At 67.9% G+C, this 56,098-nt stretch carries 53 protein-coding genes, 1 tRNA gene, 2 pseudogenes and 1 riboswitch (1 of these 57 cut by a window edge); of the genes and pseudogenes, 30 read left to right on the top strand and 26 right to left on the bottom strand.

Annotated elements, in window-relative coordinates:
• Positions 1-368, top strand: the end of a protein-coding gene (locus ACO2Q2_RS13920) for a LysR family transcriptional regulator (protein WP_423256391.1). It extends 565 nt beyond the left edge of the window; only the last 368 of its 933 coding nucleotides appear in the window; its start codon lies beyond the left edge, outside the window; the stop codon is at positions 366-368.
• A 106-nt stretch (positions 369-474) separates the two neighbouring features.
• Here ACO2Q2_RS13920 and ACO2Q2_RS13915 read toward each other — a convergent pair whose 3' ends face one another.
• The 8 genes from ACO2Q2_RS13915 to prmB form a co-directional block, all read right to left on the bottom strand.
• Entirely contained in the window at positions 475-1,104 is a 630-nt protein-coding gene (locus tag ACO2Q2_RS13915; protein ID WP_423256390.1) for a phosphoribosylanthranilate isomerase, read from the bottom strand.
• A complete protein-coding gene (gene truA, locus ACO2Q2_RS13910; RefSeq protein ID WP_423256389.1) occupies positions 1,101-1,868 on the bottom strand; it encodes a tRNA pseudouridine(38-40) synthase TruA in 768 nt (255 codons plus the stop codon). Before truA ends, ACO2Q2_RS13915 begins: the two co-directional genes overlap by 4 nt.
• 106 nt (positions 1,869-1,974) lie before the next feature.
• Positions 1,975-4,239 carry a FimV/HubP family polar landmark protein gene (locus ACO2Q2_RS13905; RefSeq protein ID WP_423256388.1) on the bottom strand — a complete coding sequence of 755 codons (2,265 nt, stop codon included), beginning with the start codon at positions 4,237-4,239 and terminating at the stop codon, positions 1,975-1,977.
• Positions 4,240-4,401: 162 nt separating this feature from the next.
• Positions 4,402-4,734 carry a hypothetical protein gene (locus tag ACO2Q2_RS13900; RefSeq protein ID WP_423256387.1) on the bottom strand — a complete coding sequence of 111 codons (333 nt, stop codon included), beginning with the start codon at positions 4,732-4,734 and terminating at the stop codon, positions 4,402-4,404.
• A 10-nt stretch (positions 4,735-4,744) separates the two neighbouring features.
• Positions 4,745-5,773 carry an aspartate-semialdehyde dehydrogenase gene (locus ACO2Q2_RS13895; RefSeq protein WP_423256386.1) on the bottom strand — a complete coding sequence of 343 codons (1,029 nt, stop codon included), beginning with the start codon at positions 5,771-5,773 and terminating at the stop codon, positions 4,745-4,747.
• Between the two features lie 122 nt (positions 5,774-5,895).
• Positions 5,896-6,915 (bottom strand): 2-hydroxyacid dehydrogenase, encoded by a 1,020-nt coding sequence (locus ACO2Q2_RS13890; RefSeq protein ID WP_423256384.1) that lies wholly within the window; start codon positions 6,913-6,915, stop codon positions 5,896-5,898.
• Positions 6,916-6,956: 41 nt separating this feature from the next.
• A complete protein-coding gene (aroC, locus tag ACO2Q2_RS13885) occupies positions 6,957-8,045 on the bottom strand; it encodes a chorismate synthase (protein ID WP_423256382.1) in 1,089 nt (362 codons plus the stop codon).
• 102 nt (positions 8,046-8,147) lie between these two features.
• Positions 8,148-9,068, bottom strand: a complete 921-nt coding sequence (gene prmB, locus ACO2Q2_RS13880) for a 50S ribosomal protein L3 N(5)-glutamine methyltransferase (protein ID WP_423256380.1) — start codon at positions 9,066-9,068, stop codon at positions 8,148-8,150.
• Between the two features lie 202 nt (positions 9,069-9,270).
• On the opposite strand from prmB, the gene asd reads away from it, so the two are divergent.
• Entirely contained in the window at positions 9,271-10,107 is an 837-nt protein-coding gene (asd, locus tag ACO2Q2_RS13875; RefSeq protein WP_423256378.1) for an archaetidylserine decarboxylase, read from the top strand.
• 138 nt (positions 10,108-10,245) lie between these two features.
• Positions 10,246-10,683, top strand: coding sequence for a hypothetical protein (locus tag ACO2Q2_RS13870; protein ID WP_423256376.1), 438 nt, complete (start codon positions 10,246-10,248; stop codon positions 10,681-10,683).
• Between the two features lie 19 nt (positions 10,684-10,702).
• Here the strand turns inward: ACO2Q2_RS13870 and ACO2Q2_RS13865 are convergent, their stop codons facing one another.
• Positions 10,703-12,169 (bottom strand): transglycosylase SLT domain-containing protein, encoded by a 1,467-nt coding sequence (locus tag ACO2Q2_RS13865; RefSeq protein WP_423256375.1) that lies wholly within the window; start codon positions 12,167-12,169, stop codon positions 10,703-10,705.
• Between the two features lie 111 nt (positions 12,170-12,280).
• Here ACO2Q2_RS13865 and ACO2Q2_RS13860 point away from each other — a divergent pair, with 111 nt between their 5' ends.
• From ACO2Q2_RS13860 to greB, 3 genes are read left to right on the top strand one after another with little or no spacing between them, the layout of a single operon-like run.
• A complete protein-coding gene (locus ACO2Q2_RS13860; protein WP_423256374.1) occupies positions 12,281-12,460 on the top strand; it encodes a hypothetical protein in 180 nt (59 codons plus the stop codon).
• Positions 12,457-13,722 (top strand): hypothetical protein, encoded by a 1,266-nt coding sequence (locus ACO2Q2_RS13855; protein WP_423256373.1) that lies wholly within the window; start codon positions 12,457-12,459, stop codon positions 13,720-13,722. The genes ACO2Q2_RS13860 and ACO2Q2_RS13855 overlap by 4 nt, the downstream gene beginning before the upstream one ends.
• The gene (gene greB, locus ACO2Q2_RS13850) at positions 13,719-14,222 is read left to right on the top strand and encodes a transcription elongation factor GreB (RefSeq protein WP_423256372.1); all 504 of its coding nucleotides are present in this window, start codon (positions 13,719-13,721) and stop codon (positions 14,220-14,222) included. The genes ACO2Q2_RS13855 and greB overlap by 4 nt, the downstream gene beginning before the upstream one ends.
• Before the next feature lie 13 nt (positions 14,223-14,235).
• Here the strand turns inward: greB and ACO2Q2_RS13845 are convergent.
• Together ACO2Q2_RS13845 and rimO are read right to left on the bottom strand one after the other, a co-directional pair.
• Positions 14,236-14,334, bottom strand: a pseudogene (locus ACO2Q2_RS13845) (DUF3025 domain-containing protein); the annotation flags it as partial.
• A gap of 52 nt (positions 14,335-14,386) precedes the next feature.
• Entirely contained in the window at positions 14,387-15,745 is a 1,359-nt protein-coding gene (rimO, locus tag ACO2Q2_RS13840; protein ID WP_423256371.1) for a 30S ribosomal protein S12 methylthiotransferase RimO, read from the bottom strand.
• A 191-nt stretch (positions 15,746-15,936) separates the two neighbouring features.
• On the opposite strand from rimO, the gene ACO2Q2_RS13835 reads away from it, so the two are divergent.
• From ACO2Q2_RS13835 to pcp, 9 genes are read left to right on the top strand one after another with little or no spacing between them, the layout of a single operon-like run.
• Positions 15,937-16,593, top strand: coding sequence for a dienelactone hydrolase family protein (locus tag ACO2Q2_RS13835; protein ID WP_423256370.1), 657 nt, complete (start codon positions 15,937-15,939; stop codon positions 16,591-16,593).
• 11 nt (positions 16,594-16,604) lie between these two features.
• On the top strand, positions 16,605-17,279 hold the full coding sequence (locus tag ACO2Q2_RS13830) for a dienelactone hydrolase family protein (protein WP_423256369.1): 675 nt from the start codon (positions 16,605-16,607) through the stop codon (positions 17,277-17,279).
• Positions 17,276-17,698 (top strand): HIT domain-containing protein, encoded by a 423-nt coding sequence (locus ACO2Q2_RS13825; RefSeq protein ID WP_423256368.1) that lies wholly within the window; start codon positions 17,276-17,278, stop codon positions 17,696-17,698. The genes ACO2Q2_RS13830 and ACO2Q2_RS13825 overlap by 4 nt, the downstream gene beginning before the upstream one ends.
• Positions 17,699-17,704: 6 nt before the next feature.
• Positions 17,705-18,409, top strand: a complete 705-nt coding sequence (pxpB, locus tag ACO2Q2_RS13820) for a 5-oxoprolinase subunit PxpB (protein WP_423256367.1) — start codon at positions 17,705-17,707, stop codon at positions 18,407-18,409.
• Entirely contained in the window at positions 18,406-19,380 is a 975-nt protein-coding gene (locus ACO2Q2_RS13815; protein WP_423256366.1) for a biotin-dependent carboxyltransferase family protein, read from the top strand. The genes pxpB and ACO2Q2_RS13815 overlap by 4 nt, the downstream gene beginning before the upstream one ends.
• Before the next feature lies 1 nt (position 19,381).
• On the top strand, positions 19,382-20,146 hold the full coding sequence (locus ACO2Q2_RS13810) for a LamB/YcsF family protein (protein WP_423256365.1): 765 nt from the start codon (positions 19,382-19,384) through the stop codon (positions 20,144-20,146).
• Positions 20,147-20,168: 22 nt separating this feature from the next.
• Positions 20,169-20,855, top strand: a complete 687-nt coding sequence (locus ACO2Q2_RS13805; RefSeq protein ID WP_423256364.1) for a DUF969 domain-containing protein — start codon at positions 20,169-20,171, stop codon at positions 20,853-20,855.
• A 3-nt stretch (positions 20,856-20,858) separates the two neighbouring features.
• Positions 20,859-21,827 carry a 5-oxoproline transporter, DUF979 family subunit gene (locus ACO2Q2_RS13800; protein ID WP_423256363.1) on the top strand — a complete coding sequence of 323 codons (969 nt, stop codon included), beginning with the start codon at positions 20,859-20,861 and terminating at the stop codon, positions 21,825-21,827.
• A gap of 19 nt (positions 21,828-21,846) precedes the next feature.
• On the top strand, positions 21,847-22,503 hold the full coding sequence (gene pcp / locus ACO2Q2_RS13795; protein WP_423256362.1) for a pyroglutamyl-peptidase I: 657 nt from the start codon (positions 21,847-21,849) through the stop codon (positions 22,501-22,503).
• A 44-nt stretch (positions 22,504-22,547) separates the two neighbouring features.
• Here pcp and ACO2Q2_RS13790 read toward each other — a convergent pair whose 3' ends face one another.
• From ACO2Q2_RS13790 to apbC, 3 genes are all read right to left on the bottom strand, one after another.
• A complete protein-coding gene (locus ACO2Q2_RS13790) occupies positions 22,548-23,048 on the bottom strand; it encodes a hypothetical protein (RefSeq protein ID WP_423256361.1) in 501 nt (166 codons plus the stop codon).
• Positions 23,049-23,130: 82 nt separating this feature from the next.
• A complete protein-coding gene (gene dcd, locus ACO2Q2_RS13785; protein WP_423256360.1) occupies positions 23,131-23,697 on the bottom strand; it encodes a dCTP deaminase in 567 nt (188 codons plus the stop codon).
• A gap of 142 nt (positions 23,698-23,839) precedes the next feature.
• Positions 23,840-24,934, bottom strand: coding sequence for an iron-sulfur cluster carrier protein ApbC (gene apbC, locus ACO2Q2_RS13780; RefSeq protein WP_423256359.1), 1,095 nt, complete (start codon positions 24,932-24,934; stop codon positions 23,840-23,842).
• A gap of 170 nt (positions 24,935-25,104) precedes the next feature.
• Between apbC and ACO2Q2_RS13775 the strand changes: the two genes are divergently transcribed.
• Complete coding sequence (locus ACO2Q2_RS13775; RefSeq protein ID WP_423256358.1) at positions 25,105-25,551, top strand: DUF2147 domain-containing protein; 447 nt, start codon at positions 25,105-25,107, stop codon at positions 25,549-25,551.
• Between the two features lie 134 nt (positions 25,552-25,685).
• Complete coding sequence (gene metG, locus ACO2Q2_RS13770) at positions 25,686-27,797, top strand: methionine--tRNA ligase (RefSeq protein WP_423256357.1); 2,112 nt, start codon at positions 25,686-25,688, stop codon at positions 27,795-27,797.
• Between the two features lie 103 nt (positions 27,798-27,900).
• On the opposite strand, the gene ACO2Q2_RS13765 is transcribed toward metG, so the two are convergent.
• On the bottom strand, positions 27,901-28,143 hold the full coding sequence (locus ACO2Q2_RS13765; RefSeq protein WP_423256356.1) for a hypothetical protein: 243 nt from the start codon (positions 28,141-28,143) through the stop codon (positions 27,901-27,903).
• A gap of 66 nt (positions 28,144-28,209) precedes the next feature.
• On the opposite strand from ACO2Q2_RS13765, the gene ACO2Q2_RS13760 reads away from it, so the two are divergent.
• A complete protein-coding gene (locus ACO2Q2_RS13760) occupies positions 28,210-28,833 on the top strand; it encodes an RnfABCDGE type electron transport complex subunit B (RefSeq protein WP_423256355.1) in 624 nt (207 codons plus the stop codon).
• Complete coding sequence (gene nth, locus ACO2Q2_RS13755) at positions 28,830-29,465, top strand: endonuclease III (RefSeq protein WP_423256354.1); 636 nt, start codon at positions 28,830-28,832, stop codon at positions 29,463-29,465. Before ACO2Q2_RS13760 ends, nth begins: the two co-directional genes overlap by 4 nt.
• Before the next feature lie 365 nt (positions 29,466-29,830).
• On the opposite strand, the gene ACO2Q2_RS13750 is transcribed toward nth, so the two are convergent.
• A complete protein-coding gene (locus tag ACO2Q2_RS13750; protein ID WP_423256353.1) occupies positions 29,831-31,093 on the bottom strand; it encodes a porin in 1,263 nt (420 codons plus the stop codon).
• A 199-nt stretch (positions 31,094-31,292) separates the two neighbouring features.
• On the opposite strand from ACO2Q2_RS13750, the gene rnt reads away from it, so the two are divergent.
• From rnt to phoU, 6 genes are all read left to right on the top strand, one after another.
• Positions 31,293-31,952, top strand: coding sequence for a ribonuclease T (rnt, locus tag ACO2Q2_RS13745; RefSeq protein WP_423256352.1), 660 nt, complete (start codon positions 31,293-31,295; stop codon positions 31,950-31,952).
• A gap of 85 nt (positions 31,953-32,037) precedes the next feature.
• Positions 32,038-33,108 carry a phosphate ABC transporter substrate-binding protein PstS gene (pstS, locus tag ACO2Q2_RS13740; RefSeq protein ID WP_423256351.1) on the top strand — a complete coding sequence of 357 codons (1,071 nt, stop codon included), beginning with the start codon at positions 32,038-32,040 and terminating at the stop codon, positions 33,106-33,108.
• Between the two features lie 149 nt (positions 33,109-33,257).
• Positions 33,258-34,277 (top strand): phosphate ABC transporter permease subunit PstC, encoded by a 1,020-nt coding sequence (pstC, locus tag ACO2Q2_RS13735; RefSeq protein ID WP_423256350.1) that lies wholly within the window; start codon positions 33,258-33,260, stop codon positions 34,275-34,277.
• Positions 34,277-35,143, top strand: a complete 867-nt coding sequence (pstA, locus tag ACO2Q2_RS13730) for a phosphate ABC transporter permease PstA (RefSeq protein ID WP_423256349.1) — start codon at positions 34,277-34,279, stop codon at positions 35,141-35,143. Before pstC ends, pstA begins: the two co-directional genes overlap by 1 nt.
• Positions 35,136-35,948 carry a phosphate ABC transporter ATP-binding protein PstB gene (pstB, locus tag ACO2Q2_RS13725; protein ID WP_423256348.1) on the top strand — a complete coding sequence of 271 codons (813 nt, stop codon included), beginning with the start codon at positions 35,136-35,138 and terminating at the stop codon, positions 35,946-35,948. The genes pstA and pstB overlap by 8 nt, the downstream gene beginning before the upstream one ends.
• 157 nt (positions 35,949-36,105) lie before the next feature.
• Entirely contained in the window at positions 36,106-36,822 is a 717-nt protein-coding gene (phoU, locus tag ACO2Q2_RS13720; protein ID WP_423256347.1) for a phosphate signaling complex protein PhoU, read from the top strand.
• A 96-nt stretch (positions 36,823-36,918) separates the two neighbouring features.
• Here the strand turns inward: phoU and rlmB are convergent, their stop codons facing one another.
• Together rlmB and rnr are read right to left on the bottom strand one after the other, a co-directional pair.
• Entirely contained in the window at positions 36,919-37,665 is a 747-nt protein-coding gene (gene rlmB, locus ACO2Q2_RS13715) for a 23S rRNA (guanosine(2251)-2'-O)-methyltransferase RlmB (RefSeq protein WP_423256346.1), read from the bottom strand.
• Positions 37,662-40,379, bottom strand: a complete 2,718-nt coding sequence (gene rnr / locus ACO2Q2_RS13710) for a ribonuclease R (protein WP_423256345.1) — start codon at positions 40,377-40,379, stop codon at positions 37,662-37,664. Before rnr ends, rlmB begins: the two co-directional genes overlap by 4 nt.
• Before the next feature lie 135 nt (positions 40,380-40,514).
• Between rnr and ACO2Q2_RS13705 the strand changes: the two genes are divergently transcribed.
• Positions 40,515-40,599: transfer RNA gene (locus tag ACO2Q2_RS13705), tRNA-Leu, on the top strand.
• 78 nt (positions 40,600-40,677) lie between these two features.
• Here ACO2Q2_RS13705 and ACO2Q2_RS13700 read toward each other — a convergent pair.
• A complete protein-coding gene (locus ACO2Q2_RS13700; protein WP_423256344.1) occupies positions 40,678-40,878 on the bottom strand; it encodes a hypothetical protein in 201 nt (66 codons plus the stop codon).
• A gap of 188 nt (positions 40,879-41,066) precedes the next feature.
• A riboswitch (glycine riboswitch) is annotated at positions 41,067-41,173 on the top strand.
• A gap of 40 nt (positions 41,174-41,213) precedes the next feature.
• Between ACO2Q2_RS13700 and gcvP the strand changes: the two genes are divergently transcribed.
• From gcvP to ACO2Q2_RS13685, 3 genes are all read left to right on the top strand, one after another.
• Positions 41,214-44,105, top strand: a complete 2,892-nt coding sequence (gcvP, locus tag ACO2Q2_RS13695) for an aminomethyl-transferring glycine dehydrogenase (RefSeq protein WP_423256343.1) — start codon at positions 41,214-41,216, stop codon at positions 44,103-44,105.
• Positions 44,106-44,362: 257 nt separating this feature from the next.
• Entirely contained in the window at positions 44,363-44,584 is a 222-nt protein-coding gene (locus tag ACO2Q2_RS13690; RefSeq protein WP_404634392.1) for an AbrB/MazE/SpoVT family DNA-binding domain-containing protein, read from the top strand.
• A 15-nt stretch (positions 44,585-44,599) separates the two neighbouring features.
• Positions 44,600-45,031, top strand: coding sequence for a type II toxin-antitoxin system death-on-curing family toxin (locus tag ACO2Q2_RS13685; protein WP_423256342.1), 432 nt, complete (start codon positions 44,600-44,602; stop codon positions 45,029-45,031).
• A gap of 425 nt (positions 45,032-45,456) precedes the next feature.
• On the opposite strand, the gene ACO2Q2_RS13680 is transcribed toward ACO2Q2_RS13685, so the two are convergent.
• Positions 45,457-48,105: a M1 family metallopeptidase gene (locus ACO2Q2_RS13680; RefSeq protein WP_423256341.1), complete on the bottom strand. Its 2,649-nt coding sequence runs from the start codon at positions 48,103-48,105 to the stop codon at positions 45,457-45,459.
• A gap of 211 nt (positions 48,106-48,316) precedes the next feature.
• Here ACO2Q2_RS13680 and ACO2Q2_RS13675 point away from each other — a divergent pair, with 211 nt between their 5' ends.
• Positions 48,317-48,574 (top strand): hypothetical protein, encoded by a 258-nt coding sequence (locus tag ACO2Q2_RS13675; protein WP_423256340.1) that lies wholly within the window; start codon positions 48,317-48,319, stop codon positions 48,572-48,574.
• 74 nt (positions 48,575-48,648) lie between these two features.
• Here the strand turns inward: ACO2Q2_RS13675 and ACO2Q2_RS13670 are convergent, their stop codons facing one another.
• The 6 genes and pseudogenes from ACO2Q2_RS13670 to ACO2Q2_RS13645 form a co-directional block, all read right to left on the bottom strand.
• On the bottom strand, positions 48,649-49,365 hold the full coding sequence (locus tag ACO2Q2_RS13670; RefSeq protein ID WP_423256339.1) for a M48 family metallopeptidase: 717 nt from the start codon (positions 49,363-49,365) through the stop codon (positions 48,649-48,651).
• Positions 49,365-52,517 (bottom strand): type I restriction endonuclease subunit R, encoded by a 3,153-nt coding sequence (locus tag ACO2Q2_RS13665; RefSeq protein ID WP_423256338.1) that lies wholly within the window; start codon positions 52,515-52,517, stop codon positions 49,365-49,367. Before ACO2Q2_RS13665 ends, ACO2Q2_RS13670 begins: the two co-directional genes overlap by 1 nt.
• 21 nt (positions 52,518-52,538) lie before the next feature.
• The gene (locus ACO2Q2_RS13660) at positions 52,539-53,705 is read right to left on the bottom strand and encodes a Fic family protein (protein WP_423256337.1); all 1,167 of its coding nucleotides are present in this window, start codon (positions 53,703-53,705) and stop codon (positions 52,539-52,541) included.
• Positions 53,706-53,896: 191 nt separating this feature from the next.
• Positions 53,897-54,781: an endonuclease NucS domain-containing protein gene (locus ACO2Q2_RS13655; RefSeq protein WP_423256336.1), complete on the bottom strand. Its 885-nt coding sequence runs from the start codon at positions 54,779-54,781 to the stop codon at positions 53,897-53,899.
• A 39-nt stretch (positions 54,782-54,820) separates the two neighbouring features.
• Entirely contained in the window at positions 54,821-55,537 is a 717-nt protein-coding gene (locus ACO2Q2_RS13650; protein WP_423256403.1) for a restriction endonuclease subunit S, read from the bottom strand.
• A gap of 12 nt (positions 55,538-55,549) precedes the next feature.
• Positions 55,550-55,933 (bottom strand): annotated as a pseudogene (locus ACO2Q2_RS13645) (restriction endonuclease subunit S); the annotation flags it as partial.
• Between the last annotated feature and the right edge of the window lie 165 nt (positions 55,934-56,098).

The raw sequence follows: 56,098 nt of genomic DNA, 5'->3' as shown, positions 1-56,098 counted from the left end.
TCGACGAGCCGGTGCTGCACACCGCCTCGCGCCCGCAGGCCTGGCGCGACTGGTCCGCAGCGGCCGGACTGCCGGCACCGCCGCACACCCCGGGCCAGGGCTTCGCCCATCTGTACTATCTGCTGGAAGCGGCGCTGGCCGGTCTCGGCGTGGCCATCGCCCCCGCGCCGCTGGTCGCCGACGACCTGGCCAGCGGGCGGTTGCTGGCACCGTGGGGTTTCCGCCAGACCTCGGCCAGTTGGGTGCTGGCCACACCCGCGCGCGGTCCCGATCCGCGGGCGCCATCGCTGGCCCGGTGGCTGGAGCGCGCGCTCGCCGGCGAGGAGGCGGCTCGTGCGCCAGCCGGCGCAAGCCTTCGGTCACGCTGACCCGGTAGTGGTCGTAGTTGAAGTCGCTCAGATCGGCGTTGTAGCCGACACAGCCATCCTCTTCCGGCGTCATTACCAGCGCGCCGAGTGCTGCATCACAGGGAAATCAGGCGGCATCCGCCGCACGCACCGCGGCGATGAAGGCCGCCATGCGGTCGGCGTCCTTGATGCCCGGCGCGGATTCGATGCCGCTGGCCACGTCCACCGCCCACGGCCGCGCCACGCGCATCGCTTCGCCCACGTTGTCGGCGTGCAGGCCGCCGGCGAGCAGCAGCGGCTGCGCCAGCTCGGCCGGCATCAGCGACCAGTCGAAGGTCTTGCCGCCGCCACCGGGCTCGCCCAGGCCGTGACCGTCCAGCAGCAGGCCGGTGGCGTGTGGATATTCGCGCAGGTGCGGCAGTGCCGCGGCGCCTTCGCCCATCGCGACGGCTTTCAGAAACGGACGGCCAAACTGCGCGCACCACGCGTCGCTCTCGGCGCCGTGGAACTGCAGCAGATCCGGCTGCACCTGCTCGATCACCGCGCGCACCGTGTCGGCGCTGTCGTCCATCAGCAGCGCCACGGTGGTGACGAACGGCGGCATCGCCGCCACGATCGCGCGCGCCTGCGCCAGGTCGACGCGGCGCTTGCTGCGCGCGCTGATCACCACGCCGATCGCGTCGGCGCCGAGCTCGGCGGCCAGCCGCGCGTCTTCGACGCGGGTCATGCCGCAGCACTTGATGCGGGTGCGGTTCACTGGCTGACCTCCGGTGGCAGACCCCAATGCGCCTCGTAGCGCGGGCCGATGAAGGTGAGCCCGGACGACGGCGCGGTCGGACCGGCCACCTCGCGGTTGCGCCCGGCCACCAGCTCGCACATCCACTCCACCGGTTGCTCGCCGCGGCCGATCGGCAGCAGCGAACCGACGATGTTGCGCACCATGTGGTGCAGGAAGGCGTTCGCCTCGATCTCCACGATCACCTGCTCGTCCTCGCGGCGCACTGACACGGCCAGCACCTCGCGCCGCGCGTGGGCGGCCTGGCAGGCGATCGCGCGGAACGCAGTGAAATCGTGCTCGCCGAGCAGCGCCTGCGCCGCGGCGTGCATGCGCGCGGCATCCAGCGGATGGCGCTCCCAGGTGACGTAGCGCGCGTCGAGCGCGGCGCGCACCGGGCGATTGAGGATGCGGTAGCAGTAGCGGCGGCTGCGTGCCGAGAAGCGCGCATGGAAGTCGTCCGCCACCGGCAGTGCCCACAGCACCGCGACCGATGCGGGCAGGTTCGAGCAGGCGCCCAGCACCCAGCCGCGCGGCGTGCGCTGCACCTCGGTATCGAAATGCACTACCTGGCAGCGACCGTGCACGCCGGCGTCGGTGCGGCCGGCGCAGGTGACGTCGATCGGCTCGGCGGCCACGAAGGAGAGCGCTTTTTCCAGCGTACCCTGCACGCTGTCGCGGTGGCTCAGGCGCTGCCAGCCGGAGAAGTCGGTGCCGTCGTACTCGATGCCCAGGGCAATGCGCATGAAGGGATTGAGGTGCGTTCAGGACGGCGGCAGAGCATAGCAGCCGGCACAAAAAACCCGGGCCGGCGCAGGGCCGGCCCGGGTTCGGATCACCCGCGCGGATCGATCAGACGATGCCGTCGAGCAGGCGACGCGCGGTGTCACGCTGCGGCTGACTGCCTTCGGCCAGCACCTCCTCCAGCATCGCACGGGCGCCGTCGGCATCGCCCATGTCCAGGTAGGCGCGGGCCAGGTCGAGCTTGGTGTCGATCGGATCGTCGCTGAACTCGGTCGGCTCGTAATCCACGCCGCCGGCATCGGGCGCCCAGCTCGGGATGTCGGTGGTCGCATCGGCGGTCGGTGCGGGCTCGGCCGGATCATGCCCGGCCGTCGCGTCGTGCTCGAACGCATGCTCCGGCTCGTCGCGCAGCTGTGCCTCCGCCTCGGCCTTGCGGGCGGCTTCCTGGCGCGGGGTCAGGTTGAAGTCGAAGTGGTATTCGCTGATCTTGGCGGGACCGGCCGGCATCGGCGGCGGCACCGCGACCGTGGCATCGGCATCGTAGTCGTCGGGATCGAGGCCGCCCAGCGGGGCGCGCTCGGCCTCGGGCACCGAGGTATCGACGCCGGCGAACAGCGGATGGCCGGGCACCAGATCCTCGCCCATGGCCGCCACGTCCTGCCATTCCGACTGCTGGGGATCGGCGATGTGGGCGTACATCGCCTCCGCGGCCGCCTCGAAGCGCTCCACGTCACGGCGGTGGTAATACAGGCTGACCAGTTCCAGATGCAGGTTGATGTCGTCCGGGTGCTCGGCGAGCTGATCGAGCAACTCGTCCTGATCCGGATCGGCATCATCCGCGCCCAGCGCCGGGACGGCACCGAAGCGGTCGGCCAGTGAGGAGCCGGATGCCCGGCCCGTGCCCTTGTTGCGACGCCCGCGGAAAACCAGCAGCAGGAGCAGCAGGGCCGCGACGGCACCCGCGCCCCAGGCCCAGGTCTGCATGTACCAGGGCTCCCCGGCGGGAGACGGAACCGGCTTGGCGGCGGCCGGCTTGGCCACCGGCTTGGCGGCAACCGGCTTGGCCGGAGCCGCTGCACTGGCCGCGACCGGGGCGGTCGCCTTCGCCGACGAGGCCGTCGCCGGTGTCGCCCCGGCCACCACCGGAGCCGATGCGGCGGTGGCCGGGGCGGTCTTGCCGGCCGTGCTGGCAGCCGCGGCCGGAGTCGGTGTCGGTGTCAGCGGCTTCCCGGCGGCCGCTGGCGCAGCGGTCGTCGCACCGGCCGGCGTGGCCTTGCCGGCCGCGGCAAGCTTGCGCTGCAGCTCGGCGATCTCGCTGTCCTTGAGCGAAAGCAGGCGCTCGTTCTTGCGGTTGATGTCCTCCAGATCCTTCAGCCGCGAGCGCAGGTCGGCACCCTGCTGCTGCAGGGCGGCCAGGCTTTCCTGGCTGCGCTGCAGATCGCGACGCAGATCGGCCGCAGTCTTGCCACCGCCGGCCGCGGCATGCCTGGCACCACCACTGGACGGCAGCAGCTCGAGGTGGTCGACGCGCTTGGAGGCCGGCACCGTGGGCGAGCTCGATGCGATGGCGCGGGTGGCCGAATCGGCCACGCTGATGGGGGTGCCTGCCGCGCCAGCGCGCCAGTCGCCGTTCTGCCGGCGCACTTCTTCCAGCGCCGCGACCACCGTCATGGCACGCGCCTCGTCGGCGGTGGGCACGCGCAGCACCGCGCCGCTCTTGAGCGCGTTGATGTTGTCGCGATAGAACGCGTCGGGATTGGCCTGCTTCAGGGCCAGCAGGGTCTGGTTGAGATTCGCGCCCGCCGGCATGACCTGCTGCGCAATGGCCGAGAGCGTCTGACCGCGCTGCACCGTTACGCTGGAGCCGACGGCAGGAGCCGCCGGCGCGGCTGCGCGCGGGGCGGGCGGAGCCGGCCGCTGCGCGGGGGAAGCACGTCGCGGGCGGGCGGCCGCTTGCGGAACGGGAGGCCTCGCCGCCATGCCAGGCGGATCGAGCAGGATGGTGTATTCGCGCACGCTCTTGCCGGCGGCGTTGTCCACCTGCACGAGCAGGTCCAGGTATGGATCGTTGATGGCATCGGTACTGGTGATGCGGATCAGCTTGCTGCCGCCCGGCCCGTTCACGATCGAGAAGCTCAGCGGGACCCGGGCGCGCCCTTCAGTGATGCCCGCGCGCAGGAAATCCTCGTCGGAGGCCAGTCGGGCGCTGAGGTTGCGCAGGTCCGCGGGGCTCTCGGGGGTGACCGGAATCTCGGCGATCAGCGGCTGGCCCAGCGCCGACTTGACCTGGATCTGGCCCAGCTCCAGCGCCACTGCCTGGCTGCTTCCCAGTGCCAAGGCCAGCAGCATGGACAGCTTCAACGAACGATTCATCAGTATTTCCCCCGGACGACCCGTGACGCTCCCCGACCCACCGCAGAACGCGGCGGCATCCCGAATGACGTGTCACTTTAGTTAGATGCCTGCCAATCAACAATAGGCGCGACGAATACTTGCACGATATTGCTGCGCCTGCTTCTCACCGGCGCGTGCCGCTCATTGCCCCGGGTTTTGCACTCCCGCACCGGCCTGCGCACCGGCCTGCACCGACTGCAGTTGGCGGCGCAACTGCTCCAGCCGGCGATCCTGCTGGCGCAGCCGCCGGGCTGCCTCGCGGCTGCGGCGCTCCTGCGCCGCCACGTCGCGCTGCAATTGCGCCAGCTCGGTACCGCTGCGCCGTAGGGACGCCTGCACGGTGGCCGGATCGGGGGGTGGTGACGCCGCCGGCAGCAGCGCCGCGCCGGTCGGGTGCGCGCCATCGGCAGCCGCGGCCGCCCCCGTGGAAATCATCAGCCCGAACAGGGCCGTCAGCAGGGGCGTGCGCGGCATGGAGTCACCCTTACAGATAGTCCTCGATCAGCAGCTCGGCAATCTGCACGGCGTTGAGCGCCGCACCCTTGCGGATGTTGTCGGCCACGATCCACAGATCCAGCCCGCGCTCGTGCGAGATGTCCTCGCGGATGCGGCCCACGAACACCGGGTCCTTGCCGGCGGCGTCGCCCACCGGTGTCGGATAACCACCGGCCTTGCGCTCGTCCATCACCACCACGCCCGGCGCCTGCTCCAGCAGCGCGCGTGCCTGTTCGGCGGTGATCTTGTCGCGCGTCTCGATGTGCACTGCCTCGGCGTGTCCGTAGAACACCGGCACGCGCACTGCGGTGGGGTTCACCGCGATCGAGGCGTCCTCGAGGATCTTGCGTGTCTCCCACACCATCTTCATTTCTTCCTTGGTGTAGCCGTTGGGCTGGAAGTCGTCGATGTGGGGAATGACGTTGAAGGCGATCTGCCTGGAGAACTTGGCCGGCTCCACCTCCTGGAAATTGAGCAGCGCGGCGGTCTGCTTGCCCAGCTCCTCCATGCCCGAGCGCCCGGCGCCGGACACCGACTGGTAGGTCGCCACGTTGATCCGCTCGATGCCCACCGCACGGTGGATCGGCGCCAGCGCCACCAGCATCTGCATGGTCGAGCAGTTCGGGTTGGCGATGATGCCGCGCACGGTGTAGTCGGCGATGGCGTGCGGGTTCACCTCGCTCACCACCAGCGGGATGTCGTCCTGGTAACGGTACTCGGAGGTGTTGTCGATCACCACCGCGCCGGCCGCCGCCGCGCGCGGGGCGTGCTCGCGGCTCACCGAGCCGCCGGCCGAAAAGAATGCGATGTCCACGCCGGTGAAGTCGTAGTCGGCGAGGTTCTGCACGGTGACTTTCTTGCCGGCGAACTCCACCTGGCCACCGGCGGAGCGCTCGCTCGCCAGCGGCACCAGCTCGCTCACCGGGAAATCGCGCTCGGCCAGGATCGACAGCAGGGTCTCACCCACCGCGCCGGTCGCACCGACCATTGCCACCTTGTAGCTGCTCTTCTTGCTCATGATCCGTCTGTCTGTCAGGAAAATCGGAAAGGGCCGCCGGGCCATTGCCGTTCCCGCATCCGCGGGAATCTAGCCGGGGCGGTGCGCAACACAACCTGCGAACCGCGCGATCGTGAATCCGATCACGCTTTGTCCAACACCCCCCGCGCGTGCAGCACCTGCGGGTTGATCGGGGTGGGCGGATGGCCCGCCTGCGGACCGATGCCCAGCCCGGCCAGCACATTGTCGACCGCCAGCTGCGCCATGTGGCGGCGGGTATCGGCGCTGGCGCTGCCCAGATGCGGGCTGAGCACCACTTGTTCGAGCTCCAGCAGCGCCGGATGAACGGCAGGCTCGTCCTCGTAAACGTCGAGCCCGGCCGCGGCCAACTGCCCCGACACCAGCGCGGCGGCCAGCGCCGCCTCGTCCACCAGCCCGCCGCGCGCGATGTTCACCAACACGCTGCCGCGCTTCATCTGCGCCAGCTCGGCGGCGCCGATCACGTGATGGTTTTCCGGCGTGTACGGCAGCACCAGCACCAGATGATCGGATTCGCGCAGCAGCGCGGCCCGGTCCACCCAGCGGGCGGCGCACTGGCGCTCCACGGCCTCGGGCAGCCGGCTGCGGTTGTGGTACAGCACGCGCATGTCGAAGCCGCTGGCGCGACGCGCCACCGCCTGACCGATGCGGCCCATGCCGAGGACGCCCAGCGTCTTGCCGTGCAGGTCCACGCCGAGCCAGTCGTCGAAGCGCATGGCGCCGGTCCACTGGCCGGCGCGCAGCCAGCGTTCTGCCGCGCCGACGCGCCGGGCCGCGGCCAGCAGCAGCGCCCACGCGTAGTCGGCGGTGGTTTCGTTGAGCACGTCCGGGGTGTTGCAGGCGAGCACGCCCGCGCGGGTAAGCGCGTCGATATCCAGATTGTTGTAGCCCACCGCCAGGTTCGCGATCACCCGCAGCCGGTGATTGCCCGCCAAGGTGGCCGCATCGACGCGATCGGACAGGCTGATGATGGCCGCATCCACGCCGGCCAGCCGCTCGCGCAACTGCTCGGGCGGGTGTGCGCGCTCGATCGCCTCGGCATCCAGCTCGACGTGCTGGTCCAGCCGCGCCAGCGCTTCGACGAACAGCGGGCGCGACACCCAGACTTTGTACCGCTTGGTCATGCCGGTTCCTGCAGGGATGGGCCGATCGCGCGCGCCACGGATCAGGGAATCAGCGGCCGCACCGGCCCGACGTCGCCGCATTGCGCGCGATGGCGCAGCGCGTGATCCATCAGCACCAGCGCCAGCATCGCCTCGACGATCGGGGTGGCACGGATGCCGACGCAGGGGTCGTGCCGCCCCTTGGTCACCACCTCCACCGGCTCGCCGGCGAGGTTCACGCTGCGGCCGGGGACGAGGATGCTGGACGTGGGCTTGAACGCCACCGAGACGGTCACCGGCTGGCCGGAGCTGATCCCGCCGAGGATGCCACCGGCATGATTGGACGTAAAACCGTCCAAATGGATTTCGTCGCGATGCTGCGTGCCGCGCTGGGCGACGGCGGCGAAACCGTCGCCGATCTCCACGCCCTTGACCGCGTTGATCGACATCATCGCGGCGGCGAGGTCGCCATCGAGCTTGCCGTAGATCGGCTCGCCCAAGCCCGGCGGCACGCCCTCGGCGACCGCGTTGACGCGGGCGCCCACCGAATCGCCGGACTTGCGCAGCGCATCCATGTAGCGCTCCAGCTCGGGCAGCTGGTCGGCATCGGGCCAGAAGAACGGATTCTGCTCGATCGCCTCGGCATCGAAGCGGGCCGGCACCAGCTCGCCGAGCTGGGCGAGGTAGCCGCGCACGCGCACGCCGTGGCGCTCGGCCAGCCACTTCCTGGCGATCACGCCGGCCGCCACGCGCATGGTGGTCTCGCGCGCCGACGAGCGGCCGCCGCCGCGCGGATCGCGGATGCCGTACTTGTGCCAGTAGGTGTAGTCGGCGTGACCGGGACGGAAGGTACCGGCGATGTCGCCGTAGTCCTTGCTGCGCGGGTCGGTGTTGCGGATCAGCAGGGCGATCGGCGTGCCGGTGGTGCGTCCTTCGTACACGCCGGAGAGGATCTCGATGGCGTCGTCCTCGCGGCGCTGCGAAGTGTGGCGGGTGCGGCCGGTGGCGCGGCGGCCCAGGTCGGCGCGGAAGTCGTCCGGCGCGATCGCCAGCCCGGGCGGGCAGCCATCCACCACGCAGCCGATGGCCGGACCGTGGCTTTCGCCGAACGTGGTGACGGTGAAGAGCTTGCCGAAGGAGTTGCTGGACACGGGATCTACCGGGGCGACCGAAGCGCCGAAGCCGGACGACCCGACTTCATGCTGCACTGCATCTTGCCACAGCCCGGGTCCTGGCGACCGGTCGCGCAATGCTCAGCGGCGCGTCTGGGCGGCGGCGTGGATCGCCCCGGCGTGCTCGACCAGGTCGCGGCGCTCCAGCACGAACACGCCCATCGCGCCGACCTTGAACTCGATCCACACGAACGGCACCTGCGGCAACAGCTTGACCAGCGCCTGCTCGCTTTCGCCCACCTCGACGATCAGCAGGCCGTCCTCGGTGAGATGGTCGGCGGCCTCGTCGAGCATGCGCAGGCACAGGTCCAGGCCATCCTCGCCGGAGGTCAGGCCCAGCTTGGGCTCGTGGCGGTATTCACCCGGCATCGCGGCGTATTCGTCCTCGGTGACGTAGGGCGGATTGGACACGATCAGGTCGTAGCGGCGCCCCTGCACGCCGGCGAACAGGTCGGACTCGATCGCCTCGACCCGGTCCTCCACGTGCTGGAACACGATGTTCTCGCGCGCCAGCGACAGCGCCTCGGGGCTGATGTCGACGATGTCGACCTGCCAGTCGGGGTTGTACTCGGCCATGGCGATGCCGATGCAGCCCGAGCCGGTGCACAGGTCCAGCGCGCGTTCCACATGCCGATGATCCAGCCATGGCGCAAAGCCCGATTCGATCAGCTCGGCGATCGGCGAGCGCGGCACCAGCGCGCGGCGGTCGCTCTTGAATTTCAAGCCGGCAAACCAGGTTTCGCCCACCAGGTAGGCCACCGGCATGCGCTCGGCGACGCGGCGCTCGATCAGTCCGATCACGCGCTCGCGCTCCTCGGCCACCAGGGTGCCGGTGCCGTAGGCCGGCGGCAGATCCGGCGGCAGATGCAGCGCGGCGAGCACCAGGTGCGTCGCCTCGTCGATCGGGTTGTCGTGGCTGTGACCGAAGCTCAGCCCGGCCGCCGAGAAGCGGCTGGCGCCGTAGCGGATGAAGTCGATGATGGTGGACAGTTCGGCAGTCACGGCGACACCCGAAGCGAAGGGCCGGCAAGTATAGCCAGGGCAGGAGTGAGTGAAGAGGAGTGAAAAGTGAGAGAAAGGCGGCCTGCCGCCAGCCCATGCTCCTCTCTCACTCCTCACTCCTCACTCCTCACTCCTCGCTCCTCACTCCTCGCTCCTCACTCCTCGCTCCTCACTCCTCACTCCTCACTCCTATACTGGCGCGATGAATTTCAATGTCTTCCTGCAATACATCCTGCCGCACCGCGCGCTGTCGCGGGTGGTGTACTGGGCCACGCGCTGGACGTTCGCACCGTGGAAGAACTGGTTGATCGGCACCATCGTGCGCAACTACCAGGTGGACATGGCCGAGGCGATCGAGCCGGATCCCTGCGCCTACGAGCACTTCAATGCCTTCTTCACCCGTGCACTGAAGCCCGGCGTCCGCGAGCCTGACCACGATCCCGACGCCCTGCTCTGCCCGGCCGACGGACGCATCAGCCAGGCCGGCGCCATCGTGGACGGCCGCATCTTCCAGGCCAAGGGGCAGTCATACACCGCCGCCGAGCTGCTGGGCGACGAGGCCGCCGCCGCGCCCTATCGGAACGGTCGGTTTGTCACCGTCTATCTGTCACCGCGCGACTATCACCGCGTGCACATGCCGCTGGCCGGCACGCTGACCGAAACCGTGCACGTGCCCGGGCGCATCTTCAGCGTGGCGCCGTTCGCGGTGGAGGCGATCCCGCGCCTGTTCGCCCGCAACGAGCGGCTGGTGTGCCACTTCGAGGGCGAGCACGGGCCGTTCGCCGTGGTGCTGGTGGGGGCGATCCTGGTGTCGTCCGTGTCCACCGTGTGGGACGGGCTGGTGATTCCGCCCTACGCGGCCGGCATCCGCCGCAAGTCGTTTGCCGGCCGCGACATCCGGCTGGAGCGGTTTGCCGAGATGGGGCGCTTCAACATGGGCTCCACGGTGATCCTGCTGCTGCCGCCCGGCAGCGCCGGACTGGACCCGCTGCCCCCCCAGCAGGCGGTGAAGGTGGGCCAGCGGATCGGGAAGAAGTGACGCATTGCGTCACCTGACACGGCAAACCCTTGCCGCTTGACGGCATCTTGTGACGCCCTGGGTGCAAATGTGCCCACGGCTCGGGTAAGCTCCGGTTCAGCGCGAAAACCGCGTCACCCTATCGAGTCCGAGACCGCCATGCGCCTGCTGACCCAGCTCATCGCCATCAACCGTGCCCGCCAGCTCCGCCGCCAGCTGCGCGATATCCAGCGCAGCATCGCTGCGCTCTCGCGGCACAACCGCAGCCGGCTGGGCACGCTGACCCTGCGTGAGATCGGCCAGGCGACCCGCTGCGATTTCCCGCATCTGTACGGCACGCCGCCGGAAGAGCGCTACCTGCCTTGGGGGCAGGGCACCGAGATCGGCTACACCCGGGCCCGCTCGGAGAACGTCGAGGTCGCCATCCGCGGCATCGCGCTGTGGCTGGCCGTGGCCTACCACGAGACCAAGGACGCCCGCCTGGGCGGCCTGCAGACCGTCTACCGCCAGCTCATGCGCCTGCTGCGCGAGCTGAAGGAAACCCGCCGCGAGGGCGAGACCGGCGAGAGCTGGATGAACACCCCGGCCGCCGCCTGATTTCCCGGCCGCGAGCGGCTCAGCGGCAACCCGGCACCGTCAGCACCTGACCTGCGCGAATCGCGTGACGATGCAGGTGGTTGACCCGCGCCACCTCGCGCACGCTGGAACAGCGCAGCTTGCCCACGATGCCGATCAGCGTGTCGCCCGCGCGAACCCGGTAACGGCGCAGCCCTCCCGAGGGCACCACCGCCGCGGCCGCCACCTGCGGCCGCGGCGCCACTGCGTCGTGCAGGTCGGCGGCAAGGATCGGCCACGGCCCGTCGACGCAGCGCGACGCATAAGCCGCCTCCAGCGCCCTGGGCAGGTGCAGCGTGGTACCGATCGGCTGCTGCATCTGCGGATCGAGGCGGGGATTGAGGTTGCGCAGGGTGCGGAACCAGCCTTCCGGCATGTCGCCGGCATTGCCCAGGCAGATGGTGAGTTCGGAGATCGAGGCGACGCGCTTGAGCGTCACCTGCCCGGGTCGGCCGTCCACCTTCGGGAAGCGCAGGTTGTAGCTCTGCGGATGCAGGAACAGCCAGGCCGCCGCCAGCACCGCCGGCACGTAGTCACGGGTTTCCGGCGACAGTTCGTCGTACACCGACGGATCGTAGAAACTCACCCCGGGACGATCCCCGGCCAGCCGCCGCATGCGCCCCTCGCCGCCGTTGTAGGCCGCCAGCGTGAGTTCGAGGTTGTTGTTGAACACGCGCAACTGCTCGTTGAGATACTGCGCATTGGCGCGGGCCGCCTCGGCCGGATCGAAGCGCGTATCGAAGCCGCTGTCGCTGCCCAGCCCGAAGCGCAGGCCGGTGGCGTACATGAACTGCAGCGGCCCGGCTGCACCCGAACGCGACACCGCATGCACCTTGCCGCCGGACTCCTTGGCCATGATGCCGAACAGCACGGCCTCGGGCAGATCGGCCTTCTGGTACTGCGGCCACATCTCGAAACGCATGTACTGATAGTTGACCCATGCATCCATCAGGTTCGGACGCCACTGGGTCAGCCACATTTCCAGCGCCGCCTTCACCGGACCGTTCATCGCGATCAGTTCGGACAGCTTCTGCCCGTGCAGCAGGGTCACGCTGCGCTGCACCTGCGGCAGCCCCGCCGCGCCGACCGCCTGCCCTGCCGGCGAAGTCGACTCACCGGCCGTCTCCAGCCCCTCGTCGCCGATCGCGCTGCCGTCCTTCAGCCGCAGCAGGCGATCGAATACCGCGTAGAAGCGTTGCGGCTCGCAACCGGGCGTGCCGGTGCACTGCGCCGAGGCCTGCTTGAGCTGGTCGAGCGCGGCTGCCAGGGTCTTGCGCGAGGCCTGGTCGTCGCCCTCGCGCGCCTGCTGCAAGGCGTTCTCGTAGCCCTTGCTGGCCGCATCGAGCTGGCCATACAACGCGTTGAGCGAGGGGGATGCGGGCGTTTTGCCCGGGGCTCCGGCGCATCCGGCCAGCAGGGTGAAGACGGCGACACACAGCGAACGGCACAGCGGCAAACGCACGGACATGAGGTACTTCGGCAACGGCGAAACGAGCACCATAGCCGTGCGCGGCAACGGACTCAATCCATCGCACCGGCGGTGGTTAGAATCGTGACTTGTCCACGCAGAGACCGCGCCATGACCCCGATCCCGATCGGCCGCAACGACGCGACCGGCGCCAGCCTCGACCCGCGCCACGGCAACCGCCACGGCATGATCGAGGTGCCGGGCAAGTCGACCGTGCGCACGATGGGCAACCGGCCCGGCCGGCGGATCCTGTGCGGCGTGCTGGGCGGCATCTTCGGTGGCAGGCGTTGAAACCTGCCCACGTCCGCTTCCGCGCGGTCGACCCGGCCACGCCGTTCGGCGAGCGCCTCGCCACGGGCCTGGGCTATCCACTGCGCGGTGCCGCCCTGCCGACCCTGGTCGGGCTGGCGCTGATCCACTACCTCGCCCTGCTGCCGCTGTTCCTCGGTACCGTCGCCAGCCTGCTGGTGTGGGGTGCCACCTGGCGCTATGCCGCCGAGTGCATGCTGCACACCGCCAACGGTTTCGCCGAGCCGCCCGAGGTAGGCCTGGGCGACAGCGAGCGGGCAGCCTGGGGCCTGACCCTGGTGCACGTGCTGGCCGCCGTGTGCTGTCTGCTGGTGCCGTCGTTCGCGCCCGAGCTGTTCTGGCCCATGCTGCTGGCGGTGGCACTGGCGCTGCCGGCGATCGACATGGCGCTGGCCTTCGACGGCAGCCTGCTGCCGGCACTGAATCCGCTGTACTGGGGCCAGATCATCCGGCGCTTCGGCTGGGCGTACCTGCTGCCTGTCGGCATCAATGTGCTGGTGGGCATCCTGGTGGTGCTCGCCTCGCTGGTCACCGCCCAACTGCCGCGCCTGCTCTCGCTGCCTTTGTTCACCTTCGCCTGCGGCTACCTGATCGTGCTCGGCTTCCACCTGATGGGCGCGATGATCCACCGCCGCCACGAACACTTCGGCCTCACGCCGGAGGCCGAGGTGCTGGCCGAAGCACTGGGCAGCAACGACGACCAGCGCCTGCTCGACCACGCCCGGGAACTGGCTGCGCACGACCCGATGGCCGCAACCCGCCTGCTGGTGCCGCGACTGCAGGATCGTGAAGCGCCCGCCGAACTGCACCAGGCCTACCGCGACCTGCTGCGCCGGCAGAACCTGCGTGACGCGCTGCTGGTGCACGGGCAGATCCGCATCGCCGCCTTGGTGGCGAACGATGAACCGCGCAAGGCGCTGGCGATGCTGCAGGACTGCGTCGCGATCGATCCGGATTTCCTCCCCGACGATCCCGGCAACGCCGGCGCACTTATCGAACTGGCCGCGCGCAGCGGGATGCGCCGCACCGCGCTGAAACTCTGCCGCCGCTGGCTGGCCAGCTGGCCGCGCGACGGCCGCGCGCCCGCGGTGGCGCTGATCGCCGCCCGCGAGCTGGAGGCCGAAGGCCAGCCGCTCGAAGCCAGCGTGCTGCTCGGCCGCGTGGCGTCCGCCTGGGCCGACCACCCGCAGCACGGCGAGCTGCTCGCACGCATCCGCCAGCTGCAGTCGGAAAACCGCGCATGAGTCGCTGGCGTCCGCCCTCGCCGTCATCCACGGCCATCATCACGCGCGCCGGCTTCGAGCGACTGAAGGCCGAGCTCGACCACCTGTGGCACACCCTGCGCCCGGAGGTGGTCAAGGCGCTTGCCGCCGCCGCGGCCGAAGGCGACCGCTCGGAAAACGCCGAGTACACCTATCGCAAGAAGCAGCTGGGCGAGATCGACCGTCGCGTGCGCTACCTCAGCAAGCGCATCCCCGCGCTGAAGGTGGCCGAAGGCGCGCCGTCGGACCGCGACGCGGTGTTCTTCGGTGCGCGGATCGAGCTGGAGCATCTCGACTCCGGCGAAACGCTGCACTACCGCATCGTCGGCCCGGACGAGACCGACGCCAAGCTGGGCTGGATCAGCATCGACTCGCCGCTTGCCCGGGCGGTGCTGAAGAAGCGGGTGGACGACGAGTTTTCCGCCGAGCTGCCCGGCGGCCCGACCGCCTTCGCGGTGCTGGCCGTACGCTACGACGACTGAGAGGCTGGTGGCACGATGCCGTGCGATGGAACGCTTCCTCGCCATTGTGCGGATGCCAACCGGGGATGCCCGACAGCGGCAGCGGACGCAGCTCCAGCGGATCGGCGAGCACGCGGCCGGATCGACCGCCTCGCGCGCCGGGGCGACGTACCGCTGCCGCTTCTTCACACCACCGGCAGCACGGGCTGCGCCAGACGCGCGTGCAGGTCGTGCTCGCTGGCCGACTCCACCACCACCTGCACGAACTGGCCGGGCTTGAGCTGCTGGCCGTCGGCGGGTTGTCGATAGGAAATCAGCACGCTGCCGTCGATCTCCGGCGCATCGGCCGACGAACGCGCCACCGCGCCCGCTTCATTGGCCTCGTCGACCAGCACGGTGATCGTGCGGCCCACCTTGCGCTGCAGCCTGGCGGCGGAGATTTCCGCCTGCACCGCCATGAACTGCTCGAGGCGATCCTCCTTCAGCTCCTCGGACACCGGATCGGGCAGCTCGTTGGCGCGGGCGCCGTCCACCGGCGAGTAGGTGAACGCGCCCACGCGGTCGAGCTCGGCCTCGCGCAGGAAGTCGAGCAGTTCCTCGAACTCGGCGTCGGTCTCGCCGGGGAAGCCGACGATGAAGGTGCTGCGGAGGGTCAGGTCCGGCACCGCCTTGCGCCAGTCGCGAATGCGCTCCAGCGTCTTTTCGATGTTGCCCGGGCGCTTCATCAATTTCAGGATGCGCGGGCTGGCGTGCTGGAACGGAATGTCCAGGTAGGGCAGGATCCTGCCCGCGGCCATCAGCGGCATCAGCTCGTCCACGTGCGGGTACGGGTAGACGTAGTGCAGGCGCGTCCACACGCCCAGCTCGGACAGACCCTCGCACAGCTCGGTCATCCGCGTGCGGTAACTCCTGTCGCGCCACCGGTGCTCGGCGTACTTCACGTCCACGCCGTAGGCGCTGGTGTCCTGCGAGATCACCAGCAGCTCCTTCACGCCGCCTTTCGCCAGCCGCTCGGCCTCGCGCAGCACCTCGTCGACCGGCCGCGAGACCAGGTCGCCGCGCATCGACGGGATGATGCAGAAGCTGCAGCGGTGGTTGCAGCCCTCGGAAATCTTCAGGTAGGCGTAGTGCTTCGGCGTCAGTTTCACGCCGGTGTCCGGCACCAGGTCGAGGAACTTGTTGCGCGAGGGCGGCAGCGCCGCGTGCACCGCGCTCATCACGCTGGCGTAGTCCTGCGGGCCGCTGATCGAGAGCACGTCCGGATAGGCCTCGCGGATCAGCGCCTCGCGCTTGCCCAGGCAGCCGGTGACGATCACCTTGCCGTTCTCGTGCAGCGCCTCGCCGATCGCGTCCAGCGACTCCTGCACCGCCGCGTCGATGAAGCCGCAGGTGTTCACCACCACCGCGTCGGCGGCGTCGTAGCTGGGCACGATCTGGTAACCCTCGACCTTGAGCTGGGTGAGGATGCGCTCGGAGTCGACCAGCGCCTTGGGGCAGCCGAGGCTGACGAAACCGATCTTCTGGGCGGGTGCGGGCGTGGACATGGCGGACGACCGAAAGAAGCAACCAGCAATTGTACCGCGACCAGGCGCCGCAGCCGCCTGCGCCGAATGTCTGACTCCCCTCTGACGGCGGCCTCGCTATCCTTATCCTTTGCGGCTTTTCGCCTGGCGCCTGGCCCTTCGCACGATGCTGCGGCGCCGAACCATTCCCACCCTCAGCCAAGGACATTGCCATGGGTCAGATGATCACCCTCCACAGCGACACCCCGATCGGCGCGTACCTCGCCGAGCCGGCAAACCCAACCCGCGGCGGCATCGTGGTGATCCAGGAGATCTTCGGCGTGAACGAGCACATTCGCGACGTCGCCGATCGCGTCGCCGCGGCCGGCTACACCGCGATCGCACCTGCGCTGTTCGACGCGGTGCAGCCGGGCGTGGAGCTCGGCTACGACGCGGGCGGCATCAGTCAGGGCATCGCGCTGATGGGCCAGGTCGGCTTCGAGCGCCCGCTGCAGGACGTGGCGGCCGCCGCCAAGTACATCGCCCACGCCGGCAGGGTCGGCACGGTGGGCTTCTGCTGGGGCGGCACGGTGGCCTATGCCGCCGCCATCGAACTGGGCCTGCCCGGCGTGAGCTACTACGGCGGCGGCAACACGCACTTCGTCGGCCGCCCGGCCAGGGCGCCGCTGATGTTCCACTACGGACTGAAGGACGCCCATATCAGCGCCGACGACCGCGCCAAGGTGGCCGCGGCCAATCCCGACGCCCCGCTGTACGAGTACGACGCCGACCACGGCTTCAACTGCGACCGCCGCGCCAGCTACGACGCGGCGAGCGCCGAGCTGGCGTGGGCGCGCACGCTGGCGTTCTTCGCCGAGCACATCGGCTGACGGAATCACGCATGGGCCAGTCCATCCACCTCAACACCACCCGCCTGCACTGCATCGGCGCCTACCTCGCCCGGCCCGCCGGCACGCCGCGCGGCGGCATCGTGGTGGTGCAGGAGATCTTCGGCGTGAACGAGCACATCCGCGCCGTGGCCGACCGCTTCGCCGAGGCCGGCTACGTGGCCGTCGCCCCGTGTTTCTTCGACCACGTCGAAAGCGGCGTGGAGCTGGCCTACGACGAGGCCGGCTTCAGCAGGGGCCGCACGCTGGTGGCCGAGGTCGGCATCGAGCTGGCGGTGGACGACGTGGCCAGCGCGGCCGAAGCGATCGCCTCGGCCGGGCGCATCGGCGTGGTCGGCTTCTGCTGGGGCGGCACCGTGGCACTGCGCGCCGCCCAGCGGCTGGGCCTGCCCGCGGTGAGCTACTACGGCGCGCGCAACCCGGCCTATCTCGACGAGGTGCCCAGGGCGCCGGTGCTGTTCCACTTCGGCGAGAACGACCCGTCGATCCCGCCCGAGACGGTGCAACTGCATCGCGAGAAGCTGCCGCGGATGGACGTCCATGCCTATCCCGCCGGCCACGCCTTCAACCGCGACGTCGACCCGCACGCCTACCACGCGCCCAGCGCGCAACTGGCCTGGCAGCGCACGCTGGACTTCTTCGCGCGCGAATTGGGCGGCGCGGCATGAGTACACCGTTCGTGCTCGATGCCCGGCTCGCCGCCGACTCGGTACCGGTGATCGAGCTGCCGCTGTGCAGCGCGCGCCTGATGAACGACGCGCGTTTCGCCTGGCTGCTGCTGGTGCCGCGGCGGGCCGACAGGAGCGAGATCCACGATCTCGACCGGACCGACCAGGACCAGCTGTGGCGGGAGATTCGCTTCGCCACTGCGGTTCTGCGTGACGTGGCGCCCTGCGACCGGGTCAACCTCGGCGCGCTGGGTAACATCGTGCGCCAGTTGCACGTGCACCTCGTCGCGCGCGTGGTCGGCGATGCGGCCTGGCCCGGCCCGGTGTGGGGCAGCGGCGCGGCGCAGCCGTACGAAGCGGCCTCGCTGGAAGCCAGGATCGCCGCGCTGCGCCAGCGGCTCGCCGAATCCGGAGACTGAGGCATCGTGATCGCACCGATCCGCGACGAGGCGCTGGCCGAGGACGCACTGCTGCTGCACTTCGGCGGCACCATCGACGAGGCGACCAGCGCCCGCGTGCTGGCGGCCGCGACGGCGATCGCGCGGCAGCTGCCGTCGCTCGAATGCGTGCCCGCCTGCGCCAGCCTGCTGCTGCGCTTCGAACCGTCGGCGTGGTGCGGCGGTGCCGGCGACACGCCGCACGCGCGGGTGAGCGCGGCGGTGACCGAGGTGCTGGCCGCGACCGATGTCGCCGATGCGCCGGCGCGCGAGCTGGTGATCCCGGTGCTGTACGGCGGCGCGAACGGGCCGGATCTCGGCGCGGTGGCGCGGCACGCCGGGCTGGGCGAGGCCGAGGTGATCGCGCGTCATGCGGCCGGCCGCTACCGCGTGGCGATGCTGGGCTTCGCGCCGGGCTTTCCGTATCTGTTGGGGCTCGATCCGCGGCTGGCGGTGCCGCGACGCGCCGATCCGCGCGCGCGGGTGCCGGCCGGCAGCGTGGCGATCGGCGGTGCGCAGACCGGCATCTATCCCGACGCCCTGCCCGGCGGCTGGCAGCTGATCGGCCGCACGCCGCTGGGCCTGTTCGACATGCGCGCCACCCCGCCGTCGCGGCTGCGGCCCGGCGACCGGGTGCGCTTCGAGGCCATCGACGCCGCGCGCTTCGACGCCCTGCAGGAGCGCGACGCGTGAGCCTGCGGGTGCTGCAGGCGGGCCTGCTCACCACCGTGCAGGACGGCGGCCGCCCCGGCCATGCCGCGCTCGGCCTGGGCCGCGCCGGCGTGATGGACCGGCCGGCCTGGCGGCTCGGCAACGCGCTGGTCGGCAACACCGACGGCGAGGCGGTGCTGGAAATCACCCTGCGCGGCCCGGTGCTGGTGATCGAGCGCGCCACCCGGCTCGCGCTCACCGGCGCACCCATCGACGCCCGCCTCGACGACATCGCCCTGCCGCCGTGGACCGCGGTGGACGCGCCCGCCGGCAGCACGCTGCGCCTGGGCGGCATGCGACAGGGCTGCCGCAGCTACCTGGCGCTGCGCGGGGGCATCGCCACCGAGCCGGTGCTCGGCAGCCGCAGCGAAGACCTGCACGCGCGGATCGGCCCGCTCGGCGGACGCGCGCTGCGCGCCGGCGACGTGCTGCCGATCGGTACGGCGTCCGGCATGGCTCCCATCCACCGCGTGAAAGCGAGCCGCTGGGGCGTGGACCCGCAGCCGTGGTTCGACTTCGCCATGACGCCGATCGCGCTGGTGCCCGGCAGCCACGCCGACGCGCTGGATGACGCCGCGCGCCGCCGGCTGCACGGCGCGCGGTTCCGGGTGAGCGCATCGAGCAACCGCACCGGCAGCCGGCTCGATGGCCCGGCGCTGCACCTGCGCGCGCCGCTGGAGCTGGTCTCCGCCGCCGTGCTGCCGGGCACCGTGCAGCTGCCGCCGTCCGGCCAGCCGATCGTGCTGATGGCCGAGGCGCCGGTGACCGGCGGCTATCCGCGCATCGGCCAGGTGGCGGCGGCGGACCTGCCGCGCATGGCCCAGCGCCGGCCCGGCGATGACGTATGCTTCGAGGCCGCCTCGCTGGAGCAGGCGCTGGCCCGCCAGCACGAACGCGAGCAGCGGCTGCGGCATCTGGTGCAGCGCGTGATCGATCGAGGGGAGTCCCGCTGACGTGAACCGCATCGACCTCAACTGCGACCTCGGCGAATCGTTCGGCGCGTGGCACATGGGCGAGGACGCCGCGCTGCTGGCGCTGGTCAGTTCGGCCAACGTCGCCTGCGGCTTCCACGCCGGCGATCCGGCGATCATGCAGCGCACGGTGGCGCTGGCGGTGGAGCGTGGCGTGGCGATCGGCGCGCACGTGTCGCTGCCCGACCTGCAGGGCTTCGGTCGCCGCGAGATGGCGGTGACGCCCGCCGAGGTGCACGCCATGACGCTGTACCAGCTCGGCGCGCTGCATGCCTTCGCCCGCGCGGCCGGCGCCACCGTCGCCCACGTCAAGCCGCACGGCGCGCTGTACCACATGGCCGCGCGCGACCGCGCGCTGGCCGCGGCAATCGCCGACGCCGTGCGCGCGTTCGATCCCGCGCTGGCGCTGTTCGGCCTGGCCGGCTCGGTCCTGCTGGAGGCGGGTCGCGCCGCCGGACTGCGCGTGGTCTCCGAAGCCTTCGCCGACCGCCGCTACCGCGCCGACGGCTCGCTGCAGCCGCGGCGCGAGCCCGACGCGGTGATCGACGACGCCGACACGGCCACCGCGCAGGCGCTGCGCATGGCGCAACACGGCGAGGTGATCGCGGTGGACGGCCAGCGCGTGGCGCTCACGGCCGACACGCTGTGCCTGCACGGTGACGGCGCGCACGCGGTGGACTTCGCGCGCCGGCTGCGCGCCGCGCTGGAAGCGGCCGGCCTGCGCATCGCGGCGCCCGCGGCGGCATGAGCGCGAAACGGGAATCCACGCGATGAACTACTGGCCCCTGCTCGGCGTCGCGCTGATCGCGCTGGGCTTCGTGCTGCGCTTCAACCCGGTGCTGGTGGTGGTCACCGCGGCACTGGCCAGCGGCCTGCTGTCGGGCATGGCGGTGCCCGACCTGCTGGCCCTGCTCGGCACCAGCTTCGCCTCCAGCCGGATCCTGCTGATCATCATCCTCACCCTGCCGGCGATCGGCCTGCTCGAACGCGCCGGCCTGCGCGAGCACGCGCAGCGCTGGATGGCGCGGATGCGCGGCATGACCCTGGCGCGGCTGCTGATCGGCTACCTGCTGGGGCGCCAGCTGCTGTCGATGATCGGCCTGCAGAGCGTGGCCGGTCCGGCGCAGACGGTGCGCCCGCTGCTCGCACCGATGGCCGAGGCGGCGGCCGAACGCATCGATCCGGCGCTGCCGGACGACGAGCGCGACCGCCTGCGCGCGCTCGCCGCGGCCACCGACAACGTGGGACTGTTTTTCGGCGAGGACGTGTTCATCGCGCTGGGCGCGGTGCTGCTGATCCAGGGCTTCTACGACCAGCACGGGATCGCGCTGACGCCGCTGTCGATCGCGCTGTGGGCACTGCCCACGGCGTTCGCGGCGTTCGCGATCCACAGCACGCGGATCGTGCTGTACCAGCGATACCTGCGCCGCCGGCAGGCCGGGCGGCAGGGAGGCTGAGCGATGCTGCAGATCGAACAGGCGCACCTGCTGCTGGCGCTGTTCATGGCCTATACCGGCTGGCGCAACCTGCGCGAGCGCGAGCCGTGGCGCGGCGCGTTCTGGCTGATCCTTGCGGCCCTGTTCGGCAGCGGCGGGGCGGTGCTTCGCGCGGCGCAGGCCGGGCAGCTGCTGCCGGCGCAGGTCGCCGGGGCGGCGGTGATCGCGCTGGCGCTGATCGCGCCCCGGCTCGGCCATCGCCGCCCGGTAGAGCAGAGCACGCCGGCGCAGCGGCAGGCCTCGGCCCAGCGGCTGGGCCACCGGCTGCTGCTGCCGGCGCTGCTGATTCCCCTGGTGACCGTGGTCGTGGCGCTGGGCGGCGACCGGCTGCACTGGCACGGCGCACGCTTGTTCGCCCCCGCCCAGATGACCCTGACCGGACTGGCGCTGGCCTGCCTGCTGGCGCTGTTCGCGGCCAGCGCGGTGACCGGCAATGCACCGTCCCGCGGCCTCGCGGAAGGTCGCCGGCTGCTCGACACCATGGGCTGGGCCGCGCTGCTGCCGGTGCTGCTGGCCGCGCTCGGCCAGGTGTTCACCCGCAGCGGCGTGGGCGACGCGATCGCCCAGCTCACCACCGACTGGCTGCCTGCCGGCAGCGCGATGGCCTGCCTGCTCGCCTACGCGCTGGGCATGGTGCTGTTCACCGTGATCATGGGCAATGCGTTTGCCGCGTTCCCGGTGATGACCGCCGGCATCGGCCTGCCGCTGCTGGTGCAACGCTACGGCGCGAACCCGGCCGTGCTCGGCGCACTGGGCATGCTGTGCGGCTACTGCGGCACGCTGCTGACGCCGATGGCGGCAAACTTCAACCTGGTGCCGGCCGCGCTGCTGGAACTGCGCTCGCCGTACGGGGTGATCCGCGCACAGGTGTGGACGGCGCTGCTGCTGCTGGCCTTCAACCTCGGCCTGATGGCGCTGCTGGTGTTCCGATGATCGACGAGGCGAACCGCACATGGCATCGACCCTTCCCCGCATCCTGCTGACCGGCTTCGACCCGTTCGGCGGGGAGACCGTCAACCCCTCGTGGGAGGCGGCGCGCGCCCTGCACGGTCGGCGCCTCGCCGGGCATCGGGTGGTGGCGCGCCAGCTGCCCACCGAATTCGCCCGCTCGCTGGTGGTGCTGAAAGCCGCGCTGCGCGAGGTGCATCCGGCCATCGTGCTGGGAGTGGGACAGGCCGGCGGGCGCAGCCGGCTGTCGATCGAGCGCGTGGCGATCAATGTGGCCGACGCGCGCATCGCCGACAACGCGGGCGCGCAGCCGATCGACGTGCCGGTGCTGGCGGACGGCCCCGCGGCGTATTTCTCGACCCTGCCGATCAAGGCGATGCTGGTCGCCCTGCATGCGGCGGGCCTGCCCGCGGAAATCTCCAACACCGCCGGCACCTATGTTTGCAACCACGCCGCCTACGCCATGGCGCATTTCACCGCGCGCCAGCGCGGCGTGCGCAGCGGCTTCATCCACATCCCGTTGCTGCCCGACCAGGCGGTACGGCATGCACACGCGCCGAGCATGGCGCTGGAGGACGTGACGCGCGGACTGGCGATCGCCCTGCGCGTGGCCGCATCCACCGATGCGGACATCCGCGCCGCCGCCGGCACGATCAGCTAGACGATCGTGGGTAGACGATCGTGCCGGACGACGGCAGCGGTCGATCAGTAGCCGCGCGACTGGTCCTCGATGCTGCTGCCGGCCGCGCTCTTGCGCTTCTGCTCGTCGTTCATCTTCACCGGGGCGTGGTAGTCCTCCAGCGCGCGCGCCTTGGTTTCCTGCGGGTTGATCTGCTTCAGCTGGCCGCCGTCGTCGTAGTACACCACCACGCCGTAGTCGAGCGCGATGCGCGCCATGTATTCCAGGTGCTGCTTGCGCACCTTGGAGTCGTCGCTGGGCGTCAGCAGGACGGTCTTGGGCAGTTTGCCCACGTCCTTCAGGTAGGCGAAGTGGCTGCCGGTGTCGATCGCGCTGAGCACGGCACCGTCTTCCAGCATGAACTGGCCGCTCTTGTACGCCTGGATCACCATGTCGAAATGCTGCTGCGCCCGGATCGCCGCCACCTCCGCCTTGACGTCGCCGCGATGGCAACCGGTGAGGAGTAGTGCGCCGGCCAGCATGGCGCCGGCAACCAGGCGGCCAGTGAGGGTGGAAAGACGGATCATGCGGATCTCCTGCAGGGCATGTGTGGCAGCGGGCGAGTGTAGCGCCGGCGGGCGGTGGCGTCGGGGGTGAGTGAGCGGGGGTTCAGGTGCGCGGCAGGGTCACGCCCTGCTGGCCCTGGTATTTGCCGCCGCGATCCTTGTAGCTGGTCTCGCATTCCTCGTCCGATTCGAAGAACAGCATCTGCGCCACGCCCTCGTTGGCGTAGATGCGTGCCGGCAGCGGCGTGGTATTGGAGAACTCCAGCGTCACGTGACCTTCCCACTCCGGCTCCAGCGGGGTCACGTTGACGATGATGCCGCAGCGCGCATAGGTACTCTTGCCCAGGCACACGGTGAGCACCGAGCGCGGAATGCGAAAGTATTCCACCGTGCGCGCCAGCGCGAACGAGTTGGGGGGGATGATGCACACGTCCGCCTCGACGTCGACGAAACTCGTGGGGTCGAACGCCTTCGGATCGACGATGGTGGAGTTGATGTTGGTGAAGATCTTGAACTCGCGCGCGCAGCGCACGTCGTAGCCATAGCTGGAGGTACCGTAGGAGATCAGCTTCTGCTGGTCGCGCAGCTTCACCTGGCCCGGCTCGAACGGCTCGATCATGCCGTGCTGCTCGGCCATCCGGCGGATCCACTTGTCGGGTTTGATGCTCACGCGCGCTCCGGTCGTCTTTGCTTGGCCCGGCGATCCGGGAAAGAGGCGAAAAATACCATGGACCCGGACGGCCGGGCTGCGGCCCCCTTGCGGGAGCGGCTTCAGCCGCGACGCTCCTGCCGGATGGGATGGCGCGCCCCGCTCACGCCGCCGGCGCGCCCTGCACCACGATCTTGCCCAGGCCCAGCGCCTTGTTGCGCGGCTGGCGCGACAAACGCCCCGCCGCGTTGCGGGCGATCTCGCGATAGCGCGCGGCAAGGTCGGATTCGGGCATCGCCACCACGGTCGGATTGCCGCCGTCGGCCTGCTCGCGGATGCGGATGTCCAGCGGCAGCGAGCCGAGGCAGGCCACGCCGTACTGGTCGGCCATGCGCTGGCCGCCGCCCTCGCCGAAGATGTGCTCCTCGTGGCCGCAGGCCGAGCACACGTGGGTGGCCATGTTCTCCACCACGCCGAGCACCGGCACCTCCACCTTCTCGAACATCTTCAGCGCCTTGCGCGCATCGAGCAGGGCGATGTCCTGCGGCGTGGTGACGATCACCGCGCCGGCCACCGGCACCTTCTGCGCCAGCGTGAGCTGGATGTCGCCGGTACCCGGCGGCAGGTCGACCACGAGGTAATCCAGCGATTCCCAGCGCGAATCGTTGAGCAACTGCATCATCGCCTGGGTGACCATCGGGCCGCGCCAGATCATCGGCGTCTCCTCGTCGACCAGGAAGCCGATCGACATCGCCTGCAGGCCGTGTGCCTGCATCGGGACGATGCTCTTGCCGTCCGGCGACTGCGGCCTGCCGCTGATGCCCAGCATGCGCGGCTGGCTGGGGCCGTAGATGTCGGCGTCGAGAATGCCCACCTTGGCGCCCTCCGCCGCCAGCGCCAGCGCGAGATTCACCGACACGGTGGACTTGCCCACGCCGCCCTTGCCCGAGGCGACCACGATGATGTTCTTCACGTTCGCCAGCGGCGCCAGCTGGCCCTGCACCTTGTGCACCTGCACGCGACTGCTGACGGAGACCGTCGCCGCGGCAATGCCCGGCTCAGCCTGCAGCGCCTCGCGTACCCGCGCGGCCAGCGCCTCGTGCGCCGTGGCCGCCGGATAGCCGAGCTGGAGGTCGACCGACACGCGATCGCCGTCCACGCCGATGGCGCGCACGGTGTCGGCCAGCGACGCGCCGGTGTGGGGGTCAGTCAGGTCGCCGAGGATGCGGCGCACCAGGGCTTCATTTGCCTGCGTCATGGGGCATGCCTTGGGGGGAGGGGTCCACGATTATGCCAGCCTCCATCGCGTGCCCGGCTGCGCCAGATCAGGGCGCAATGCCGTCGATCGGGGTCTTGCGCAATGCAGCTTGACCCGCTCCGGGGGGCTCGGCACGCTCGCCCCATACGCTTTCGTACGGGAGGACCACCATGAGACTGCTGTCCCGCTTCACCCTCGCCACCGGCCTGCTGCTGATCGCCGGCTCCGCCTTCGCCGCCACCGACGCGCCGGTCGGTACCTGGAAGACCATCGACGACGAGACCCACCAGCCCAAGTCCATCGTCGAGATCACCGACAACAACGGTGAACTGCAGGCCAAGGTGGTCAAGGTGCTCAACTCCGAGGAGGGCCCGAACCCGGTCTGCAAGAAGTGCGACGGCGCGCGCAAGAACCAGCCGATCGAAGGCATGACCATCATGTGGGGCGTCACCAAAGACGACGACGTGTGGGACGGCGGCAAGATCCTCGACCCGAAGACCGGCAAGGTCTACAAGGTGCGACTCAAGATGCTCGACGGCGGCCAGAAGCTCGACGTGCACGGCTACATAGGCTTCGCCCTGCTCGGTCGCTCGCAGGTGTGGGAACGCCAGCCGTAAGGCACGCCCCTCTCGCTCACCCGACAAGCCCGCCCACCGGCGGGCTTTTTCGTGGCATGGACACGCCGCGACAGGGCCGGTCGATTTGGACGTCCATGCCATAATGTTCGGCCACTCAAGCCAAGCAAGCTGCCATGAGCCGTCGCCTCCTCGTTACCCATGCCCTGCCCTATGCCAATGGTCCGCTTCACCTGGGTCATCTGCTGGGTTACCTCCAGACCGATATATGGGTGCGGGCGCAGCGAATGATGGGCAACGAGGTGCATTTCGTGTCCGCCGACGACGCGCACGGCACGCCGATCATGCTCGCCGCCGAAAAGGCCGGCCTGTCGCCGGAAACCTTCATCGCGGAAATCCGTGCCGGCCACGAGGCCGATTTCGCCGATTTCCACTTCAGCTTCGACCATTACCACAGTACCCATTCGGACGAGAACAGAGAACTCGCCTCGCTGATCTACACGCGCCTGCGCGACGGCGGCGCCATCGCCAGGCGCGACATCCAGCAGCTGTTCGATCCGGACAAGCAGATGTTCCTGCCGGACCGCTACATCAAGGGCACCTGCCCGGTGTGCAAGACGCCCGATCAGTACGGCGACAACTGCGAGCACTGCGGCGCCACCTATGCGCCCACCGACCTGATCAACCCGTATTCGGTGATGTCCGGCGCCACGCCGGTACTGCGCGATTCGGAGCACTACTTCTTCCAGCTGTCGAAGTTCGATGGCCTGCTGCGCGACTGGTTCGCCGGCAAGTACTCGAACGGTCAGGCGGTGGCCAACAGCGGCGTGGCGGCCAAGCTGCGCGAATGGCTGGACGGTGGCCTGAAGGACTGGGACATCTCGCGCGACGCGCCCTACTTCGGCTTCCCCATTCCCGACGCGCCGGGCAAATTCTTCTACGTGTGGCTGGACGCGCCGGTGGGTTACCTGGCCAGCTTCAAGGCGCTGTGCGACCGGACCGGACTGAGCTTCGACGACTTCCTGGCGCCCGACAGCGCCGCCGAGATGCACCACTTCATCGGCAAGGACATCATCAACTTCCATGGCCTGTTCTGGCCGGCGATGCTGCACGGCGCGGGCTTTCGCACGCCCACCGCGTTGCACGTCAACGGCTACCTCACGGTCAACGGCGCGAAGATGTCCAAGTCGCGCGGCACCTTCATCCAGGCGCGCACCTACCTGGACGCCGGACTGAACCCGGAGTGCCTGCGCTACTACTTCGCCACCATGCTCGACGACGCCCCAGTGGACGTGGATCTGGACCTGAAGGCCTTCGAGGAGCGCGTGAACTCGCACCTGGTCGGCAAGTGGGTGAACATCGCCAGCCGCACCGCGGGCTTCGTGCACAAGTTCTTCGAGGGGCGGCTGGCCGAGCGCTTCGGCCCCACCGAAACCGCCCTGTGGAACCGGCTGCAGGAACACTACGACGGCCTCGCCGAGCTCTACGATCAGGGCCAGTTCGCCGAAGTCACCCGCCGCTTCGTGCTGATGGCCGACCTGGTCAACGGCCACATCGCCGCCACCGCGCCGTGGACGCTGGCCAGGGACGAGTCGCGCCGGGTCGAGCTGCATCAGGTGTGCTCGTTCGCGATTGCCGCGTTCCGCCTGCTCGGCGGCCTGCTCAAGCCGATCCTGCCCGCCACCGTGGCCGCCGCCGAGCAGTTCCTGGCGGCGCCGATCATCGATTTCGACAGCGCCCGCGCACCGCTGCACAACCACATCATCGCGCCCTTCGAGCCGCTGCTCGGCCGCCTCGATTCGAAGCAGATCGAAGCCATGATCGAAGCCTCGAAGGAGTCGCTCGGCACCCCCGCCGGCACGCCCGCTCCCACCGAAAAACCCAAGCAAGCGAAGAAAGCCATGACCGACACCACGCCCGCCCCCGCTTCCGCCGCCACGGCCGCCACCACGGCCGCCACCATCGGTATCGACGATTTCGCCAGGCTCGACCTGCGCGTGGGCAAGGTCACCGTGTGCGAATTCGTCGAAGGTTCGGACAAGCTGCTGCGCTTCGAGCTGGACGCCGGTCCGCTGGGCACGCGGCAGATCTTCTCCGGCATCCGCGCCGCCTACGGCGAGCCGGAGAAACTGGTGGGCCGCAACGTGGTGTTCATTGCCAACCTGGCGCCGCGCAAGATGCGCTTCGGTCTGTCCGAGGGAATGATCCTGTCGGCCGGTGAGGGCGGCAGCGACCTGTTCCTGCTCGACGCCGACGCCGGCGCCAGGCCCGGCGCCACGGTGCGCTGAGGCCCGTTCAACGGCGGCTGTAGGTAACGAACACGCCGACCAGGTCGCCTTCTCGTTGTATGGCGCCATGTCCATGTAGCGCTAGGAGCCTGGGCCGTAGAAACTACGGATAGCGAGATGGGGCTATCGCCATGCGACTGGGTGAGCTGGCCGACGAGGTGGTCCTTGCACATGCCAAAGTGGGCGTCGAAAAGACGGTGACGCTTTCGGGCGCTCCGGCCGGCGCGGTGCCGGCACGCGCCGGACCCACGTAGCCCAGCGCGAGCGAACCGACCGCACCGATGGCGGCGGCCAGCAGCAGCGAAGCGACGTTCAGCGGCGCGCGTTTCAGCGGGAAGACTTTCATGGGCAGACTCCAGAAGCGGGAACACGGCAGTATCGGATCGGCGATCGCCCCGACCGCCCACCACACATGAGCGAACCGATCGACACTCTCGCCACCCGCATCGACGCAATCCTGCCGCAGACCCAGTGCGAGCAGTGCGGCTTCCACGGCTGCCGTCCGTACGCCGAGGCGATCGCGCGCGGCGAGGCACCGATCAACCGCTGCCCACCGGGCGGCGCCGCCGGCATCGCCAGGCTCGCCGCCTTGCTCGATCAGCCGATACTCGCGCTCGATCCCGACCACGGCGTGGAAAAGCCGCGCACGCTGGCACGCATCGTCGAGGCCGACTGCATCGGCTGCACCAAGTGCATCCAGGTGTGCCCGGTCGATGCCATCGTCGGCGCGGCCAAGCTGATGCACACCGTGCTGATCGACGACTGCACCGGCTGCGAACTGTGCGTGCCGGCCTGCCCCGTGGATTGCATCGTGCTCGAACCGATGCCGCCGGCCTGGGTGGACGATCCCGCCCGCACCGATGCGGCGCGAGCGCATTTCCAGCGCCGTGAGGCACGGCTGGCGCGCGAGCGCGCAGCGCAGGAGGCCGAGATCGCCGCACGCAAGGCGGCAGTGGATGCCGCGGCCACCCCGGGCAACCCCGTGCTGGCCGCGCTGGCGCGGGCCAGGGCGAGGAAACAGGGAAGCCCCGAATGAAGCGCACCGATGTCGTGGAGCTGTTCACCCGCCTGCGCGAGCTGAACCCCAGGCCGACCACCGAGCTGGCCTACACCACGCCGTTCGAGCTGCTCATTGCCGTGGTGCTCTCCGCCCAGGCCACCGACGTGGGCGTGAACAAGGCCACGCGCCGGCTCTACCCGGTGGCCAACACGCCCGCGGCGATCCTGGCGCTGGGCGAAGAGGGGCTCAAGGGCTACATCAGCACCATCGGCCTGTTCAACACCAAGGCGAAGAACGTCATCGCACTGTGCCGGCAACTGATCGAGCGGCACGGCGGCGAAGTTCCGCGCGAGCGCGAGGCGCTGGAGGCGCTGCCCGGCGTCGGCCGAAAGACCGCCAACGTGGTGCTCAACACCGCCTTCGGCGAGCCGACCATCGCGGTGGACACGCACATCTTCCGCGTGGCCAACCGCACCGGCCTGGCGCCCGGCAAGGACGTGCGCGCGGTGGAGGCGAAGCTGGAGAAGGTGGTGCCGGCCGAGTTCAAGCGCGACGCCCACCACTGGCTGATCCTGCACGGCCGCTACGTGTGCAAGGCGCGCAAGCCGGATTGCCCGCACTGCGCGATCCGCGACCTGTGCCGCTACAAGGACAAGACGCCGCCCTGATGGGGCTGGCACGCATCGCGGCGTGCGTGCGTTTGGCGCCGGTGCCGCGCGGTCCAGCGTCCTGAGCCGTCGAGGCCGAAGCCCCTCCCACAGATCCGCCCCGCCCCCGCAATTTCAAAAGGGAGTGCCGGGGCCGAAGCCCATCCATCCCACAGATCTTCGCCCCCCATTCCAAAGTGGGAACGACTTCAGTCGCGACGGTCGCGCGGCTTCCCGATTCGCCGGAAACAGCAGGTGCGCCCTGCCGGGCGCACCACAAAAAGCAAACGGCGGGCTGCTGCCCGCCGTTTTCCGTCCCTGGGTCGAACTCCCTTCCGATAACCGGGATGCGACACCGGCATCATGCCGGTGTCGCATGACAGTTTTTAGAACGCCACCTGGCCGAAGATGCCCACTTCGTCGGTTTTCACGTTTTGCACGTGCGGGGGCAGCGGGGCACCCACCGACCTCTCGCCCTTCTCGTGCTTGTACACCGCGGCCAGCTGGAAGCCCTTGGTGATGTCGAACTGCACACCGGCGTTGTAGTAGGTGTTCTTCGCCTGCGGGTCGAGCGTCTTGCTCAGTTTGGCGCTGTCGTAGCGGGCGAACACGGACACCCCGTCGGCCACTGCCACGCTACCCCACACCGAGTAGCCGTCGGCCTTGTCGGTGGAGATCGCGGTTACGTTGTTCCAGTTCTTGGCCGTGAAGTACTCGGCGCCGAAGCGGTAGTTCTTGTCGGCGTAGGCCAGCAGCAGGTCGGCACGCGAGGCGGTGTGGGTGGCCGAGAAGTTCTGCAGATCCTTGCCGCGGTTGCCGGTGTAGCCACCGATCGCGATGACGGCGTGCTCGAACGGCACGAAGCCGACGCGGGCCTCGACGTCCACGCCCTTGGAGCGGCTCGGGTTCTTGTAGCCGTTGCCGTTGACCACGGACACCGCGTAGTTGACCGTCTTGCCGCCGAGGTCACCCATCGCGTGCAGACCCCAGTCGGCCGAGTTGGCGTAGTGCAGGCGGTCGGTCAGCGTATTTTCGACGTAACGATAGCCGTACACGTTCTCGACGTACGGGATCCACGGCATGTCGGCGGAACCGATGCGCAGCTTGAGGGCCGGGTCGAAGCTGCCTTCCACGTAGACCTTCTTGACGAACAGGCTGGTCTGGCCGATGGCGCTGGCGTAGTTGAAGTCGGTGGTCAGGTTGGCCGACCACATGTCATCGAACTTGTGGGTGACCGACAGGTAGAAGCGCTTCACGTCCAGGCCTGTGCCGGTGGCGTTGGTCTTGCCGGTATCGCTGTTCTTCTGGCTGATGTTCGAGAAATCGAAATACATCTTGCCACCGAGCGTGGTGTCGTTCACCAGCTTCTCGAGCTTGGCCAGCTTCTTGTCGCTGGTGGCCGACGCCTGCACCTTCTCGATCGCCTGACCGGTGTTGACGTTGATCTCCGACTGGGCGTCAGCACGCTGCTCCAGCTCATTGAGCTTGGACTGCATGGCGGCCAGCTGGGCCTTCAGCATCTCGATTTCGGCATTGGTGGTGGCCGAGGTGGCCGAAGCCTTGGTGGTCTGGGTGGCCGGCGCAGCCGACACGAGGCTGCTGAACCCGAGACCGGCAGCAATCGCTACCACGAGCAACTTGGAACGCATGGGAAATCTCCGCTGGATGGATAACGTCACCTCGACCGCGCCCCTTTGAAATCCGTGGTCGGCGAAGCAGGACGTTAAAAGTTTGCAGGCATCCCTTTGCAGCCATGTTGACGAAATATGACAAAACGGAGTCAGCGGCCGTGATCGGTCACCTTTGCGCGCCGGCAGTCGCGGCCGGCGGCGCTGATATGCTTCGCGGATGGACGACCTCAACAAGAGCCTGGCCAGCCGCATGGCCGACCGCTTCCGCGGCTTTCTTCCCGTGGTGGTGGACGTGGAAACCGGCGGCTTCGACGCCGAGCGCGATGCCCTGCTGGAGATCGCCGCGGTCACCCTGAACATGGACGGCGAGGGCTACCTGCATCCGCAGCCGGCGGTGTCGGCCCACGTGGAGCCCTTCCCCGGCGCCAACCTCGATCCGCGCGCGCTGGAGATCACCGGCATCGATCCGGACAACCCGCTGCGCGGCGCGCTGAGCGAGCGGATGGCGCTGGACCACGTGTTCAACGAGGTGCGGCTGGCCATGCGCCACCATCATTGCCAGCGCGCGGTGCTGGTAGGCCACAACGCCGCCTTCGACCTGGGCTTCCTCAACGCCGCGGTGCGCCGCACCGGCCACAAGCGCAACCCGTTCCACCCCTTCAGCTGCTTCGACACCGCCACGCTCAGTGGCCTGGCCTACGGCCAGACCGTGCTGAGCAAGGCCGTGCTCGCCGCCGGGCAGCGCTTCGACTCGCGCGAGGCCCACTCGGCCATCTACGATGCCGAGCGCACGGCCGAGCTGTTCTGCGGCATCGTCAACCGCTGGCGCCGGCTGGAAACCTTCGAGCGCGAGCACATCGGCCTGGGCGTGCTGTGATGCCGACGTGCTGTGATGCCGGCGTGGCCGCCTGTCACACGGCTGCAACATTCATCACATTTCATTGCAACACACCCTCCCTCTAATGGCGGCAGGACGGGCCCCGTCCCGTGACCTTCCTCCCCAAGGAGCTACCGTGTTGACCTCAACCAAATCCCGCATCGCCGTGATCGCCGCGGCCTCGCTGATGAGCATGGCCGCCCAGGCCACCGACATCACCGGCGCCGGTTCCAGCTTCGTCTACCCGGTGCTGACCAAGTGGTCCGCCGCCTATGCCGAGAAGACCGGCAACCAGCTCAACTACCAGTCGGTCGGCTCGGGCGCGGGCATCGCGCAGATCAAGGCCGGCACCATCGACTTCGGCGCCTCCGACGCTCCGCTGAGCTCGGAAGACCTCAACAAGTTCGGCCTGGGCCAGTTCCCGCTGGTCGTGGGCGGCATCGTGCCAGTGGTCAACATCGCCGGCATCCAGTCCGACCAGATCAAGCTCGACGGCGCCACGCTGGCCGAGATCTTCATGGGCAAGATCACCAACTGGAACGACCCGAGGATCGCCGCGCTCAATGCCGGCGTGAACATCCCGGCCGGCAAGATCACCGTCGTGCACCGTTCGGACGGCTCGGGCACCACCTACAACTTCACCAACTACCTGACCAAGGTCAGCCCGGCATGGGCGGCCAAGGTGAAGTTCGGCACCGCCGTGGATTGGCCGACCGGCGTGGGCGGCAAGGGCAACGAGGGCGTCTCGCAGTACGTGCGCCAGATCAAGGGTGCGATCGGCTTCGTCGAGTACGCCTACGCGGTGCAGAACAAGATCAGCTGGGTGGACATGAAGAACGCCGCCGGCCAGGTCATCAAGCCGAACGCTGACGCCTTCGCGGCTGCCGCGGCCACCGCCGACTGGGCCCATGCCAAGGACTTCAACCTGATCATGACCAACGCCCCGGGCAAGACCGCGTGGCCGATCACCGCCACCACCTGGGCGATCATGTACAAGAAGCCGAAGAACGCCGAGCACACCAAGGTGGCCTTCGACTTCTTCAAGTGGTCCTTCGAGAACGGCCAGCCGCAGGCGGCCTCGCTCGACTACGTGCCGCTGCCGCCGTCGCTGGTCAAGCAGATCGAGGCCTACTGGGCGTCGGACTTCCAGAAGTAAGATAGCGATCCATCCGACAGGTGGCGGTGTGGACGCACCGCCACCACCGGCGGGATGCCGACCCATCAGCCGCCCCGGTGTTCCAGGGGCGGCTTTCCATTGAAGGCGCCGGTATGCTGCGCGCTTGAACCCGAAAGGATCAGCCCTCCATGTCCAGCCCGCCCGACGCCCTGGCGACCCGCGATGCCGAGGACCCGCGCAGCCGCCGTGACGCCCGACACGACCGCTACTTCCGCTGGCTGCTCATGGCCTGTGCGCTGCTGGTGCTGGCCTCGCTGGTGGGTGCCGCCGGGGCCACGCTGTGGGGTGGGCGTCACGCGTTCGGCACCTTCGGCTGGCATTTTCTTGTCAGCCCGGCATGGGATCCTGGCAGCGATACCTACGGCGCGCTGGTGCCGGTCTACGGCACCATCGCCACCTCGCTGATCGCCCTGGTCATCGCCGTACCGATCAGCTTCGGCATCGCGCTGTACCTCTCCGAAGTGGCGCCGCCCTGGCTGCGCACGCCGGTGTCCTCGGCCATCGAACTGCTCGCTGGCATTCCCTCGATCATCTACGGCATGTGGGGGCTGTTCATCTTCGCGCCGTTCTTCAGCGAACACATCAAGCCCTTCCTCACCAGCTACCTGGGCAACAGCCCGGATGACGGCAAGGTCTCGTGGGTGGCCGAGCACGTGCCGTTCATCGGCAAGCTGTTCGCCTCCAGCTATCCGTTCGGCGCCAGCGTGCTGACCGCCGGCATCGTGCTGGCGATCATGATCATCCCGTTCATCTCCTCGGTGATGCGCGAGGTGTTCCAGACCGTGCCCACGCGCCTGAAGGAGTCGGCCTACGCGCTGGGCTCCAGCACCTGGGAGGTGTCCTGGGACATCGTGCTGCCGTACACCCGCTCGGCGGTGATCGGCGGCATCTTCCTCGGCCTCGGCCGCGCGCTGGGCGAGACGATGGCGGTGACCTTCGTGCTCGGCAATGCGATGGATCTGTCGCCCTCGCTGCTCGATCCGGGCGCGTCGATCGCCTCGACCATCGCCAACCAGTTCAGCGAGGCGGCCGGCCTGCAGAAATCCACGCTGATGGCGCTGGCCTTCCTGCTGTTCGTGGTGACCTTCGTCGTGCTGCTGATCGCGCGACTGATGCTCGCCCAGCTCAAGAAGCGGGAGGGCGTCTGATGAGCGCGCTGCACCTTCGCCGCCGCATCACCAACTGGATCGCGCTGTCGCTGAGCGTGCTGGCCACGCTGGTCGGGCTGGGCTTCCTGGCCTGGATCCTGTGGGAGACCCTGCGCCGGGGCATCAGTGCGTTGAACTTTCACCTGTTCACCAGGATCACCGCCTACGGCGCCGATGGCGGCCTGGCCAATGCGATGGTCGGCAGCCTGATCATCGACCTGATCGGCATCGCCATCGCCACACCGATCGGCGTGCTGGCCGGTGCCTGGCTGGCCGAATACGCCAACCGCACCAAGCTGGGGGAGACGATCCGCTTCCTCAACGACATCCTGCTGTCGGCGCCGTCGATCGTGATGGGCCTGTTCGTCTACACCATCGTGGTGCTGCCGAGCACCGCCCTGACCGACGGCAACACCACCTTCTCCGGCTTCGCCGGCGGTGTGGCGCTGGCGCTGATCGCGCTGCCGGTAATCGTGCGCACCACCGACGAAATGCTGCGCCTGGTGCCCTCTACCCTGCGCGAGGCCGCGCTGTCACTGGGTGTGCCGCAGTGGAAGCTCACGCTGCAAATCCTGATTCGCGCCGCACGCTCCGGCATCATCACCGGCGTGCTGCTGGCGCTGGCGCGCATCAGCGGCGAAACCGCGCCGCTGCTGTTCACCGCATTCGGCAACAACTTCATGGTGGTCAATCCGATGAACAAGATGGCCAGCCTGCCGCAAATCATCTACCAGTACGCGAACGACCCCGGCGAGGCGATGCATGCGCTGGCCTGGGCCGGCGCCTTCGTGGTGACGATGTTCGTCCTCCTGCTGAGCCTGGCTTCGCGCCTGGTCCTTTCCCGCAACAAGGTGTCCCATGACTGAGTCCGCCGCCGGCCTCCATCCGCAGCCCGCGGCCAGCCACGCCGCCGACGTGCCGACCAAGATCCAGGTCAACGACCTGCACTTCTACTACAACGGTTTCCATGCGCTGAAAGGCATCAGCATGGCGATTCCGGAGAAGAAGGTCACCGCCATCATCGGCCCGTCCGGCTGCGGCAAGTCCACGCTGCTGCGCGTCTTCAACCGCATCTACGCGATCTATCCGAAGCTGGAAGCGCGCGGCGAAGTGATCCTGGACGGCGAGAACGTGCTCGCCCCCGGCTATTCGATGAACCGCCTGCGCAGCAAGGTCGGCATGGTGTTCCAGAAGCCGGTGCCGTTCCCGATGACGATCTTCGAGAACGTCGCCTACGGCATCCGCCACCACGAGAAGCTCGCGCGCGCCGACATGGAGCTGCGGGTGGAGAAAGCCCTGCGCGACGCCGCGCTGTGGGACGAGGTGAAGGACAAGCTCAAGCAGAACGCGCTGGGCCTCTCCGGCGGCCAGCAGCAGCGCCTGTGCATTGCCCGCGCGATCGCGCTCAAGCCCGAAGTGCTGCTGCTGGACGAGCCGACCTCGGCACTGGACCCGATCGCCACCGGCCGCATCGAGCAGCTGGTGGAAGAACTCAAGAACCAGTTCACCATCGTCATCGTGACGCACAACATGCAGCAGGCGGCGCGCTGCTCGGACCAGACCGCCTTCATGTACCTGGGCGAGCTGATCGAATACGACGGCACCGAGCGGATCTTCACCAAGCCGGGCAAGAAGCAGACCGAGGACTACATCACCGGCCGGTTCGGCTAGAAGCCGCCGCACGTCATTCCCGCGAAAGCGGGAACCCATTTTGACCTTCGACAAGAGCAAGCAAATGGATTCCCGCTTTCGCGGGAATGATGTCGAGGCAAGAATCCAATCATCAGCATGGCGTCAGCCCCGTCCGCAGTAGGTATCAGAGGTTCCCATGACCAACGAACACATCATCAAGAGCTACGACAGCGAACTAGCCCGCCTCACCGGCGAAATCGTGCGCATGGGCGAGCTGTCGGTCACCCAGCTGGAGGCGGCGATCGACGTGGTCGACCGTCGCGACGAGCGTGCCGCCCAGCGCGTGGTCGCCAACGACGACGCGATCGACCAGCTGGAGCAGGAAATCAGCCACGACGTGGTGCGCCTGCTGGCGCTGCGCGCGCCGATGGCCGGCGACCTGCGCAATGTGTTCGCCGCGCTGCGCATCGCCGCCGACATCGAGCGCATCGGCGACTATGCCGCCAACGTCGCCAAGCGCTCGATCCCGCTGTCGATGGTGGCGCCGGTCACGCCGACCAAGGGCCTGGGCTACCTGGCCAGGCTCGCCGCCGCCGAGGTGCGCGAGGTGCTGGTGGCCTACCGCGACCAGGACGCCGAGCGCGCCTACCAGGCGTGGAAGAGCGACGCCGAACTGGACGAGGCCTACACCGGCTTCTTCCGCCAGCTGCTCACCTACATGATGGAAGACCCGCGCAACATCACGCCGTGCACGCACCTGCTGTTCATGGCCAAGAACATCGAGCGCATTGGCGACCACGCCACCAACATCGCCGAGAACGTGTGGTTCCAGGTGCACGGCGAGCCACTGGACAAGCAGCGCACCAAGCGCGACTTCACCTCCAGCCCGGAGCTGGGCAAGCTCGGCGAGTAGGAGCCCACCCTGTGGGCGATCGATGCCGCAACAAAGCCAAGAGCCTTCGCGCACAGGGTGCGCTCCTACGTCAGCCGTCCATCCGCGCATGGACGGTCATCGCTTCGCACTCCGCTGCCGCAAGGCCTCGAACAGCACCACGCCGGTGGCGACGGAGACGTTGAGGCTCTCCATCGTGCCCGGCATCGGGATCTTCGCCACGAAATCGCACAGCTCGCGGGTGAGCCGGCGCATGCCCTCTCCCTCGCTGCCCAGCACCAGCGCCACCGGCCCCTTGAAGTCCACGCCGTAGATCGAGGTGTCGGTATCGCCGACCAGACCGGTGATCCACACGCCGGCGTCCTTCAGCTCGCGCAGCGTGCGGGCCAGGTTGGTCACCGCGATCAGCGGCACGCGATCGGCACCGCCGGCCGAGGCGCGGCGCACCACCGGAGTCAGGCCCGCCGCACGATCCTTCGGCACGATCACCGCCGTCACGCCCGCCGCCGCCGCGCTGCGCAGGCAGGCGCCGAGGTTGTGCGGATCGGTCACGCCGTCGAGCACCAGGATCAGCGTGCTGGCGCCATCGCGCTCCATCAGCTTGGCCAGGTCGCCCTCGTGCGCCATCGGCGGCGGCTCGTACAGGGCGACCACACCCTGATGGCGCGCCTCGCCGGCCAGCTTGTCCAACTGGTCGCGGGGGCGATGGTGCACCGGAATCTTCAGCGCCCTGGCCTGCTCGGCCAGCGCCTGCACGCGCGCATTGCGCTGGCCCTGTTCAATCAGCAGTTCGCGCACGCGCTCGGCGTCGTTGCTCAACGCACCTTCGACCGGGTTGATTCCGACGATCCAGCTCTCACTCATGACTTGCCTTTGGGTTTCTGGGAACGACCGCCGCGCCGGCGACCGCCACCGGACGACGCCGGCGCCGCCGTGTCGCCCTCGGCGCGGCGTCCGCCCGAGGACGACTTGCCGGAACCGCCCTTGCGCGGCGCGCCCTGGCTGCGTGCTGCCTGCGGCGACGGGCCACGACGCTTGCGCGACGCGGGCTCCGCAGCCGGCGCGTGCGAACGCGGCGGCGGATTATCGCTTGCCGGCGCGGCCACCGGCAGCGGCGCATCGCGGCGCCCGAACGCCCGACCGATCGCCTTGGCCGCGCGGCCGAACATCCCCGGCGCCTTCTGCGCCTCCACTGCCGGCCTGGACGCCTTGGGCAGCGAGTAGCGCTCGCCGCCGGCGGAGTAGTCGTAGGCCTTGGCGGTGCGCGGCGGCGGCACGCCCTTCTTTTTCTGCGGCACCAGCCGGAAGTCGATCTTGCGATCCTCCAGGCTGGCGCGCAGCACCTGCACGCGCACGTGGTCGCCCAGACGGAACTGCTCGCCGGATTTCTCGCCCTTGAGCAGCTTGCGCTGCGGATCGAAGTGGTAGTAGTCGTTGGCCAGCTGGCTGATGTGCACCAGGCCCGATACCTTCGAATCGTCCAGCTCGACGAACAGCCCGAACGAGGTCACGCCGGTGACCACGCCGTCGAACTCGCTGCCCACGTGCTTGCTCATCCAGGCGCACTTGAAGCGCTCGTCGACGTCGCGCTCGGCCTCTTCCGCCCGACGCTCGCGCTGCGAGCAGTGCACGGCGAGCGAGCCCATCTCGGTGGGCGTGTAGCTGTACTTCTCCGGCTTGCCGCCGGTCAGCGCGTAGCGGATCGCGCGGTGCACCAGCAGGTCGGGATAGCGGCGGATCGGCGAGGTGAAGTGCGCGTAGGCGCTCAGCGCCAGACCGAAGTGACCGCGGTTCTCCGGCTGGTACGCCGCCATGCTCTGCGAACGCAGCAGCACCGACTGGATCAGCTCGCGCTCGGGGCGCTCGCGCACCATCCGCAGCACTTCGGAGAAGTCCGCCGGGGTCACTTCACCAATCGGCGGCATGCTCAGCTTGAACTCGCGCAGGAACTGCTGCAGGTCTTCGTACTTCTCCGCCGGCGGCGGCTCGTGCGCGCGGAACAGCGCGGGGATCTTCTTCTTTTCCAGGAACAGCGCGGCCTGCACGTTGGCCGCGATCATGCATTCCTCGATCAGCTTGTGCGCGTCGTTGCGCTCGGTGGCGCCCATCGACTCCACTTCGCCGCGCTGGTCGAGGCGGAACTTCACCTCCGGCGTCTCGAAGTCGATCGCGCCACGGCGCTGGCGCTGCTGCGCCATCGCCTGGTACAGCGCATGCAGGTGTTCCAGCTGCGGCAGCACGTCGGACACTTCCTGGCGCGCATCGGGGTCGTTGAGGCCCACCACCTGCCACACCTTGTCGTAGGTGAGGCGCGCGTGCGAGCGCATCACCGCGTCGTAGAACTTCGACCTGGTCACCTCGCCGCTGGCATCGATCTGCATGTCGCACACCATGCACAGCCGCTCCACCTTCGGATTGAGCGAACAGATACCGTTGGACAGCGTCTCCGGCAGCATCGGCACCACGAAGCCGGGAAAATAGGTGGAGGTGCTGCGCTCCACCGCTTCCTTGTCCAGCGCGCTGCCGACGCGCACGTAGTGCGACACGTCGGCGATCGCCACGATCAACCGCCAGCCGCCGCCGCGGCGCGGTTCGGCATACACGGCGTCGTCGAAGTCGCGCGCGTCGGCGCCGTCGATGGTGACCAGCGGCAGCTGGCGCAGGTCGACCCGACCCTCGCGCTCGGCCGCGGTGACCTGCGGCTCCACCTGGGCGGCGTCGCGCAGCACTTCCGGCGACCATTCGCGCGGCAGGTCGTAGCTGGCGATGGCCATTTCCACCAGCAGCGAGGGCTGCAGGCGTTCGCCAAGCACCGCGCGGATCGCACCCAGCGGACCGCGGTGCTGGCTGGGCGGATCGGTGATTTCCACCACCACGATCTGGCCGGTGGTGACGCCCTGCTCCTGGCCGGGCGGAATCAGGATGTCCTGGTGCAGGCGGCGATCGTCCGGCGCCACCACGGTGACGCCGTTCTCCACCACCACGCGTCCCACCAGCCGCGGCGAGCGCCGCTGCAGCACCTCGACGATGGCGCCCTGGCGGCGGCCGCGGCGGTCGAGCCCGACCACGCTGGCCAGCACGCGGTCGCCGTGCATCACGGTGCGCATCTGCTGCGGTGAGAGGTAGAGATCGTCGCCGCCTTCGTCCGGGCGCAGGAAGCCGTAGCCCTCGACGTTGGCGATCACCGAACCGGGGATCAGGTCGAGCTTCTGTGCCGGGGCGTAGTCGCCGCGGCGGCCCTGCAGCAGCTGGCCGTCGCGCACCATCGCACCGAGGCGCTTGCGCATGGCCTGCAGGTCGGTCTCGTCGTCCAGCTTCAGCGCTTCGGCGATGCGCGCCTCGCTGAGCCATTCGCCGCGGTCCTCCAGCAGGGCGAGGATCGCCTCGCGGCTGGGGATCGGGCGCTCGTAGCGCTGCGCCTCGCGCTCGGCCTGCGGGTCACGGATCGCGCCGGTGCCCTTGCGCGGCGCGCCGCCGCTGGAGCGCGGCTTGCGCGCGCCGGTCTGGGGGGGCGACTCGTCCTGCGGGTGCGACGGTGCGGTGCCCTTGTCGGCGCGGTTGGATTTTTTTCTGGTCACTCAGTTGCCTTGTTGAGAGCGCGATGCGGAGAGCGATCGGCGCGGGGAAGATTCCGTGACAGGATAGTTGACAACCCTTGGGGAGGTGCCTACTCTACGCGGCTCGCGCTGGCCGAAAGCCCGCGCGGACCACCTGCCCAGGTGGCGGAATTGGTAGACGCACTAGTTTCAGGTACTAGCGGGTAAAACCGTGGAGGTTCGAGTCCTCTCCTGGGCACCAATTGTAGACCGAAGCCCGCAGCGATGCGGGCTTCGTCGTTTCCGCGGTTCATGCTCGCCGTGCGGGAAGTGCCATGCCTCAGCCCGCGTGCGGCGGTCCCTTGAGCTCGATCATGTTGCCCTCGGGATCGAAGCAGTAGATCGACGGCCCCTCGCCGCGTGCGCCGTAGCGCGAGCCGATGCCGCCCACCCGCACGCCGTGCGCGTGCAGGTGCGCCACGATCGCCGCCTCGTCGTAGCCGGCCACGCTCAGGCGCGCTCCGTGGATCGGAGTCGGCATGGTAGATGCCGCGACACGACGGCGCATCCAGCCACCCGCCGCCTGAATCGGCCCGGCCAGACAGCGGCGCGCCGGCCTGTATAATCCGCGCGGTAAACGCACGATGGGAGAAGCGTTCGGCTCCTCACCGGATCGAACGCTGCCGAAGGCGCAACGCCCGTAATCGCTCAGGCCCAAAAACCATCGTGCGCAAACACTCTGGAGAGACCGGTTGAATCCGGCGCCGAAGGGGCACCAGGTGCGGCAGTGAATCGCCCGCCTCCAAACTCTCAGGCAAAAGGACAGAGGGGCGCCCCGCGTGCGGCACGGCACGTGTATTCCCGGATGCCCCCACCATGAGCCAGTCCTCCTCTCCCTCGCTGCGCGAGCTCGAGCACCACGGTGCGTTCATCGAGCGCCACATCGGCCCGAACGACGCCGAGATCGCCCACATGCTCGATGCCATCGGCCAGCCCTCGCTGGAAGCGATGACCGACGCGATCGTGCCCGCCTCGATCAAGTCCGCCACCGCGCTGGCGCTGCCCGCGCCGCTGACCGAGGTGGAGGCGCTGGCGAAGATCCGCGCGATCGCCTCGAAGAACACCGTCTTCAAGAGCTTCATCGGCCAAGGCTACTACGGCACCCATACGCCGAACGTCATCCTGCGCAACATCCTGGAAAACCCCGCCTGGTACACCGCCTACACGCCGTATCAGGCGGAGATCTCGCAGGGCCGCATGGAGGCGCTGATCAACTTCCAGACGATGGTGGCCGACCTCACCGCCATGGACATCGCCAACGCCTCGCTGCTGGACGAGGCCACCGCCGCGGCCGAGGCGATGATGCTGGCCAGGCGCTCGTGCAAGAGCAAGAGCAACCTGTTCTTCGTGTCCCGCGGCGTGCACCCGCAGACGCTGGAAGTACTGCATACCCGCGCCGAGGCGATGGGCATCGAGCTGCGGATCGGCGACGATGCCCAGGCCGCCACCGTCGACGGCTTCGGCGTGCTGCTGCAGTACCCGGATACCTTTGGCCAGATCCACGACTACGCCGCCGTCGCCGCCGCCGTGCACGCCCGTGGCGGCCTGGTGGCGGTGGCCACCGACCTGCTGGCGCTCACCCTGCTCAAGGCGCCGGGCGAATGGGGTGCGGACATCGTGATCGGCAACAGCCAGCGCTTCGGCGTGCCATTCGGCTTCGGCGGCCCGCATGCCGCCTTCATGGCCTGCCGCGATGTATTCAAGCGTTCGATGCCGGGTCGGCTGATCGGCGTCTCGGTCGATGCCGAGGGCAAGCCCGCCTACCGCCTCACCCTGCAGACGCGCGAGCAGCACATCCGCCGCGAGAAGGCCACCTCGAACATCTGCACCGCGCAGGTGCTGCTGGCGGTGATGGCCTCGATGTACGCCGTCTACCATGGTCCGGACGGCCTCAAGCGTATCGCGCGCCGCACGCATCGACTCACCGCGATCCTCGCCGCGGCGCTGCGCAACGCCGGCGTCGAGGTGGGCCGGCACTTCTTCGACACGCTGCACATCACCGGGGTGGATGCCGACGCCGTGCATGCACGCGCCGAAGCGCTGGGCATCAACCTGCGCCAGATCCACGGCACCGCCATCGGCATCAGCCTGGACGAGACCACCACCCGCGCTGACGTGATCGCGCTGGCCGGCCTGTTCGGCGCGCAGATCGACAGCATCGACGCGCTCGATGCCGCCACCGCCGACGCGCTGCCGCCCGCGCTGGTGCGCAGCAGCGACTTCCTTACCCACCCGGTGTTCAACACGCACCACAGCGAACACGAGCTGCTGCGCTACATGCGCCTGCTGGCCGACAAGGATCTGGCGATGGATCGCACGATGATCCCGCTGGGCTCGTGCACCATGAAGCTCAACGCCACCGCCGAGATGATCCCGGTGACCTGGCCCGAGTTCGGCAACATCCATCCGCTGGCGCCGGCCGAGCAGACCGCGGGCTACAAGGAGTTGATCGACGGGCTGGAAGCGATGCTGGTGGAGTGCACCGGCTACGACGCGGTGAGCCTGCAGCCGAACTCCGGCGCGCAGGGCGAGTACGCGGGCCTGCTGGCGATCCGCGCCTGGCACCGCTCGCGCGGCGAGGGCCATCGCGACATCTGCCTGATTCCCGAGTCCGCCCACGGCACCAACCCGGCCAGCGCGCAGATGTGCGGCATGACCGTGGTGGTCACCGCCTGCGACGCCAACGGCAACGTCGACGTGGCCGACCTGCGCGCCAAGGCCGAGAAGTACTCCAGCCGCCTGGCCGCGCTGATGGTCACCTACCCGTCCACGCACGGCGTGTTCGAGGAAGAGATCGTGCAGATCTGCGAGATCATCCACGCGCACGGCGGCCAGGTGTACACCGACGGCGCCAACATGAACGCGCTGGTCGGCGTGGCCAAGCCCGGCAAGTGGGGCTCGGACGTCAGCCACCTCAACCTGCACAAGACCTTCTGCATCCCGCACGGCGGCGGCGGCCCCGGCGTCGGTCCGTGCGCGGTGAAGTCGCACCTGGCGCCATTCCTGCCCAAGGCGTTCGGCACCGACGGCGCGGTGGGCATGGTCAGCGCGGCCACCTTCGGCAGCGCCTCGATCCTGCCGATCAGCTGGATGTACATCGCCATGATGGGCGCCGAAGGCCTGCGCCGCGCCACCCAGGTGGCCCTGCTCAACGCCAACTACGTCGCCAAGCGGCTGGCCCCGCACTACAAGACGCTGTACACCGGCCGCAACGGCCTGGTGGCGCACGAGTGCATCCTGGATCTGCGCCCGCTCAAGGACGCCACCGGCATCGGCGCCGAGGACGTGGCCAAGCGGCTGATCGACTTCGGCTTCCACGCGCCCACGCTGAGCTTCCCGGTGGCCGGCACGCTGATGGTCGAGCCGACCGAGAGCGAGAGCCAGCACGAGCTGGACCGCTTCATCGACGCGATGATCCAGATCCGCGAGGAGATCCGCGCCGTGGAACAGGGCAAGCTCGACCGCGACGACAACCCGCTCAAGCACGCCCCGCACACCGCCGGCATGGTGTCGGGCAGCGAGTGGACCCACGCCTACCCGCGCGAGCTGGCCGCCTTCCCGCTGCCCGGCCTCAGGCTGCAGAAGTACTGGCCGCCGGTCGCCCGCGTGGACAACGTGTACGGCGACAAGAACATCATGTGCGCGTGCATTCCGGTCGACGCCTTCAAGGGCGAGATCGAGGCGTTCAGCGAGCCGAACGTGATGTAACGCCGGCTGCAACGCCGGCCTGATGGCGGCAGCAACCAACAGAAAAGCCCCGCCACGCGGGGTTTTTCTTCTAGCGACGGTGCTGCGCAGACCCGCGCCGGGCTGCGGCACTGGATGCCGCGCACTTTGCCGGAGCGCAACAGCGGGAGCTGCATCCTGCTGATGCCGGCCTCGGCGGCCAACTCCTTGCTTGGCAGCGGTTGTCCCGCCAGATGGACGCCGTATAACATACGTTATAACCAAACGTGGAGCCTGCCATGAAACTCAAGATCACCAGCATCGGCAATTCCGCCGGCGTCATCCTGCCCAAGGAGCTGCTTGCCCGCCTGCGGCTGGAAAAAGGCGACGAGCTCTACGCCATCGAGACGCCCGACGGTGTGCGCCTGACCGCGTTTGATCCGACGCTGGCGCAGCAGATGGAAGTGGCCGAGAAGATCATGCGCGAAGACCGCCTCGTGCTGCACAAGCTTGCACAGTAAGCCGGGAGCGGAGCCATGATTGTCTGGATCGGAAAGACACTTGCCCTCGCCATCCACGATCGCCAGCTCGCCGAACACGGCGGGATCCCCGGCGTGCGCGACGACGGACTGCTCGACTCCGCCCTCTCGCGGCCCCAGCAGCGGCACAGCTACGGTGATCCGCCGCCGGATCTGGCCGACCTTGCCGCCAGCCTCGCATTCGGTCTCGCCCGCAATCACCCGTTCATGGATGGCAACAAGCGCACAGCGCACGTCTGCTATCGCGTATTCCTCGCTCTCAACGATGCCGAATTGAAGGCGAGCGACGAAGAGAAGTACGTCAACATGGTCGCCCTCGCCGAAGGCAGCCTCACCGAACAGGAATTCGCCGACTGGCTGAGGCCGCGACTCGTGCTGGCGGGCGACCTGCAGGTCAACGAATCGCCGGCGCGCTATAGAGGCCTTTGAGCCAGACCCTGTGTACGCGCGGCGTCAGTGCGGTGTGCTTCTGATGCACGGAGCCTCGCGTTTGCGCAGATTCGCTTGCGAGCAGGATGGATTCCCGCGTGCGCGGGAATGACGGCGTGAAGGATGGCGCGAGAAACCGGCACATGCGGCGGTGCGCGGCTCCACGTCGCCGACGTTGTGCAGTTCAACGGCGGGTACTGGTCGTACCGGCTCGGTCCTCGGGCGTTGTGTGGGCGAATTATTGGATGTACCGCATTGCCGTCAGGGAACCTTCCTGAGGATGGCTGCGCGATTCCGGGCGGATGTTGAAACGGCGTCCTGGAACCACCGCACGCACTTCCGCAAAGGTCACATCGCACATCCACTCCCAAAAAACGAAGCCCCGCAGGGCGGGGCTTCGTTTCAACCAGGCGGCGAACTGAAGATCAGTCGGCGTTCTTCGCCAGCCACGCATCCACGTCGGGCAGGCGATCGTTGCGGATCATCATGCGGTATCTGATGTTGGCGATCACCGTGTTGGCCACGCGCTGCGAGCTCTTGGCGATGTGTGCGTCGGCGTATGCCTTGATCTTGTCGATCATCTCCGGCTTCATCGAGCTGGCGCCGAGCGCCGGGTAGTAGCGGCTGGCCGAGGTGGAGTCGACCAGCTTGTCCACCTGTCCGCGATGCGCCACGGCGAAGTCGAACGCCATGTCCGGATGACGGTAGGCGACGATGCGGATCATGCCCGCGCTGTTGGTGGCGCCCGGCTCCGGGGTGAGCGCCAGGTCCAGCGCCCGCTGTGCCAGCGCATCATCCTTGGCCAGCGACAGCATGGCGTAGAGCTGGTCCTTGATCAGCGGCGTGGTCTCGGCCTTGGCTTCGGCATGCAGCTGGTTCCAGGTGGCGGCGTCGGCATTGCGGGCGACGATGGCAGTGACGGTCTTGCGCAGCGCCACCGGCAGCGCCTTGGGGTCGGTCTTCTGCGCGGCGAAGCGGCGGCGCGCCTCGGCGATCACGTCCTGGTCGCCCAGGTCGGCCAGCGAGCCGATCAGCTGGGTGCGCAGCAGGGTGGTCGGCACGCTCTCGCCGGCCCTGGCCTCCCAGCCGATGCGCGCGAACACCGGACGCAGGCGACCGCGTGCGAAGGCGCGGAAGCGCTCCTGCCGCGCGGCGTCGCCATCGTAGTAGTTGTCGATGGCGTCGAAGTAGCCGGCCACCTCGCCCCACACCTGCGGATCGGCATCGGCCGGGGTGGCCTGTGCCAGCGCCAGCACGTTGGCCACCGGCTCCTTGCCGGCCATCGCCAGCGCCCAGGTGTCGCCCATCAGGCCGAGCTGGTCGATCGGCTTGAGCTTGGCGAAGTCCCCCTTCAGCGCGTCGAAGCCAGCGGTCGAGTACAGCGTGCGGTAGTAGCCGGCCTGGCCGGCGTTCACCAGCACCGGGCCGCAGCCCGGCAGGGTCATCATGCCCTTGCCGTCCAGCACGGTGGTGACCGGCTTGCCGCCGACGGTCTGGGCGATCACCGGCACGTGCCAGCGCAGCGGCTTCTTGTCCGGGCGATCCTTGGTGAACTCGCCCTGGCTCAGCAGCATCTTGGTCGAACCGGCATTGCAGGCCATCGACTGCACGTTGACCAGCGGGATGCCCGGCTGCAGCGTGAAGTCGTGGGCGATCTGCATGATCGGCTTGCCGGCGGCGGCCTGCACCGACTTCCACAGGTCGTCGGACACTGTGTTGCCGTAGGCGTGCGCCTTGATGTAGTTGCGCACGCCGGTACGCCACGCCTCCGGACCCACGTAGGCCTCCAGCATGGTGATCACCGCCTCGCCCTTGGAGTAGGTGATCGAGTCGAACGCCTGGCTGGCCTGCTCCACCGTCTCCACGTGCTGCACCACCGGGTGGGTGGTGGCGACCGCGTCGAGCGACATCGCGCCCTCGCGCGTGCCGACCAGATCCAGGTTGGTGTGCCACTCCGGATGCAGCTTTTCGGTGGTGCGCGCGGCCATCCACGAGGCGAAGCCCTCGTTGAGCCACAGGTCGTCCCACCAGCTCATCGTCACCAGGTCGCCGAACCACTGGTGCGCCATCTCGTGCGCGGCGGTGTTGAACACGCGCTGCTTGTCGCCCTGGGTGGAGATGGTGGGGTTGAGCAGCAGCGAGTATTCGAAGGTGAAGATCGCGCCCCAGTTCTCCATCGCCGAGAAGAACTGGCTCTGGCCCGGCGCGGCGATGTTGTCCAGCTTCGGCAGCGGGTACTTCACGCCGAAGTAGTCGTTGTACTCGTGCAGCACGGCGGCGGACGACTCCAGCGCAAAGCCGGCCTGATCCACCATGCCCTTCTGCGCGATCACGCCGATCTCGGTGCCCTCGGCCATCCTGGTGGCGCGCTCGAAATCGCCCACGCTGAAGAACAGCAGGTAGGTGGACATCTTCGGCGACTGTCCGAAGTGCACTTCGGACAGGCCGTTGCCCAGGTCCTTGCGCGAGGCGATCGGCATGTTGCTCACCGCCATCTCGTCCGACGGCACGGTGGCGGTGAGGTCGAAGGTGGCCTTGTAGTTCGGCTCGTCCCACGACGGGATGAAGCGGCGCGCGTCGGAATTCTCGAACTGCGTGTACAGCGCGCGCTTCTTGCCGGCCTTGGTATCGTAGTCCAGCGCGAACAGGCCGTTGGCCTGGGTCTCAATCCTGCCGCGGTAGTCCAGCGCCAGCCGGTACTGCCCGGCCGGGATCGGGTGGGACAGGGTGAACGTGGCGGTCTGCGCCTTGGCATCCACCGATACGGTGGGCGTGGGCACGGCGATCTTCAGCCGGGTCGGCGTCAGCGTGGCCGAGTGGAAGGTGATGTCGGCGGCATTGAGCGTGATGCTGGAGGTCGGCTTGAGCACGTCCAGCGTGATGGCGACCTTGCCATCGAAGGTGAGCTTGTCCGCGTGCGGCACGATGGCCACGTCGTAATGCGTGGGCACCACGCCGCGTGGCAGCTGGGTGGTGGCCTCGCGCAACGGCGCCGGCCCGGCCTGGGCGGCGAGTGGCGCCACCGACACGCCGGCGAGGGCCAGCGCAATGGCGGAAACGAGATATCGACGCATGACAACTCCCTGATGGGTGGACCCGGGCGACGGCAGCCGGCATGCGCCGGCCCGACCCCGGGAAAACGGAAACGGATGTCCCCTGATGCCGCCCATGGTGCGGGGTCGGACCCGCCATCGGACACCGCCGGAAGTCACGCTCCCAGCGCCCCGTCGCGCTGCATCGCCGCGAGGCTGAACGCTTCGCCGCGATCCGACGCAGACCGGCACCGTGCCGCACCACCCGCGCGTCAACGAGGTGAACAAGCGCATCGACAACCAGCAGCGGCGCATCGACAAGGGCGTCGCCAACGGCAGCATCACGCAGAAGCAGGCCGCCCGCGACCAGCAGCACGCCGCCAACATCGCCCAGCGCGCCAGCGCCGACGAAGCACGCCACAACGGCCACCTCACCCGGAAGAAAACCCGCCGCCTCAACCGTGCGGAGAACCGTAACAGCCGGCATATCAGGAAGCAGCGCAGGCACTGAGTGAGCCGCCTGAAATGAACAAGGCCCCGCGATGCGGGGCCTTGTTCGTTTTGCTGTCGGCGTGCCACCACGGCTCAGTAATCCCAATGCTCATTGCGCACCGGCAATCGGTTGAGCATGTCGCGACAATCGTGCCAATGCGGCATCAGCTTGTTCATCCATGCCACAAAGCGGTCATTGTGGGTCGGCTCGCGCAGATGTACCAGCTCGTGGACGACGATGTATTCGAGGCACTCGGGCGGCTTCTTGGCCAGCTCGGTATTGAGCCGGATGGTGCGCGCGACGGCATTGCAACTACCCCACTTCGTCTTCATGCGCTGGACATAAAAACGTTCGGCACGCACGCCGATAAGCGGCTGCCACTTGGCAAGCAACGCTGGCACCGCTTGCTTGAGCTGGTCGCGATACCAGTCCGCCAAGAGATGCTCCCGCTTGTCGATATCGGCATCGGGGCGTAGCTGTAACCGCAAATAGCGATGGGTCAAGTCGACCGATGGCCGGGCGTCCTGTTCCACGACGTTCAACAGGTAGCGCCGCCCCCAGACATAGTGGCTTTCGCGCTCCAGGTATTCGCGTGGCGTCTCGCGCTCCTGCGCGCGCATTTTCCTCTGCTGCTGCTTGATCCAGGCCAGCTTGTCGATCGCGAACAAACGAATGGTGTCCAGCTCCATCCATGCCGGTGCTGCGATGCGCACCTTGCCGGCAGGTGGGTATACGCCCAGATGGACGTTCTTGATGTCCTTGCGCACCACGTCGACGCTGATGCCGCCAAGGTCGATCCGCATACCCATCAATATTCCGGCTGCTGTTTGATGATGTCGAAGATGCGCTCGACCTCGGCGACGTCGTTGCCGAGCAAGGGCAGCAGCGCTTCCCGTTTGATGTGGTTCTCCCGGGCTGCGTTGCCGCGCCAGTCGGCATGACGCTCCCGCTTTACCGCTTCATCGATATCCACGGCGAGTTTCAGTTTCGGGTCCGGCATCGGCAACGGGCCTTGCTCGTCCTGAAGATTCAATGCAGCGGCAGGCGCCTGCGGCAAACGCAGGTTGTCGTAGATGGCGCGCAGTCCCGCGCTGCGCTTGAGCGGTTCCGGCGTGTCCTCCGCATGACCGGCCTGCACCTTGCCGATCAGGTCGGCGATCTTCTTCAGGTATTCCTCGTACCGGTCGGCCTGCTCCTTGCGGAATTTGATCACCTCGTCCAGCAACGCCGACATCTTTTCGAAGTAGGCCGGGTTGTTCAGGTGCTCCTGGATGATCTTGCTGCGCACGTTGTTTTCAATGGTTTCGGCCACCGCGTCCTTGCTGCTCTTGATGCCCTCGGGCAGCTGCTTGATTGCTTCATCCATGCCGGTGCGGGTGATCAGATCCAGAAGTCCGAGATCATCGAACGGAGAGATCTTCCGCGGCGCCTTCGCCTCGATATAGGTGTCGATAAGGTGACGCATGTCCGCTTCGAACGGCTTGAGATCGAGCGTTTCGCCGCTGGCCTGGCGGATCACCTCGCGCAGGTCGGTGTAGCGCTTCACATCGCTCTTGATGCGGGCGATCGCACCGCCGTCGTAACCCGCGCCCACCAGATCGTCGGCAAGGTTGCCGTAGGCACGGAGCAAGGCCACGGCCGCCTTGTACAGCGACACCCGACGCGGCTCGAACTTCTTCAGGTCACTGGCGATTTCGGTGTTGCCGCAGAAGTAGCGGATGTAGTCCTTCTCGGATTGCGGCGGAGGGACCGGCTCGCACAGCAAATCCAGTGCCTCCAGCGCGTCATCCAGCCGTTCGCGCCCTTGTTCCAGGCGATCCTGCATCAGGACTTCCGGATCAGCACCACCAGCACTGTGATCCAGTTCGGAAGAGTACACCTGCAGCGCACCCGTGCCCTTCTCGTTCACCAGCTTCTTGAACAGATCCTTGTAGTCGACGATATGGCCGAAATCCTTGTCGACGCCGTCAAGCCGGTTGGTACGGCAGATCGCCTGGAACAGACCGTGATCCTGCATCGACTTGTCGATATACAAGTACGTGCATGGCGGCGCGTCGAATCCGGTCAGCAGCTTGTCGACCACGATCAGCAGCCGCATGTTGGCCGGCTGCTCCACAAACAGCTTCTTGGCGCGATCCTCGTAGGCCTCCGTCTTGCTCTTCCCGGGTTGTGCCTCGACGTTCGCCAGCAGGTCGGTGTAGGTGTTGTAGATGAACTGCTTGTCGGTATCGGTGTTGGCACCGGTCTCTTCCAGCGATACATCGCGCGCCTGCGGGTTGTACGAGGTCACCACGGCGCACTTGCCCTTCAGCGGGGTCTTCTGGAACAGGCTGAAGTACTTGCAGGCATCCAGAATGCTGCGCGCCACCAGCATCGCGTTGCCGCGCTCAGAGGACAGCCGCGGCTTGACGCTGAAGTCGAACACCATGTCCTCGACCACGCGCTCCATCCGCGAGCGCGAACTCAGCACACGCTGCAAGGTGCCCCAGGTCTTTTTCAGCTCGTCCTTCTGCCAGTCATTGAGGCCGCGGGTCTTGGCCTCGAACCACTGGTCGATCTTTTCAGGCGAACCCAGTTTCTGGTCGATGTCACGCGCCTCGTAGACCAGGTCCAGCACCACTTCGTCCGCCACCGCCTCGCTGAACTTGTAGGTGTGAATGTAGCCACCGAACACTTCCAGGCTGGTCTGCTTGTCCTTCTTCAGCAGCGGCGTACCGGTGAAGCCGATGAGCACCGCGTCGGGCATCAAGGCCTTCATCACTTTGTGCAGGCGGCCGCTCTGCGTGCGGTGGCATTCGTCGACGAACACGAACACCTCGCCCACCGTGGGGCTGGGCTGCGCCTGCAATTCCTCGAGGAAGGCCTCGAACTCCTGGTCCTTCCGGCCGCGCGCATCCAGCCCGAACTTGTGCACCAGCGAACACAGCAGCCGCGGCGAGGCCTGACCCAGCTGGTGCATCAGGTCGCGCCCGCTGTGGGTGCGGTAGATCGTTTCGCCGGCGTCGCGGAACACCCGCTCGATCTGTTTGTCCAGCTCATCGCGATCGGTGATCACCACCACCCGTGCGTGCGGGTTGGCCTGCAGCAGCCAGCGAGCCAGCAGCACCATCACGATGCTCTTGCCGCTGCCCTGGGTGTGCCAAATGATGCCGCCCTTGCGCTCACCGGCATGCTGCTGCGCGGCCTTGATGCCGAAATACTGGTGCACCCGCGGCACTTTCTTGATGCCGCCGTCGAACAGCACGAAGTCGCGCATCAGCTCGATCAGCCGATCCTTGCGGCACATCTTCAGCAGGTACTTGTCCAGCGTGTAGCGGCTGTCGTCGGCCTCGTCTTCCTTCCACTTCAGGAAGAACTTTTCCGGCGTGGCGATGGTGCCGTACTGCAGGCCTTCCGAATCGTTGCCGGCAAACACCAGTTGCACCGTGCTGAAGAACCAGGCGTTGAAGGCCGGCTGCTGATTGGACAGCAACTGCCGGATACCATCGCCGATGCTCACCCGGCTGCTCTTCAGCTCGATCACCGCCACGGCGATGCCGTTGACGTACAGCACCAGATCCGGCCGTCGTTCAAAGCCGCCCCTGAGCGTGACCTCCTCGGCAATGGCGAAGTCGTTGGCCCCGGGCTTGCCCCAGTCGATCAGGTGCACCGTCTCGTGGTTGTGCCCCACTTGCGTTTGTACGGGTATGCCGTAGCGAAGCAGCTGGTAAACCGCCCGGTTGTTCTCGTAAAGCGTGCGACTGGGGTTGTCTGCCTCGGTGTGCAGCCTGTACAGCGCCGCATTGATCTGCGCCGGCGAACAGCCACGCCGAGTCAGCCAGTCGCTGAGCAGACTGTCCTCGATCTGGCGGGTGTTCTCGCGCTCGGTCCAGTCGCCGAGGTAGTGGTACTTCAGCTCGTCGCGAAGCAGCGCCACCACGCGGTTCTGGGTCACCCGCTCCGGCTTGCTGATGTCATCCATGTCGTTCCCCTATCGAACGCTTTATGCCCGCACCGGCGGCGCACTCACGCTGGCAGGGATGAAGCCTGCCGCAGTCAATGCCTGGATCACCCCGCGCAGCAGGTAGTTGTGGGTAAAGCCCAGCACGTACTGCCGCGCATTCGGTTGCACCGGCTGCAGCATGCCGCCCTGCACCATCTTGCGAATCTGATAGGTGCGCTGGGCCGCGTTGAGTTTTGGCATCGCGTCGGAAAGGTCCGCCGCCCTCACCACGCCCTTGCGGGCGGTCAAGGCCAGTACGGCTTCTTCCTGCGCGGTGATCCACTGCCGCTCTCGGGCATGGTTCAGTGCCGGCAGCAGGATCTCGCGGGTCAGGTAGGCGTAGTCGGCCAGGTTGTCCACCTTGCGCAGTTCAACCAGCACGCCAGAGAGGACATAGGTGCACCATGCCTCCAGAGCCTGGTCCGTGCCCTCGTCGGCCTGAGCCAGCATCGCGTAATAGCGCTCGCGGTCGGTGCAGAAAACCGCGGCGGGATTCAGCACGCGGCCACCGGCCTGTACCCGGAAACCGTACTTGATCATCAAGGCGTAGGTCAGCAGCCGCACCACCCGGCCGTTGCCGTTGCCGAACGGGTGGATCCAGGCAAACCGGTGATGCGCCAGCGCCACCTTCATCAGGTCGTACTTCGGCGGGTCGTCCCGGTTGATGAAGGCCACCAGCTCCTGCATGTGGGCCGGCACGTCGATCGCGTCGGGCGGCTGATGCTCGGCCTGGGCGATCTTCACGCCCCCAGTGCGCCAGGCACCGGGATGGCGGTCGCCTTCGCGCTCCAGCCCCTCCACGGTCATGCTGTGCCACTGGCGAATCATGTGCTCGCTGATCGCCTGGCCCGGCGTAACCGCCTGCTCCACCTCACGCATGGCCTCTTCGATATTGCCGATCTCGTGGGCCTCGTCGTCGCCGGCCCCGGCCCCGGTCACCTTGCGCTCCACGTAGTCGGCCAGCGTGGTGTGGTTGCCCTCGATCCGCGCCGAGGCCAGGCTTTCCAGCAGGTGGAACACCGCCTTCAGCTGCATGAACACCGGCACAGGCGTGGTCCCACGCAGCTCCAGCCGGCGCAGGTGCTCCAGCTCGGTGAGCACATCCAGCAGCGGCGAGCTGAACGCAGGGTCCAGCAGCCGCAGATCGTGGTGAACAAAGCGGGCCATGCGCGCGATTATCCGTAAAGACTCCACCAAGGATCTTTAATCTATCGCTTCATGGCCTGAAAAAACAATTGTTTACGCAAACATGAACGCCAGCACATCTTTACGCCGCCCGCTTGCCAAGTGAAATGGCCCGCCGCAGCAACTGGAAAGGCAGCCCAAGCCAGCACGCGCGCGACCCGCACGCTCTGCCCTCAGCCCTTCAACAGACGGAAGCTCACCTGATAGCGGTAGAACGACACCGTCGGCACCGCCGCCAGCGCCCAGCGCAACTTCTGGTCGTCTTCCAGCGCAATGATCGCGCCCTCCACCGTCTGCCCTGCTTCGGCGATCTGCTCGGTGACGTAACCCATGTAGCGCAGGGTCTGCCCCACCACCACGTCGGTGGCACGACCGCGCTTCAACTCCACCACCAGCAGACGCTTGCGGTCGTGACTGACGGCGAGAATGTCGATCGGGCCGGCGTCGGTGGCGTACTGCTGACCGACGAGTTCGCCGTCCTCCTCGTAGATCGCGAAGTCGCGGCTCAGCTCGGTCTGGCTCCAGTTGCGCACCAGGAAGTCTTCCAGGTGCTTTTCCATCGCGAAGGCCAGCGGGTCCTCGATCACCGGGTCGGTCGCAATCACGGTGACCGGGGCGACCTCGCCGAGAAAACGCTCGATCTCGGCGGCATACGCCGAGACGTTGGACACCGTACCGATCGATCCAGTGGAGTTCTGCAAGGCCTCGCTCATCGCCGAGCGGGCGATCGCGATGTCCAGCCAGCGCACCGCCCGCCGGTGCGGCAGCACCCCATCCGGCACATAGGTGTAATCGCCCACCACTTCGCCGACCCGGTAGCTGCCCGCGCCGTCGGGGCACAGCACGATGTCGCCCTTGGCGATGCCCTTGGCGATCGTCCACAGCGCGCCACAGGCAAGACCGGCACCGATCTTGGTCTTGTCCGGATGCCCGGCCAGGAAGACCGGGATGAACGCCTTGTTGAACTCGCGCCACGCGTCCGGCAAGTGGCCCGACAGATCCTGTGCGATGCCGTAGTCGGCGCCGATAAAGCCGCCAGCGAAAACATTCCCCGGCATGGACGCTCTTGCGTCCCAGCATCACGCGGTAATAGCTCTTCATACGAGGCGGATCCTTCCGGTAAGCAGCTCCTGCATCATGCCCTGCTTGAGCTGGCGGGTCTTGGCGAGGCGGGTTTCGAGTTCGGCGAGTTCGGTGTCCATGTCGGACAAGAACTCCGCGATGGCTTCTTGCTCGGCCAATGGCGGCAATTCCAAAGGAATTTGCGAAAGGACTGCTCCGTTCAATGAAGGCAACGCCGTCGTGCTCACAAGCGATCCAAACTTAGTTTCAAGCAGCGCGTGGTGAACGAAGCGAATTTCGGCGCGGGACCTGTCCAACACGAATGCGGCAAGGTTATTGTCAATGCAGCTTGGCTTCGCAAGTATTTTCTTTCGCTCCAAAAAAACCGCAGCCCCGACCTTTGCAAATATGATGCTTCCCTCCGGAAAAACCGTCGCCCCAAGCCGCCTCTTTGCTCGCTCCGAAATCCAGTTATTGGAATTTGACATGAAGGTTTCGTTGCCATCGTTATTCATGTCAGAGACTTTGAAGAAAGGATAATCACCAAGCACGTCGCCTTGGAACGCGATTGGGAAGCCGTTTCCCCCGCGAAAGCTACCGACATCACCAGCTCTAACGCGCTCCCATCGACCAGCAAAACCCGGCAGGCGCTGCTTGCCGGTCAGCAAGACCTGCATGGTGCCTTGCTTGATCTGGCGCTTCTTGGCGATGAGCTGTTCTAGCGATTCGATCAGCGCATCCGAATCGCTCAAGGCCTCAACGATGGCTTTTTGCTCAGTGACTGGTGGAAGCGGAATGCATAAATCCCTGAATGTCTTGGTGGGAGATGAAATCGCAGGCACACCCGTATGACCCTTCCCATCCAGTAGCCTCTTGACACCTCGTTCTGAGTGAAAATACAAAACAACCCAAGCTGGAATTACAGATTCGCTCGTGAATCGAACACGAAACTGGCTCTGAGAAACGACATAACGGTCGAACGCAGAATTGTCGGGTATGTAGGAAATTTGACCAATGGTACCCCGGTGGGTAACTACTACGTCCCCTCGACGAGCGACAGCCTTTTTTAGACTCTTAGCTTTTTCAAAGGAAACAAAGTTTACGAATGAATCCTTCAGGCGCTCAGTTGATACGTTCCCCCCGTTCAATACAGGAACGCCCGATGAAATGAAGTTTGATACCTTTATCCTGATTCCGTGACCACCTCACCATGCCCGAGCCGGCTTACGGACGTCTATACGTCCGTGCCGCGCATAGTGCTTCGCTGTGGTGATTTCGCGGGGCGAAACGCCGCATGAGGGGGTCAACAAGGC

This window comes from Dyella sp. KRB-257 (genome assembly GCF_049445995.1).
Taxonomy (GTDB): Bacteria; Pseudomonadota; Gammaproteobacteria; order Xanthomonadales; family Rhodanobacteraceae; genus Dyella_A.
This window is presented reverse-complemented; position numbering and strand designations above follow the sequence as displayed.

What these genes read in the sequence shown, in the direction of transcription:
- ACO2Q2_RS13690 (WP_404634392.1), top strand. Translation starts at nt 44,363, where the DNA reads ATGAAACTCAAGATCACCAGCATCGGCAATTCCGCCGGCGTCATCCTG.
- ACO2Q2_RS13665 (WP_423256338.1), bottom strand. Translation starts at nt 52,517, where the DNA reads ATGGATGACATCAGCAAGCCGGAGCGGGTGACCCAGAACCGCGTGGTG.
- ACO2Q2_RS13860 (WP_423256374.1), top strand. Translation starts at nt 12,281, where the DNA reads ATGACCCCGATCCCGATCGGCCGCAACGACGCGACCGGCGCCAGCCTC.
- ACO2Q2_RS13685 (WP_423256342.1), top strand. Translation starts at nt 44,600, where the DNA reads ATGATTGTCTGGATCGGAAAGACACTTGCCCTCGCCATCCACGATCGC.
- ACO2Q2_RS13905 (WP_423256388.1), bottom strand. Translation starts at nt 4,239, where the DNA reads ATGAATCGTTCGTTGAAGCTGTCCATGCTGCTGGCCTTGGCACTGGGA.
- ACO2Q2_RS13895 (WP_423256386.1), bottom strand. Translation starts at nt 5,773, where the DNA reads ATGAGCAAGAAGAGCAGCTACAAGGTGGCAATGGTCGGTGCGACCGGC.
- ACO2Q2_RS13655 (WP_423256336.1), bottom strand. Translation starts at nt 54,781, where the DNA reads ATGCCGGGGAATGTTTTCGCTGGCGGCTTTATCGGCGCCGACTACGGC.
- ACO2Q2_RS13825 (WP_423256368.1), top strand. Translation starts at nt 17,276, where the DNA reads ATGAGTACACCGTTCGTGCTCGATGCCCGGCTCGCCGCCGACTCGGTA.
- truA (WP_423256389.1), bottom strand. Translation starts at nt 1,868, where the DNA reads ATGCGCATTGCCCTGGGCATCGAGTACGACGGCACCGACTTCTCCGGC.
- ACO2Q2_RS13660 (WP_423256337.1), bottom strand. Translation starts at nt 53,705, where the DNA reads ATGGCCCGCTTTGTTCACCACGATCTGCGGCTGCTGGACCCTGCGTTC.
- ACO2Q2_RS13760 (WP_423256355.1), top strand. Translation starts at nt 28,210, where the DNA reads ATGAGCGAACCGATCGACACTCTCGCCACCCGCATCGACGCAATCCTG.
- ACO2Q2_RS13700 (WP_423256344.1), bottom strand. Translation starts at nt 40,878, where the DNA reads ATGCCGACTCCGATCCACGGAGCGCGCCTGAGCGTGGCCGGCTACGAC.
- apbC (WP_423256359.1), bottom strand. Translation starts at nt 24,934, where the DNA reads ATGACGCAGGCAAATGAAGCCCTGGTGCGCCGCATCCTCGGCGACCTG.
- nth (WP_423256354.1), top strand. Translation starts at nt 28,830, where the DNA reads ATGAAGCGCACCGATGTCGTGGAGCTGTTCACCCGCCTGCGCGAGCTG.
- ACO2Q2_RS13750 (WP_423256353.1), bottom strand. Translation starts at nt 31,093, where the DNA reads ATGCGTTCCAAGTTGCTCGTGGTAGCGATTGCTGCCGGTCTCGGGTTC.
- ACO2Q2_RS13870 (WP_423256376.1), top strand. Translation starts at nt 10,246, where the DNA reads ATGCGCCTGCTGACCCAGCTCATCGCCATCAACCGTGCCCGCCAGCTC.
- pstC (WP_423256350.1), top strand. Translation starts at nt 33,258, where the DNA reads ATGTCCAGCCCGCCCGACGCCCTGGCGACCCGCGATGCCGAGGACCCG.
- ACO2Q2_RS13775 (WP_423256358.1), top strand. Translation starts at nt 25,105, where the DNA reads ATGAGACTGCTGTCCCGCTTCACCCTCGCCACCGGCCTGCTGCTGATC.
- ACO2Q2_RS13800 (WP_423256363.1), top strand. Translation starts at nt 20,859, where the DNA reads ATGCTGCAGATCGAACAGGCGCACCTGCTGCTGGCGCTGTTCATGGCC.
- pcp (WP_423256362.1), top strand. Translation starts at nt 21,847, where the DNA reads ATGGCATCGACCCTTCCCCGCATCCTGCTGACCGGCTTCGACCCGTTC.
- ACO2Q2_RS13805 (WP_423256364.1), top strand. Translation starts at nt 20,169, where the DNA reads ATGAACTACTGGCCCCTGCTCGGCGTCGCGCTGATCGCGCTGGGCTTC.
- ACO2Q2_RS13835 (WP_423256370.1), top strand. Translation starts at nt 15,937, where the DNA reads ATGGGTCAGATGATCACCCTCCACAGCGACACCCCGATCGGCGCGTAC.
- ACO2Q2_RS13900 (WP_423256387.1), bottom strand. Translation starts at nt 4,734, where the DNA reads ATGCCGCGCACGCCCCTGCTGACGGCCCTGTTCGGGCTGATGATTTCC.
- greB (WP_423256372.1), top strand. Translation starts at nt 13,719, where the DNA reads ATGAGTCGCTGGCGTCCGCCCTCGCCGTCATCCACGGCCATCATCACG.
- ACO2Q2_RS13790 (WP_423256361.1), bottom strand. Translation starts at nt 23,048, where the DNA reads ATGATCCGTCTTTCCACCCTCACTGGCCGCCTGGTTGCCGGCGCCATG.
- gcvP (WP_423256343.1), top strand. Translation starts at nt 41,214, where the DNA reads ATGAGCCAGTCCTCCTCTCCCTCGCTGCGCGAGCTCGAGCACCACGGT.
- pstA (WP_423256349.1), top strand. Translation starts at nt 34,277, where the DNA reads ATGAGCGCGCTGCACCTTCGCCGCCGCATCACCAACTGGATCGCGCTG.
- ACO2Q2_RS13890 (WP_423256384.1), bottom strand. Translation starts at nt 6,915, where the DNA reads ATGACCAAGCGGTACAAAGTCTGGGTGTCGCGCCCGCTGTTCGTCGAA.
- asd (WP_423256378.1), top strand. Translation starts at nt 9,271, where the DNA reads ATGAATTTCAATGTCTTCCTGCAATACATCCTGCCGCACCGCGCGCTG.
- phoU (WP_423256347.1), top strand. Translation starts at nt 36,106, where the DNA reads ATGACCAACGAACACATCATCAAGAGCTACGACAGCGAACTAGCCCGC.
- ACO2Q2_RS13765 (WP_423256356.1), bottom strand. Translation starts at nt 28,143, where the DNA reads ATGAAAGTCTTCCCGCTGAAACGCGCGCCGCTGAACGTCGCTTCGCTG.
- ACO2Q2_RS13670 (WP_423256339.1), bottom strand. Translation starts at nt 49,365, where the DNA reads ATGGGTATGCGGATCGACCTTGGCGGCATCAGCGTCGACGTGGTGCGC.
- pstS (WP_423256351.1), top strand. Translation starts at nt 32,038, where the DNA reads ATGGCGGCAGGACGGGCCCCGTCCCGTGACCTTCCTCCCCAAGGAGCT.
- rnt (WP_423256352.1), top strand. Translation starts at nt 31,293, where the DNA reads ATGGACGACCTCAACAAGAGCCTGGCCAGCCGCATGGCCGACCGCTTC.
- rlmB (WP_423256346.1), bottom strand. Translation starts at nt 37,665, where the DNA reads ATGAGTGAGAGCTGGATCGTCGGAATCAACCCGGTCGAAGGTGCGTTG.
- ACO2Q2_RS13830 (WP_423256369.1), top strand. Translation starts at nt 16,605, where the DNA reads ATGGGCCAGTCCATCCACCTCAACACCACCCGCCTGCACTGCATCGGC.
- pstB (WP_423256348.1), top strand. Translation starts at nt 35,136, where the DNA reads ATGACTGAGTCCGCCGCCGGCCTCCATCCGCAGCCCGCGGCCAGCCAC.
- metG (WP_423256357.1), top strand. Translation starts at nt 25,686, where the DNA reads ATGAGCCGTCGCCTCCTCGTTACCCATGCCCTGCCCTATGCCAATGGT.
- ACO2Q2_RS13680 (WP_423256341.1), bottom strand. Translation starts at nt 48,105, where the DNA reads ATGCGTCGATATCTCGTTTCCGCCATTGCGCTGGCCCTCGCCGGCGTG.
- rimO (WP_423256371.1), bottom strand. Translation starts at nt 15,745, where the DNA reads ATGTCCACGCCCGCACCCGCCCAGAAGATCGGTTTCGTCAGCCTCGGC.
- ACO2Q2_RS13865 (WP_423256375.1), bottom strand. Translation starts at nt 12,169, where the DNA reads ATGTCCGTGCGTTTGCCGCTGTGCCGTTCGCTGTGTGTCGCCGTCTTC.